This window comes from Janthinobacterium sp. Mn2066, from assembly GCF_049319705.1.
In the GTDB taxonomy this organism is placed as follows: domain Bacteria; phylum Pseudomonadota; class Gammaproteobacteria; order Burkholderiales; family Burkholderiaceae_D; genus Janthinobacterium.
In genome coordinates, this window is sequence record NZ_JBMOUF010000004.1 from 225,363 (window position 1) to 281,292 (window position 55,930).

Sequence of the window (55,930 nt, forward strand, 5' to 3'; positions counted from 1 at the left end):
GCATTTCCTGCAAAAAGCCGGCCTGCCGCTGGTGGTCTGGGGCGCGCAAGAAGCTGGCGCCGACTACATCGTGGTCGGCAGCGATAACCGCAATGGCGGCGCCAGCGCTGCCGGGCGCCTGCTGGAACAGGGCCGAAAACAGCTCATTTTCCTGGGCGACGTCGATCACGCCGAGATGCGCGAACGCTGCGCCGGCTTTATCGATGCGGCCCAAGGCCAAGCCAAGGTGCATATCGTGCGCCCGAAAGCGTTCACCTTCGAAGCGGGCTTCGACAGCGTGATGGCGCTGCTCAACAAAAACGGCGCCATCTACGACGGCCTGTTTGCCGTCAGCGACCTGCTGGCCATGGGCGCGATCCGCGCGCTCACTGAAAAAGGCTTGCGCGTGCCGGAAGATATTTCCGTGATCGGCTACGACAACACGCCCAGCGCCGCCAGCTTCATGCCGCCACTGAGCAGCGTGCACCAGTATCTGCACGACGGTGGCGTGCTGCTGGCCCGCAAGATGCTGGGCCTGATCGAGGGCGAAAAAGTCACGTCTGAAATGCTGCCGACGACTTTGATGGTGCGCCAGACCTGAGCGCCATCCGCCAAACACCAACTTACACAAACACTAGCTGTTTTCATGTTCAACCGAGCGTAAAAGGAACTATCGTGGTCTCGTCTGCCAAACTGCAACACACCTACCCACTCGATGCCTGGAGCATCCGTGAAACATCGTTTGATACCCAATCGCACTTTCTCGACGAAACCCTGTTTACGCTGGGCAATGGCTATATCGGCTTGCGCGGCAGCTATGAAGATGGCTACAGTGGACCGGCCAACACCACGCTCGACGGCAGCTACCTGAACGGCTTTTACGAATCGGAAACCATCCACTACCCGGAAACGGCTTACGGCCTGGCCAAGACCAACCAGTTCATGCTTAACGTGCCCAATGGCAAAGGCATCAGCCTGTGGATCGATGACGAGCGCTTCGACTTGCTGCACAGCACAGTTGACCAATACGAACGTAGCCTGGACTTCCGCACCGGCGTGCTGCTGCGCACGGTGACATGGACTTCCAGCAAGGGTCAGCGCGTCTCCATCGTCAGCCGCCGCGTGGTGTGCTTTGAACACAAGCATTTGTATGCCATCGAATACACGGTAACGCCGCTCAATTTCTCCGGCAAGGTGCGGCTGGTCGCCAGCCTGGACGGCGCCGTCAAGAATATCGAAGCGGGCGACGATCCCCGCATCGGCTCGGCCGTTTCCGGCCCGGCGCTGCAGCTGGTCGACAGCCAGCAGGAAGACGATTTTTCGGCCCTGCTGCACCACACCACCAACAGCGGCTTCGCGCTGGTCAGCGCCACCGCAACCAGGCTGGACTGCGCCGGGGAATACACGCTGCGCCTGCTGAAAAATGGCCAGCGCCTGGAGCAATCGTACGAGGTGCACGCCACCGAGGGACAAACCATCCGCCTGACCAAGTTCGGCAGCTATTTTTCCTCGCGCGATTATCCTGCCAAGGAATTGATGTACCGCAGCCGCGACGTGCTGGCGCAGGCGCAGGCGACCGGTTTTGCCGAGCTGCTGCTGGAACAGGAACAATACCTGGCCAATTTCTGGCAGCAAGCCGACGTGCAGATTGCAGGTGACGACGCCCTGCAACAAGGCATCCATTTCAACCAGTTCCATTTGCTGCAATCGGTGGGGCGCGACGGCAAGACCAATATTTCGGCCAAGGGCGTCACGGGCGAAGGGTATGAAGGCCATTACTTCTGGGATACGGAAATCTATATCTTCCCGTTCTTCCTGTACAGCAAGCCTGAAATCGCCAGGAAACTGCTGGAATACCGCTACGCCGGCCTGGAGCAGGCGCGTCAGCGTGCGCGCCAGATGTCGCACGAACGGGGCGCGCTGTATCCGTGGCGCACGATTGCAGGCGAGGAATGCTCGGCCTATTTCCCGGCCGGCACCGCGCAATACCATATCAATGCCGACATCGCTTATTCGATCAAGCTGTACTTCGACGCCACTGGCGACGAAGAGTACCTGGTCAACTTCGGCGCTGAAATCCTGATGGAAACAGCGCGCATCTGGCTCGGCATCGGCAGCTACGACCGCGAAGGCCGTTTCTGCATCAACCAGGTGACGGGACCGGACGAATACACGGCCTTGGTCAACAACAACTATTACACCAACGCCATGGCGCGTTTGCACCTGAACTTCGCCGCCGACGTGGCCGAACGCATTGCAGCAAAACAACCGGAGCAATTCGCCCGCATCGCCGCATTGATGCATCTGGACAAGGCCGAACCGGCAGCGTGGCGCCATGCAGCCCAGCTGATGAACCTGCCGTATGATGCGGCGCTGCAAATCCATGCCCAGGACGACAGCTTCCTGTCCAAGAAAGTATGGGATTTCGCCAACACGCCGCAAGAAAAATACCCGCTGCTGCTCAACTATCACCCGATGGTCATCTACCGCCACCAGGTGTGCAAGCAAGCCGACGTGGTGCTGGCCCTGCTGCTGCTCAGCGATGAGTTCTCAAAGGAAGACAAGAAACGCGATTTCGATTACTACGAACCGCTGACGACGCACGATTCCTCGCTGTCGTCCTGCATCTACAGCATCATCGCCTCCGAAATCGGCTACCACGAGCAAGCTTACGATTTCTTCATGGAAACCGCGCGCCTGGACCTGGACAACACGCATGGCAACACACACTATGGCGTGCACACGGCCGCCATGGCCGGCACCTGGATGGGCGTGGCCTACGGCTTTGCCGGCATGCGCGTGATCAAAGGTGCACTGCGCTTCGCCCCTACCCTGCCAGCCCAGTGGCAACACTACAGCTTCAAGATCCATTTCCAGGGCGCCCTGCTGGAAGTGCGGGTCACGCCAGAGCACACCGAATACCGCTTGCTGCAAGGCGAGGCGCTGCGCCTGTCGCACCGTGGCGAAGAGCTTGCATTGACATTATCGACGCCAGTGCTGTCGCGCGCTTCAATCTAAAGGAAAACACCATGTCTGCTACCCGATTCAAAGCCGTCATCTTCGATCTCGATGGCGTGATTACCGACACCGCCCACTACCATTTCCTGGCCTGGAAACGGCTGGCCGACAGCCAGGGCGTGCCCTTCGACGCCACCTTCAATGAAAACCTCAAGGGCATTGACCGCATGGGCTCGCTGGACCTGATCCTGGCGTCCTCCAGCAAACAGTACACGGCGGCCGAAAAGCTGGCGCTGGCCGATGAAAAGAACCGGCACTACCAGCAACTGATCGAAACCATGTCGGCCGACAACCTGCTGCCCGGCGCGGCGCAGGCGCTGGCGGCGGTGCGCGCGGCCGGCCTGAAAATCGGCCTGGCCTCGGTCAGCAAGAATGCCTTTACGGTGCTGGAGCGGCTGGGCATCACGGGCGCCTTCGATTACGTGGTCGATGCGGCGCGCATCGCCAAAGGCAAGCCGGACCCGGAGATTTTCCTGAAAGCAGCATCCGAACTGGGCGTGGCGCCAGCCGACTGCCTGGGCGTGGAAGACGCGGTAGCCGGCGTGGCAGCCATCAAGGCGGCCGGCATGTATGCGCTGGGCATCGGCTTGCCGGAAGTGCTGACCCAGGCCGACCTGGTGATACCGGGGCTGGACCAGTTCGACCTGCAGCGCTACCAGTAGTCCGCAGCCGCACCCGGCCTGCAATCCATCAATAACAATAAAACAACAATAAAAATCAAATGACCAAGCTACGGAGACACCGTGAAAAACAAACGCATCTTCTGCATTTTGCTGCTGATTTATTTCGTCTTTGCCATCCTGCTCAACAGCGTCGGGACGGTGATTTTGCAAGTCATCGGCAACTACGGTGTCAGCAAGGCCAGCGCCAGCGTGCTGGAAGGCTTCAAGGATTTGCCGATCGCCATCGTGTCTTTCGTGCTGGCCTCCTTCCTGCCGCGTATCGGCTATAAAAAAGCCATCCTGGCCGGCCTGGCCATCGTCACGGCCGCCTGCCTCGCGATGCCGCTGCTGCCATCGTTTTTGACCACCAAGCTGCTGTTTTTATGCACGGGCGTGGCGTTCGCGCTGGTCAAGGTCTCCGTGTATTCGACCGTGGGCCTGATCAGCAAGGACCGCCGCCAGCACGCCAGCACCATGAATACGCTGGAAGGCTTCTTCATGGTCGGCGTGCTCAGTGCCTACTGGCTGTTCGGCCACTTCATCGATTCGGGCGACCCGAAATCGCATAGCTGGCTGCAAGTGTACTGGGTGCTGGCCGCCTTGTGCGTATTCACATTCCTGCTGGTGCTGGCCACGCCGTTCGACGAACGGGGCGCGCAATTGCCGGCCGGGCGCAGCATTGCCCAGGACTTTGCCGCCATGCTCAAGCTGTTCTTCAAGCCGCTGGTATGCGTGTTCGTGCTGACCGCCTTCCTCTACGTATTGATCGAGCAAAGCGTGGGCACCTGGTTGCCGACCTTCAACAATGAAATCCTCAAGCTGCCCACCGCCATGAGCGTCGAAGTGACCAGCATCTTTGCCGCCTGCCTGGCGCTGGGCCGCCTGTCGGCCGGCGTGCTGATGCGCAAGATCAACTGGTACCCGGTCATGAACGGCTGCGTGATCGGCATGGCGGCGATGGTGCTGCTGGCGCTGCCGCTGACGCACGACGTGGTGCTCGACCCGCACGTAACGTGGGCGACGGCGCCGCTGGCAACCTTTTTGTTTCCCCTGATCGGCCTGTTCATGGCGCCGATCTACCCCGGCATCAACTCGGTCATGCTCAGCTCCCTGCCCAAGAACCAGCATTCAGCCATGACCGGCTTGCTGGTGATCTTCTCGGCCCTGGGCGGCACCACCGGTTCGCTGATCACCGGCTATGTGTTCGGCAATTTCAGCGGCCATTTCGCGTTTTACCTGACCCTGGTGCCGATCACCATCGTGCTGGTCACCTTGTTCTTCTTCAAGAGAGCCGTCGAAGACAGCCCGGAAGTGTTGCCGGAACTGGCGCATTAAGCAGTCGGGCAGCCAGATGCGTGGATTGCGACACGCACCTGGCTGCCAGCCAGCTGATGCCGCGCAGGCTTACTGCACACTCATTGCACATTCAGCGGTTCGGCTATCGTCAGCACCACCAGGAAGGTCAGGCAGGAGATGCCGGACAAAAAGGCAAACACGTCATTCCAGCCTCGGCCATCGAGCAGCATGCCCACGATCCAGGGCGCGGCAGCAGCGCCCAGCAAGCCCCCCATATTGACGACGGCGCTCGCTACCGGAAACTTTTCCTTTGTAACAAAGCTCATCGGATAGGCCAGATACGCCGAATATCCTATGCTCAGCGACATACCTGTCAGCAACAGCAACAGGCCGCACGCCGCGGGATTGGCCGGTGCATGGATCAGGAAGTACATCATGACGGCGGTCGATACGGCTGAAATCAGCATGCCCGGTTTGCGGCGCCTGGCGAACAGCCGGTCAGACAGCACGCCGCCGATGATGTTGCCGGCAATCGCACCGATCCAGGGACCGGCTGCCACCAACCCCATGTCCTGTACCGAAAACTGCTTGACCGTCAACAAATAGGTGGGTATCCATGCCAGCAACACACTGGAAATGCCGTACTGAAAGAAAAAGCCCAGTGCACAACCGATGATGTTCCACGATGTCACTACGCTGCGGGTGCTGTCCAGCACAGGCTCGCGGCGCACGCGTATCAGCCTGTCTATCCAGGGCATGGCTTGAACGGGCGCAGGCGCGCCGCCGCCAGTGTTGCGTTCCGCAATCAGGTCGCATTCTGCCTGGTTGACGTAGGCACTCTCGGAGGGCCGGTTGGCCACCAGCCCATACCATAGCAGCGACAGCAATACGCCGGGGATGGCAAACAGCATGAACACGGCGCGCCAGCCCCAGGCGCCCACGATGGCGGCGACCAGTATCGGTGTCATCACCGGCCCCAGCTTCACCGACGACTGGAAGATGCCGGAGGCGCTACCTTTCTCCGTCGATGGAAACCAGTGGTTGATGGTACTGGTCACGCCGATGGGCAACGGCCCTTCCGCTATGCCCAGGGCCACCCGGCCCAGCTTCAGGGAAAACAGCGACCCCGACAAACCGATGAAAAAGGTCGATAGCGAAGTCAAAATGATCGACAGGGAAAATAGTGTGCGCACGCCGAATCTCGATATCAGCCAGGCCGCCGGCAACTGCACCAGGCCATACGCGAGCAGAAACAGGCTGATCAAGGCGCCCGCCTCGGTGTTGCTCATCGGAAATTCCTTGCGCAGGAAAGGCAACACCAGCCCGAGATTGGCGCGGTCGGCAGAAATAATTGTGTAGATTACGAAAAACAGCATCGCAACGCACCAGCGAAAGCGCGTCGGCCGGGCATGCGCCCCGGCCGAGTCAGCGTGTCTTGGCATGACCGTCTCCTTCATTATTTTTATTTTTTTATTTTTTAATTCAGGTTCAGGCGCTGCAGGGTGTCTTCCAGGCCCAGTAGCTCGACCGTGCTGACGCCGTTGCGGATCCGCTCGCGGAATAACGCTTCCTTCTCTTCGCGGGCCAGCGCCAGCGCCAGCACTTCTTCCACGGCATGCTGGTCGACCACGACCAGCCCATCCTGGTCGCCGACGATGATGTCGCCCGGCGCGATATGCACGCCGCCTATGTTGACCGGCACATTCAAACAGCCCGGCTGGCTCTTGCTGGTGCCCTTGATCGACAGGCCGCGGCAAAACACGGGAAAGCCGGCATCGATCATGGCGGCGGCATCGCGCACGGCGCCGTTGATGACCAGCCCCGCCAAGCCGATCTTCAACGCCTGCTCGGTAAGCACATCGCCCCATAACCCCGCCTCGGCAAAGCCCTTGGCATCGACCACCAGCACGTCGCCCGGTTTGGCTTTCAGCAGCGCATAGTGCAGCATCAGGTTGTCGCCCGCGCGGGTATCGACAGTCAGGGCCGGGCCGCTGATGCGCATGCCGGGTGCGATCGGCTTGATGCCGCTGTCGAGCGCGCCTTGTGCCCGTTGGGCCTCATAAATGGTGGCGGCGCCGAGCAGGCTCAGGGCCTGGAGGCTGCCGTGCGAAACGATGGTATGCATATAAGGAGTCTCTTTACAGTGAAAAATGCCGAACAACCCTGCGTGCCGGGACGGCACATGCGATTCATGTTGTGGCTGAAAGCAGTTTCATATAAAGTGATTCGCATATCAAACATCGAATATTGATCCCTTATTCAATAAAAATGAACTTGCGGCAGATACGGTATTTTTGCGAAGTGGTGGCGGCCGGCAGCGCGGTGCATGCTGCCCAGCGTTTGCATGTGGCGCCGACCGCCATCAGCATGCAGCTGGCGCAACTGGAATCGCTGCTGGGAGGAGAGTTGTTCGACCGCTCGCGGCGGCCGATGGACTTGACCGCGCTGGGCAAGTTCTTTCATCCACGCGCCCAGGAATTATTGACGCAGGCCCAGCGCCTGGAAGATGAAACCAAGGGCATCGCCGCCGGCAGCCATGGCTGGCTGGGCGTGGCATTTGCGCGCACCTCGACATTCAGCATCCTGCCGCGCGCCATCCGCCGGTTTCGCGACGCCTATCCGCAAGTGCAGCTGGACTTGCTCGAGGCCGTCTCCGAATACCAGCCGGAGCAAATGCGCCAGGGACGCATCGATATCGGCATCTCGCGTTTCCTGGGCGATATCAAGGTACCCGCCGATTTGCATTACACGACCATCATGGACGATCCGCTGGTCGCGGCGCTACCCGTCAGCCATCCGCTGGCCCAGCGTTCATCGATCTGCCTGGCCGACTTCGCGACAGTGCCGTTCATCCTCTACCCCAAGGATATACACAGCCCGTTTGGCCAGCAGATGCTGGACATCCTCAGGCAAGCCGGCGTCACGCCAGTCATCGCCTATTCCGCGATGGAGATTTACACCACACTGTCGCTGATAGGCGGCGGCCTGGGCGGCACGCTGGTCGCGCGCTCCATCTCGGAAAACAAACGGCCGGACGTGGCCTTTGTGCCCGTCTCCGATATCCGCACGACCACCACCCTGGTGGCGATTACACGCCCCGATGAAGATAACAAGCTGGTGACGGCGTTTCTCGAAATCCTGGCTAGCAGTGTTCAGCAATAAGGTTTAAAAACAAGGATTCAACCATAAGGATTCAGCCATAACTCTCTACAATAAAGCTCACAATAGGCAGTGCGTCACGGGCAGGCGCAAGCACATTGGACGCACGTCGCAAGCAAATATCTCGCAGACGCGCATGTCGCAGACGCGCATGTCGCAGACGCGCATGTCGCCAATGCGCATATCGCAAACACCGCCATGCGTGCGCGGCATGCCTGCCCGGATCAACGCCATCCCTCTGCCCCGCCCGGCTGAAAACTGCCTGCATACCCGCTCTGCTGTTCAAGCAGTCAAAACAGACTCAGCTGCCCCTCGCTGCCCGCTTTGGCGCGTGCTCCCAGCGGCGGCACCATCAGCGGACGGCGGAACTGGCTGTTGTCGAGCTGCTTGAAGCGGCCGCCCTTGCCGTGCAGCCCCAGCCGGTGCACGGCCTTTTCAAAGCGCTGGCGTATCAAATCGGCCCAGATACCCTCGCCCTGCATGCGCGCGCCAAAGCTGCTGTCGTAATCCTTGCCGCCACGCATCTCACGCACCCGGTTCATGACCCGCTGGGCCCGTTCGGGAAAGTGCGTTTGCAGCCATTGCTGGAATAGCGGATTGACTTCCCAGGGCAAACGCAGCACCACGTAATGGGCGTGGATGGCGCCCGCATCGCGCACGGCTTCCAGCAGTTTTTCAATTTCCGGCTCCGTCACGAAAGGGATGATGGGCGCAATGCTGACACCGACGGGAATGCCCGCGTCCGTCAAGGTGCGGATGGTGCGCAGCCGCCGCGCCGGGGCCGCCGCGCGCGGCTCCAGCGTACGCGCAATCGCCGGGTCCAGGGTGGTCATGGTGATGGCGACGGCCGCCAGGCGCTTGGCCGCCATCGGCGCCAGCAAATCGATATCGCGTTCGATCAGGGACGACTTGGTGATCAGGGCCACCGGATGCGCACATTCATCGAGCACTTCCAGCACCCTGCGCGTGAGCCGCCACTCGCGCTCGCAGGGCTGGTAAGCGTCTGTGTTGACGCCCAGCGCGATCGATTCCGGAACATAGCCTGGCTTGGCCAGCTCGCGCCGCAGCAGCTCGGGCGCATTCTCCTTGGCGAAAAGCTTGCTTTCAAAGTCCAGCCCCGGCGACAGGCCCAGGTAGCTATGGGTCGGCCTGGCGAAGCAATAAATACAGCCATGCTCGCAGCCACGGTAAGGATTGAGCGACACACTGAACGGCAAATCAGGCGAAGCGTTGCGCGTCAGGATGGTGCGCGCCTGCTCGGCCGTGACTTGCGTCTTCCAGGCGGCCGCTGCGGATTCAGGCGCTTGTCCATCGTCATCCAGCAAACCCCAGCCATCGTCGAAACCGTCCCGCGCATGGACTTCATAGCGGCCCTGCAGATTGGAGATGGCGCCACGCCCCTTGCGCGCCTTGAGCGATGGCGGCGGCAACATGACTTGTCCGGCATCGTAGTCATCGTGCTCTGGAAGGAATGCTTTCATGAACGGCCTCATTTACTGTATATCCATACAGTATACTATGCCGTTGTCAACGCAAGATCAAGGACTGTTCTTCAGCGTTTTATTTGATGTATATCATCTGGAAAACTAACGTCAAGCGGCTTGGGCCTGACGCAGCAAGGACCTGCCGCAAAATTGCTCCATCTGTTCAATTGCGGCCATTGCCGCCGCGTCGGACAAGCCGATGCCGAATGGATAGGCGCCGGCCCTGGTGTGGAACATCAGTCTTGCACCGCCCAGTGTCACCTCTTCTTTGTCAGCCTTGGGACGCAAGAAAATATGCTTGCCGGAAATTATCGCATGCTCTCCAGCGCAAGATAGGGTCGTGGGTATTGATCGCGATGGAACGTCAAGTATTGTCGATAGCAGGCGTGACATAGCTCAACTGCTGCGCCACAAAACCGTCAAACGCATCGATCAGGGGAACAAAGCGGGCTTCCTCATGCTCCAACTGCATCAGGGCATAACAAGTCGCTTCCAGGGTTGATAGCTGGTCCGGCGCATGCGCCTTGCGGATCAAATAGTGCGAAGCGGGCGTATCGCGCAGGGGCAGGCGCGGCAAGCGCTGCAGTTGGGGGTTCAGGTACAGCATCTTGCGGCTCTTGCGCCAGGTGGCGTCCAGCACGACAAGGCGCAATTGCGACAAGTCGTCCAGCACGGCAGGGTCGAGGTCGGGTGGCGGTGCGATGCCCAGGGAACGGTCGCCCGGGGTATCGGGATACAGCAAGACGTTGTACTTGCCTGCGAGCAAGGTATCAAGCTCGTTGGAGGCGAAACTTTCGCCGGTCAGCAAACGGCTGTTGGGCAGGCTCAGGTGCAGCAAACGGGCACTGCCTTTGGCATTGCGTACTTCCAACGGGTGCTGCAGGATCAGCACGTCCACCGTGTGTTGCACGGGAGCTATCCAGCGGCAAATGCAGCTGGAGACGGCGCGCAGGCAGGCTGGGCAGCGTGGACGTTTATTCGGGTCAGGGGTCATGCTGGTGGTCATGGCAGGGCGCTTGCGGTATTTTTAAGCCGCGATTGTAGCGCCCGCACCATGCCGGGGGAGCGTCTCTGCCATTTAAATCTGTCGCAAATCTGCCGCTTAAGCGGGCGATTAAAACTCTTCCCACTCGTCGGCACCGGAAACGACGGGCGCTTTGGCTTTGCGGACACGGGCCGTATCGAGCTTCGTCACCGTTGCCTGGGGAGCGGGCACGGCGGGCCGCGCAGGCACAGCAGTGCGCGCGACATGGCGTACCTGCGCCTGTGCGGCATCAAGCTTGAACAGTCCCACCACCTCGGCCAGGCGCGCCGATTGTTCCTGCATCGCCTCGGCCGCTGCGGCCGCCTGTTCGACCAGGGCCGCGTTTTGCTGCGTCACCTGGTCCATCTGGCCTATGGCCTGGTTGACCTGTTCGATACCGGCCCGCTGCTCATCGCTGGCGTCCGTGATTTCATTCATGATCTGCGTCACATGGTTGATGCTTTGTACGATCTCGTCCATGGTGTGGCCTGCCTTGTCCACCAGTTGCGAACCCGTTTCGACTTTTTGCACGGAATCGTTGATCAAATCCTTGATTTCCTTGGCGGCCTGGCTTGACCGTTGCGCCAGGTTGCGCACTTCCGTTGCCACCACGGCGAAGCCACGCCCCTGCTCGCCCGCGCGCGCCGCTTCGACGGCTGCGTTCAGCGCGAGGATATTGGTCTGGAAGGCAATCGCATCGATCACGCTGATGATGTCGACGATCTTGCGCGAGGAATCATTGATGGACCCCATGGTGCTGACCACGTCCGAGACCACCGCGCCACCTTTGCTGGCGATGCTGGCCGCGTCGATGGCCAGCTGGTTGGCGCTGCGGGCATTCTCGGCATTGCGTATCACGGTGGAGGTCAGCTCTTCCATGGACGAAGCCGTCTCTTCCAGCGAACTGGCCTGCTCTTCCGTGCGCGACGACAAGTCCAGATTGCCGGCGGCGATTTCGCCGGACGCCGTGCTGATGGAATCGGTGCCCGCCCGCACCTGGCCAACGATGCTGACCAGCTTATCGTTCATGTTTTTCAGCGCGTGCATCAATTGCCCCGTTTCATCGCGGCTTGACACTTCGATCTGGCTGGTCAAATCACCCGTCGCCACCGCTTCGGCCACCTGCACGGCCCGCGTGATGGGGCGCGTGATCGAGCGCGTGATCCAGTAAGCGCAAGCAATGCCCAGCAAAATGGCCGCCACGCCCAGCGAGACCAGCAGCAAGCGGCCACTTTCGTAGCGCGCGCGGATCTGCTCGGCGGTCACGTCCAGCAAGCGCGTTTCCAGCATGGCCAGCTTGTTCAAGGCGCCCAGATACACATCGCGCTTGAGCGCCATGTCACCGTCAAACAATTGCTTGCCCAGCGCCAGGTCGCCCGCACTCTTGGCCTTGAAGACATTCTTGCGCACTTCGGTGTAGGCCTTGCGCGCCGCCAGGACTTCCTGGTACAAGGCTTTTTCTTCCGCGTTCAGCTGGCTTTTTCCGATATCGTCCTGGATTTCCGTCGCCCTGGCGGAGGAAGCCGTCATTTCTTTTTCGAATTGTTTTTGATCTTCGGGATCGGTGACTTTCCAGGCGGCCACGGTGCGCGCCGCATTGACTTCAATCACCTTGGTCCACTCGCTGATCAGGCGCTCATTGCGTACCTTGACGGTGATCAGCTCATCCGTTTCCCGGCTGGCGCCCTGCATCTGCACGATGCCGACCACGGTAAGGGTAATCAGGAGCAAGAGTACGGCGGCAAAACCACCGCCCAGGCGCACGCCAATCTTGAGGTTTTTCATCTGCGTGATCCCTATCTGAAAGAAAGAAACAAAAACACCACAAGGCAAAAACTGCCCTGCCGTCGATTGTGAGCGCATCAGATAGGCATTGCAAGAAAGGACATGCAGAAAAGCAACAGCGTGGAATAGCAGCCAGGCCAGCCGCCACCCTTAGTTTTGCTTGACGTAAATCAGCTTGGAAGTATCGAAACCCAGGCTCTGCGCCTTGGCGATCAGGCGCTGCTGCAGGGCAGCATCCATGGTGGGCGTGCGCGACAGCAGCCAGAAATAGGACTTGTCCGGACCGCTGACCATCGAATAACTGTACTCTTGCTGGTCCAGGTCGAACACGATGTAGGAGCCATAGAAGGGGCCGAAAAACGACACTTTCAAGTAGCCTGCATCTTTCTTGTCGACAAAGTACGCCTTGCCATCGGCCTCTTTCCAGGTCTTGCTGCCATCGTCATACCCGCGGTTGACCACCTTCAGGCCACCATCCTGGCGCACGCTGTAATCGGCCGTCACATGGCTCAGTCCGCGTTCGAAGGAATGGTCGAGGCGCGCGATTTCATACCACTTGCCCAGATACCTGGTGGTGTCGAAGTGACTGACAGGATCGATATTATCGGGCCGCCCCACGCAGCCGCCCAGTAACACCAGGCTCAGGAACAGCAGCTTTTTCATGACCATCTCCGGCTTGTTTGACTGGCAATTATAGAGGATCAATCGTGTCCGCTGGCCGTCCCCAGCATTTCATCGAGCTGCGCCAGGGTGCCCTGGTCCTTGACGACGGCGCGCAGCCAGACGTGCAGCGGCATTTCGCCCCAGCTGGCAGCCTTGTCGGCCAGGTAGGCGACGGGGCTGTGCGGCTCGGTGCGGCGGAAGAAATCGGCCACCTGGCGCAACTGGGCCAGCGCCTGGTGCCGCTGCGCGATGGCGCCCGCACCGCCTGCGACGGCGCCAGGCGCGGCGCCGGGCAGTTCATCTATTTGCAGCACGGGCGATATAAAATGGATGGCGTTTTCCAGCGCTTCGCGGGCGGCGCGAAAACTCGGGCCATCGGCGCCCAGGCGCGCATCGACGCAGCGTTCCAGCGCCAGCAGCGACTGCATGCAATAGCGCGCGTCAGCCAGCAAGCCATCGGTATAGGCGCGCGTATTGCGCTGGCGCGCCGTCTCCATCTGCGCCAGGGTCGCGCCTTCGTCGTGGCGCGCCTCGCCCCAGCCTTCCGACGCGGCTTGCGCCTGGCTGGCCGCTGCGCGCTGGCGGGCGGCATCAAAATCCTGCAGCGAAAACCGGCCTTCAGTTCCATCGGTCAGGGGGATCTCGCGCACCAGTTGCGGCGTGCGCGTCAACAGCCAGAACAGGTTGCCGATGCGCTGTTCCTGGTCGCCCTCTTCGGCCAGCGGAAACAGGCCGTCCCAGTATTGTTCGCACAAGCCGGCCAGCAAGGCGTAGCCATCGCCCAGGCCGCGAAAGTGGCGCGTCCGCGCATGCGCCTCGGCCAGCCAGACAGCCACCCGCAAATCCTTGCTGTGCGAGGCGATCAGCTGCTCGCAGCGCGTGGCCACGAAGGGCCAGTCAGCCTCCTTCAGCGCCACCACCCATTCGCCCTGCTCCAGGCTGGGGTCATCGTGCTGGCGCGCGCGGGCGACCGCATCGAGCTCCTGGCTGAAACTGATGTCCTCGCCACAAGGATGCACCGCGCTGACGGGCAACAGCAACTGATCGAGATTGAACATGGGTTCTCCGTTCGCTTATTTGATCGTGTATTTGAACTGGCCCGACTTACTGGCGCCCACGCGGATGCTGGCAACCGGCGCGCCGCCGGCCATGCGCGTCAATACCGCTTCGGCAATCTCGGGCAGCACGCTGCCGTTGAGGATCTGGTCCACATTGCGGGCGCCCGAATCGACTTCAGTGCAGCGCGCCAGCACCGCCTCGACCAGGGCTTCGTCATGACTGAATTGGGCCTGGTGGTTGTGCGCGATGCGCTGGCCGATACGGGCCAGTTTCAGGGTGATGATGCGGGCCAGCACCGCATCGTTGAGGGGATAAAAAGGCAGTACTTTCAAGCGGCCCAGCAAGGCTGGCTTGAAATGCCTGACCAGTTGCGGGCGCACCAGCTCTTCCAGCGCCTGCGGCGTGGGCAGGTTCTCGGCCGGCTGGTTCAGGCAGGCGGCCATCATCGCCGCAGACCCGAGGTTCGAGGTGGCGATGATGACGGTGTTGCGGAAGTCGATTTCGCGTCCCTCGGCGTCATCGAGCACGCCCTTGTCGAATACCTGGAAAAACAGTTCCAGCACATCGGGATGGGCTTTTTCGGCCTCGTCCAGCAGCACCACGCTATACGGCTGGCGCCGCACGGCCTCGGTCAGCACGCCGCCCTCGCCATAACCGACATAACCGGGCGGCGAGCCTTTCAGGCCAGCCACGCTGTGCGCTTCCTGGTATTCGCTCATGTTAATCGTGATCAGCTTGCGCTCGCCGCCATACAGCAGCTCGGCCAGCGCCAGCGCCGTCTCCGTCTTGCCGGTGCCCGACGGCCCGGTAAACAAAAACACGGCTTGCGGCTTGTTCGGATCATCGAGGCTGGCGCGCGCCGTGCGCACGCGCTGCGCAATCGCCTCCATCACATGATCCTGCCCGAGGATGCGCTCGCGCAGCGCCGCACCCAGGGTCAGCACGGTACGGATGTCATCCCTGACCATCTTGCCCAGCGGGATACCGGTCCAGCCGGCGACGATGCCGGCCACCACCTGTGCATCGACTTCCAGCGGCGCCAGCGGCGACTCGCCCTGCAAGCCGGCCAGTTCCTCTTTCAGCGCCAGCAAACGCGATGCGCCGTCTTCACCGGGCCGCTCACCCTGCAGCCCGCTGCGCAAGCCGGCAATCTGCGCCACCAGTGATTTTTCACGCTCCCAGCGCTGCGCCAGCGCCGCCACCGTAGCCTGCCCCTGTTCACGCTCGCCGCGCAGCACAGTGAGTCGAACGGCAGCACCACGGCTGTCGCCATCGAGCTGCTCGCGTTCCAGTGCGGCGATTTCCGTGACCACCCGGTCAAGCTGGCGACTGGCGTTTTCCAGCTGGGCCGGCGTGGCGCTCTGGCCCAGCGCCACCTTGGCGCAGGCCGTATCGAGCACGCTGATGGCCTTGTCGGGCAACTGGCGCCCGCTGATATAGCGGTGCGACAGCCGCACGGCATCGGTAATGGCCTCATCGCGCACGCGCAGATTGAAATGACGCTCCATCAGCGGCGCCATGGCGCGCAGCATGGCGCAGGCGATGTCTTCGCTCGGCTCTTCCACCTTGACGACCTGGAAACGGCGCGCCAGCGCCGCATCCTTTTCAAAGTACTTTTTGTATTCACTCCAGGTGGTGGCCGCGATGGTGCGCAGCGCGCCGCGCGCCAGCGCAGGTTTCAACAGGTTGGCCGCATCGTTCTGCCCCGCCTGGCCGCCCGCGCCTATCATGGTATGCGCCTCGTCGATAAAGAGGATGATGGCATGCGGGCTTTTCGCCACTTCATCGATGACGTTTTTCAAGCGGCTTTCAAACTCGCCCTTGACGCTGGCGCCGGCCTGCAGCAATCCCATGTCCAGGGTGTGGATGTGCGCCCCCTGCAGCACTTCAGGCACGTCGCCGGCGGCGATGCGCAAGGCCAGTCCTTCCACCACGGCCGTCTTGCCCACGCCCGCCTCGCCCGTCAGGATGGGATTGTTCTGGCGCCGGCGCAGCAGGATATCGACCGCCTGGCGGATTTCATTTTCGCGCCCGATCACGGGATCGAGCTTGCCATCGCGCGCCAGCTGCGTCAGGTCGGTGGTGAACTGGTCCAGCGCCGGCGTCTTCGCGGCCAGCGCCGTGACGCCATCGACCGGCGTTACGGGTTCCTCCTCTGCAGACGGCGTATCTTCATCGGACCCTGCCGTCAGCTTGTCGGGATAATGCTTCAGTTGTTCCACGCTGAAGCGGGCAAACAGTTTGGAACTGCGGTATGCCAGCTGCGACAGTTCCGGCTCCGTCAGCAACGCCAGCAGCAGGTGGCGGCTGCGGATCGCGGCTGGCTGCATCGTGCCCAGCGAGGCGATCAGCCAGGCGTGTTCGAACAGCAGCGGCAGGTGCGGCGAAAACACGGGCGTGCGCGCGCTGCCCGTCTTGAAGCCGCCGATCTCGCGGCGCAAATCGGCCTCCAGCGCGGACAGGCTGATTTCGCTGCGGCGTGCAATCACGACGAAATCGCTGCGTTCCTGCTCCAGCAAGGCCAGGAACAGGTGTTCCAGGTCGACTTCATACTGGCCCAGCCCCACGCAGATGGATGCGGCGCGCGTGGCGGCCGTGCGCAAAGTGTCATTCAGTTTGGCGATCAGGGTCTTGAGGTTGGCGCTCATGCGGAAACTCCCTTGCGGTTGATCGAATAGCGCAGCGACGATGGCTGCAGCACGGCGTCGAAATTGACGGCTTCGCAGGCGGGAAAGACGGCCAGCGTACCGCTGATGACAAAGCTGACCCGGTTGATCGACCCCGCTTCGCGCTCCAGGCGCGCGCGCACATTGCGCAGGCGCGGCTCATGGCGTTCGATGGCCGCCTTTAAGGCGGCGCAGATGCGGGTCCGGTCATCGCTGCTGGACAGGCACATGCCGGCAAAATCGATCAAGCCATAATTGACGATGGAGGCGGCGCATTCCGGATAATCGTCAAGCGCGCCGGCCGGCAGCGCCACGCGGGTGTTGAGCAATTCTTCGAGGTCGCGCGCCACGGCGTCCTTCAACTGCTCCAGCGACAGCCGCGTCACCACGCCGGCCGGGCCCAGGCCGCCCGCCAGGGCATCCTCTCCCATCAGGCGGTCAAACAGTCCCGGCACATAAGTATTCATGGATGGACCCGAAAAAAAAGCGCGGCCCGTGGCAGGCAATTCTCCACGGGCCGCGCCGCAACATCAAGCCACGCGGTTGGCGGCCAGGTCCCAGCCACCGGAGGTATTGCCGCCGGCGCCGCCCGTTACTTTTTGCTGCGTGTATTTCCACTTCACTTTCGAGAACTTGAAGCCCACGTGCTCGCCCAGGATGTCGCCTTCTTCCACGTTCGGCGTGACGGCGCCGATCAGCACATTCTCGATCTCGATTTCAAAATACTTGACGCGCTCGCCCTGGCCATCGGCGCGCATGAATTCGAAGCGCGCCTTGGGGATGGTCTTGCCGGCCGAGCAGGTCTGCAGCAGCACCGGCGAGGCCAGGTCGGCCAGCTTCGAGATCACGATATCCTTGTGCTCGCAGCGTTCGGCCGTGTGGCCGCCGCCCGTCGACGCCGTGGCCGACTTCGGCTGTTCCACGCTCCAACTGACCGATTTGCACTCGATCCAGTCCTTGTGCTTGTCATCGGTCGATTCGCCCTTGATACCGTCTATCTGCAGATATACATCGATTGCCATGTTGTGCTCCTCTGGTTGAAAGATGATCCCGGGGGATCAGGAATTGGTCGACTTCGGCAACTCCGCGACCAGTCGGAGCGAAACGGATAGTTCATCGAGCTGGAAATGCGGCCGCAGGAAAGACACGGCGCGGTACACGCCAGGCCGGCCCGGCACTTCATGCACCTGCACCGACGCTTCGCGCAGCGGGAACTGGGCCTTCTGTTCCTGGCTGGCGTTATCGTCGAGCAGCACGTAGGTCATCAGCCAGCGGTTCAGAAAATCTTCCACGTTCGACGCGGCGGCAAAGCTGCCGATCTTGTCGCGCATCATGGCCTTCATGTAGTGGGCGATGCGCGAGACGGCGAAGATATATTGCAGCTGCGACGACAGCACCGCGTTGGCATTGGCCGCGTCCGTGTTGTACTTGCGGCTTTTTTGCGCCGACTGCGCGCCGAAAAAGGCCGCATACGCCGTGTTCTTGCAGTGCACCAGCGAGATAAAGCCCAGGTCGGACAATTCCTTTTCGCGCCGGTCGGTAATCGCCACTTCGGCCGGGCACTTCAGGGCCACGTCGCCTTCGTCCGTCTTGAAGGTATGCGTGGGCAAGTCGTCCACCAGGCCGCCGCCTTCCACGCCACGGATGGCGGCGCACCAGCCATAGTCGGCAAACGCACGCGTCAGCTTGCTGCCGAAGGCATAGGCGGCGTTACACCACAGGTATTTGTGGTGGTCGCTGCCGTCGACTTCCTCGACAAAGTTAAAGCCTTCGACGGTGGTGCCGTCGGCCGGGTTGAATGGCAGGCGGCCCAGGAAGCGGGGCAAGGTCAGGCCCACGTAGCGCGAGTCTTCCGATTCGCGGAAGGCTTTCCATTTGATGTATTCAATGGTGTCGAACACCTTGGCCAGGTCGCGCGGCTTGCCCAGGTCGCCGTAGCTTTCCAGGCCAAACAGTTCGGGCGCGGCCGAGGAGATAAACGGCGCGTGGGCGGCAGCGGCGATATGCGACATCTGGTCGACAAAATACATGTCTTCGGGCTGGCGCGAGATGGCAAAGTCGCCCAGCAACGCCGCAAACGGCGCCCCGCCGAAGGTGCCGAATTCCTCTTCGTAGATCTTCTTGAACATGCAGCTCTGGTCGAATTCCAGCGCGGCCTGGAAATCCTTCACCAGCTCGCGCTTGGTGGCGTTGAACATGCGGATCTGCAGCCGCGTGCCCGTCTCGGAATTGCGCACCAGGTAATGCAGGCCCGTCCAGCTTTGCTCCAGCTGCTGGAACGGCGCCGCATGCATCACTTCACTGAGCTGCGCCGAAATGAGCCGGTCGATTTCCGCCACCCGCGCATCGATCGTGGCCGACAGGCTGTTCGACATCAGCACCGTGCCATCGAGCACTTGCGCCACCAGTTCCGAGATCAGGTCGCGCGCGCGCGCATGTTCGGCGCCGGACTTGGCGACCCGGCTTTGCTCGACGATCTGGTCCAGCAAATCGGTGCTGCCGGAAACGGCAGCGGCGGCGGGTGCGACTGCATTCAATTCTGCCTGGGCGTTCATCTCAATCCTCCTGCGCAGGCAGCAAAGGCTGCAAGGTGGCCAGGCTGTCGGTGTTGTTGAGCACCTCCGTCAGCAAGTCTTCCAGTTTGTCGTTGCCGGCCAGCTTGTTGCGCAGGTCGGCCAGCTTGGTGCGCGCTTCCAGTAGTTTGCGCAGCGGCGCGACCTGCTGCACCACCGATTCGGGGCGGAAGTCGGCCATCGTGCGAAAGTGCAGCTCCACCGGGAAATTACCGCCTGCCGCGCTGAGGCGATTCTGCACGGCGAAACGGGCCACCGGTTCGACGCCAGCGAGCACTTCATCGAAGTTATCGCGGTCGATGGCGACGAACTTGCGGTCTTTCAGGCGTTTTTTCCCGCTGTCCGGATTGCCGCCGAAGTCGCCCAGCACCCCCACCACAAAAGGTAATTCCTTGTTTTCAATCGCGTCGCCGATTTCGACGTCATACGTCATTTGCACGCGCGGCGCACGGATTTTTTGCAGGCGCTTCTGCACACTTTCAGACTTGGGCATATGGTTTCCTTCGCAGAGTAGATAGGGAGGGCGCCGTTTATTTCAGGCCGCTGAACGGGTCGGCCGCACCCTGGGTGGGCGCACCCTTTGCCGCCGGCGCGGCCGCGGCCGGACGCCTGGCTGCCGGCGCCGGCGGCCGCTTGGCCACTGGCAGCAACACGTCTTCGCCGATGCTGGCGCGCAGCAGCTTGGCCAGTTCCTGCGCTTCCGAACGCAGCGAGCCATTCAGATTGTTTTGCCGCGACAGGTCGGCCAGCGCCTTGCCTGACAGGCGCAGGCCACTGACGGCGACGATGCTGTTGGCAACCTTGTCCTCGGGATCGCGCTCCAGCACTTCCAGCGCATCGACGATGGCGTCGCCGTAGTGGGCGCGGTCAAACTTCATTTGCGCCATCTGCAGCCACGGCGCCTTATCCGACGGATACGCCGTGCCGCTGCCTTTGAGCAGGAGCAGCGCCCTGTCGTACTGGCCGGCCTTGGCCGCGGCATCGGCTTCGTTCAGCAGTTGCGCCAGCGTCGGCACGGGAGCAGGCTTGGGCGCCTGCTGTTCCGGCGTGGTACAGGCCGTCAGCACCAGGGCGCCGGCCAGGCAGGCAAGCTGGGGCAATGTCCGGATCATGCTGGGGGTCGAGCGGGCGACTGGCTTCATCTGTGCATTCCTTCACGTGGGGGACGCTTCCGCTAGGAAAGATGGGCCGCGTCGTGGTGAGGGCCATTATTAACTGCACTGATTTTTGCCAAGTTGAGGATGATCAGCAAAGAAGAAGTTCCACTCAGCAGCGCAATCTATGTAGAACAAACCTGATCTGGCGCAGTAATAGCAAGGATCGCAGGCGGCTTTTGCGTCAGCGCAAGTAGCGTGTAGTGGCATGCGATTAAATGGCAGCACGACTTTCTTTCCGCAAAGGCCACGCCGCCATGTCTGTTTTCCACCGTTCCCGCTGGGCGATCTGCAGCGCCATCCTGGGCATTTCCCTGCTGCTGGCCGGCTGCGCGGGCGGCGCCATCGGCAGCCTGGCCAACGCGGCGCTGCAAATGACGGGCATCAGCAAACCGCCGCCACCGGAACTGCCGGATGCGCAAAAGCCGCCGCGCACGGTCAGCATCCGCCTGCATGCGGGCCAGCGCCTGAACACGGACCCGCAAGGCCGGCCGCTGGCGCTGGTGGCGCGCATTTACAAACTGCGCCAGAAGAGCACGTTCGAACAAGCGCCGTATGACAGCTTTCTCGATGCGGAAAAAGAAAAGCAGGCCCTGGGCGCCGACCTGATGGAAGTCAAGGAAGTGCTGCTGGTGCCGGGCCAGCGCTACGAAGTCCAGGAAAAAGTCAGCAAGGAAGCGTATTTCATCGGCGTGGTGGCGCTGTTCCGCGCACCTGCCCCGCAGCGCTGGCGCGCCACCTTCGGCGCGGCCGAAGCGGAACGCAGCGGCATCACCGTGGGCCTGCATGCCTGCGCCATCAGTAGCGATGGCACACCGTTGTCGGCCCTGCGCTGTGAATAAACCGTCATCCAAGGAGAACAGCATGAGCATGGCAGCGAAAGTCCTGTGGGGCGAGGGCCTGTTTCTACGGCCCCAGCATTTCCAGCGCCAGGACCAGTATCACGAAGCGCGGCTGCACCATACGGCCAGTGCCCTGCACCCGTATCTGTGGGGCGTGGCGCACATGGAATGGGATACCGAAGCACTCAAGACCAATACCTTGCGCCTGAACGCGCTGTCGGCGATTTTCCGCGACGGCGAAGTGTTCGACGCCGCCAGCGACGGTGCGCCGGGCGGCGACACCCTGCCGCCAGCGGTGGACCTGTCGGCGCTGCCGCCAGCGCTGCAGGAAGTGACGTATTACGCGGCGCTGCCGGTAGTCAACCGCGAAGGCGCAAATTACTCGCTGCAAAATGCGCCGCAAGCCGCCGAGGTGCAGGCCAACACGCGCTTCGTGCACGCCCTGCGCGCCACGCCCGACCTGTTTACCGAATCGGCCGTGGCCGAGGTGGCCTACCTGAAAAAAAACCTGCGCCTGATCCCCGACAGCGAGCCGCGCGGCTCCTACGATTGCCTGCCGCTGATCGCGCTGCGGCGCACGGTGTCGGGCGGCTTCGAAGCCGTGCCGTCGTTCATGCCGCCGATCCTGGCGATCGCCGGCGCGCCGCGCCTGTTTGGCTTGCTGGAGCGCCTGCTCGACGCGCTGCAGGCCAAGGTCGATGCGCTGCACGGCCACCACCGCGAACCGAGCCGCAACGTGATCGAATTCCGCTCGGGCGATGTGTCGTCATTCTGGCTGCTGCACACGATCAGCACGGCCGCCGCCGGCTTGATGCACTATGCGAGCCACCCTGCGCTGCACCCCGAGCGCCTGTACGAAGCGCTGCTGGCGCTGGCAGGCGGCCTGCTCAGTTACTCGCGCCACTACACCCTGGCCAGCCTGCCCGCCTACGACCATGCTCAGCCTGCCCCCTGCTTTGCGGCCATCGACGGCATCATCCGCGAGCTGGTCGACACGGTGATCTCGTCCAAGTATTTTTCCATCGCCCTGCTTGAAGACAAACCCTCGTATCACCTGGGCAAACTCGATTCGGGAAAGATCGACCAGCGCACCACTTTATATCTTGCCATCCGCGCCGCCATGCCGGCCATCGAACTGGTGGAAATCGTACCGCTGCGCGTAAAAGTGGGCGCGCCCGACGACGTGGACACATGCGTGCTGTCGGCCATGCCCGGCGTCAAACTGTCGCATGCGCCGCAAGTGCCGGCCGGCATCCGCGATCTGCAACTCGAACTGATCGCGGTGACGGCATGAGCCAGCTCATCGAACGGCGCGCCGCGCCATCGCTGCTGGGCGGGCGCGGTGCTCCCGCCAACGCCGCTACCACACGGCAAACCGGCAGCGCCCTGCTGGACCTGATGCATGAAGGTTTTTATATGCTGTTCATGCTCAAGCATGGTTCGGCGCCCGGCGACGAACAGGGCTTCATGGACAGGATCACGGCCTTCCTGGAAGACTTCAGCCGCGAGGCAAAAAAGATCCGCGCCGACGGCGACGATATCGAGGCGGCCAAATATGCGTTTTGCGCGGCCGTCGATGAAATCATCCTGGCCTCGCCCTTCGCCATCCGCAAGCAGTGGGAACGGCGTCCGCTGCAGTTGCTGATCTTTGGCGACCAGCTGGCCGGCGAACATTTTTTTGACCGCCTCGACGCCCTGCGCGGCAAGGGCGCCATGCGGGTGCAGGCGCTGCAGGTATTTCATATGTGTTTATTACTGGGCTTCCAGGGCAAATACGCCAGCGAGGGTAATGAAAAACTCAGCTACCTGACGGGCCGCCTGGGCGATGAAATCGCCCACATCAAGGGCAAGAGCCGTGGCTTCGCGCCACGCGCCGAACGCCCCGACCAGGTGATCAACAAGCGCCGCAGCGACGTGCCGCTGTGGGCCCTCACCAGCGTGTTTGCCCTGCTGGCCATCTGCGCCTACCTGGGCCTGAAAACCCATCTGACGGGCACCACGCAAGCCACCCTGGCCGCGTATGCCGACTTGGTGAAACTGGCCCCCAGCCCGGCGCACCTGACGATCACACTGCCGTAATTACTGTGCGATCCTGAACTCGATGCGCCGGTTGCGCGCCCGGCCATCGGCGGTGGTGTTGGCCGCCACCGGGCGGTCCGGGCCCTGGCCCGATGCGATCAGCATCTCCGGCGCGATGCCCTTCGCCGCCAGGTAGGTGCGCACGGCTTCGGCGCGCGCCTGGCTCAGGGCCAGGTTGCTGGTGCGCAGGCCGGTATTGTCCGTGTGGCCGATCACTTCCACCTTGCGTCCTTTCAGCGTTTGCATCACGGCCGCCATCTCGTCGAGAATGGCCAGTCCCGCCGGCGTGATGCTGGCCTGGCCAACATCAAATTCCACGATGCGCTTGTCGAGCGCCGTATCGAGCAGCCCCTGCTCCGAGGCCCTGACCCGCAAGCCATTGTTGACGACGTAGGTGGGATTGAGGCTGGTGGCGATGTCGCTGGCGATCTGCTGGCGCTGCGCTTCGTTGGCAACCTCACCGCGCACGCTGACGTTGCTGCCGGCAATGCTGATCTGCCCGCGCGAAATCAGTTTCAGATTGGGCGTGATCAGCTTTTGCACGTAGGCGTTCCAGTTGGCCGGCACGGCCACGTTGCCGATGGCGATCTGGTCGACCACCCGCTCAACGCCATACAGTTCGCGCAGGCGCGCCAGCACGGCCGCCTTGGCGGCTTCGTCGGCCAGGGTGCCGGTGACCAGGATCTGCCCCGGCAAGGGCGTGACGGGCGCCGGCGCCTGGTTCTGCGCCTGGGCCAGGGGAAGAGACAAAAGCAGGGGAAAGAATAGGGATTTCATCGTCATCCTTCAGGCAAAAGCATCCATGAACATGGCGCAGGCCGAGCGCAGCGACAGCTGCTCCTGCTGCAAACAGGACGACAAGCGGCGCAGGGCCGCATCCTGCTCCAACTGTCCATCGACCCAGTCCAGCTGGTCAAACACGATCAGGCGTTCACTGGCCGCCTGCGGGTCGATCAGCGCGCGCAGGGTATGCGGATCGGCGCCGCAAAAACCGATCACCAGCACCGGCGCTTCATCGACATGGGCGAAAAACAGCGCCAGCTCGAACTCGGCCTGGCGCAAAAAGGGCGTGACCAGGTGCAGCCAGAAACTGGCGACGACTTCGCGCTGGCGTGCGTCGCGCGGCAGCGGCAGCACCAGGCTTTTTTCCAGGCACGGACGGCCGCTCATGCTGTTACTGCGCACGGGCCGCAGCAGCAGCCCCAGTCCCAGCAACAGTTCGCGCACCGTCACGGGAAAGGCGGGCGACGCCAGCATGGCCTGCAATGCATGCAGCGTATGCGTTTGCAAAAAGCCGGCCAGCTGCGCCGCGTGGCAGGCGGCGCCGGGATCGATTTCCAGCACATTGCCGGCCAGCGCCAGCAGCGCCGGCCCCGGTTCGGCGCTGGCCAGGATGCCGGCCGACAGGCGTTCGCAACTGTTCCACAGGGGCGCCAGCACCAGCGGGCTGCACACCACGAAACTGTCGGCGTCATCGATTTCCAGCGCGCTCATGGCCATGAAGGGAAAGCGGCGCTGCGACTGGTCGCTGCCCGCTTCGATGCGCCCGGCGATGGCGCGCCGGCTGCGCGTGCCGACAAAGGCAAAGCGCAGCGGCGGCAAGGCGTCGTAATTGAGTTTCCAGCGCGGCGCGGCCGTCAGCGCATTCATCACTTGCGCCAGCCAGTCGTCCAGCAACTGCACCAGCGCGTGGTTGTCGGCCGCCTTGATGAAATCGCCGCGCGCGGGAATCTTGCCAAAGTAACCGAGACGCACCTGCTGCGGCGGGCGCGTCATTTCGCCTCCCCTGCCGCAGCGACGGCGATGGCCGGTGCAGCCGCAGGCGCAGGGGCGCCGCCGACGATGGTTTCCGGCAGCTTCATGCCGCGAAAGCCCTGTTCCTGCAGCGCCGTATCAGCCCCGCCATTGGCGCCCGCGCCGGTGGTTTCGGCGCTGCTGGTAATTTTCAGATCCAGCGCCACGGCCACCTCGCCGCGCGACCAGCGCAATTCAAACACGCCGCCCTCCTTGCGCTTCTTGGCGGCTGCATCGATCATGCGCTTCAGGCCAAACTGGCCCGGTTCGTTGAACAGTTCCACCGTGCGCCCGTCGAAGGTGACGGCCGTAATGCGCGCCCCGGCCGCGCCCTGCGGACTCGGATGCACCATATTCGTCCACTGCGCCGGCGTGTTGCGGTAGCGTAGCTGCTGGCCGTCGACTTCAACCGTATATTCCAGCGTGCCGGGTGCTGGCGACGGCAGGATCTGGAACACGGTTTGCGCGGCGCCCGAGGTGCTTGCCACGCCGCCCGCGCCCAGCGGCGCTATCCAGCCGGGAAAACGCGCCACCATCTGCGGCGACAGGTTGATGCCCATGTCGGCCCAGGTGCGCGGCGCCAGCATGTCGCCGCGCCGCACCACCAGGGGGCCCATCGAGGTCGTGACGAATTTCGCCACCAGCCCTTCGGGGCCGAAGAACTGGCCGATTTCCAGGTTGCTGGCCTCGATGCGCGCCGTGGGCGCAAACGGATATTTGTTGGCCAGCGAGCGCTGGAACGGTTCATACACCTGCGCCGTCCAGGTCTTGTTCACTTCCAGTTCGGCCGGCGCCACGATGACGGCAAAGGTCTGCGTCAGCGGGCGCACCAGGATCGGACGGATGGCCAGCTTTTGTCCGTCGCTCATGCCCGTCAACATCTGTTCATCGACCAGTTTCAAGGCATCGGCCAGTTCCGAACCAGTGCCTTCCAGGGTCTGCTGCATGAACTGCTTGGCGCCGGGTCCCGCATCGCCCTGGTTTTTCAGCTGGTTCAAGCGGCTGCGCAGTTTCGACAGCGCTTCCAGGTAAGCACGCATCAGGGACGCATCCTGCCCCTGCGCCGCGACCAGCTTGCCCACGCCGGCAAATTCGCGGCCCACCGGTCCCGTCGGTTTATCCAAGCGGGCCGGATCGAGCTGCGCGTTCAGGCCGGGATTGGCGGTCAGCTGCGACGGCGTGCGGCGCAGCACGGTTTCCTTGAACCAGGCGATGATGCCCCGTTCCGCCTTGCGCAGCTGCGCATTCTGCAGCGCCGGATTGTCCCACGAGGTTTCCTGGTAAATCGTCGTCAGCAGCTTGGCGATCGGCGACGATTGCGGGTCGCCCAGCCGGTTCATGGCTAGCACGGCGCCGTCGAAACCTTTCAGGTCGGCGATGGCCACGCCCTGCACGAATTTTTGCCATTCGCGCGCATAGTCGGCCTTGTACAGCGCCACCAGGTTTTTCTCGATCTGCTCCGGGCTGCCTTCCAGGGTCAGGTCGTCGGTCGACGCGCTTTTCAAGACCCAGTCGGCGCTTTGCAGTTCGCGGTTGGCGGCGTCGCGAAACGCGCCCTCGACGAATTTCTCCCAGGCCTGGCGCGTAAAGGCGCCCGAAATCGCATGGCTGCCGGCCAGCAGCGCCTGGTCCTGTTCGCCGACGATACGCGCCACCGTCATGCCGGGAAAGCGCGTCGACGCGCGCGCCTTGATGTCGGCATACACGCGCTCGCGGGCCGGCATGCCGCGCACCACGCGGCGCAGGTTTTCACGCGCCTGGTCGACCAGCGCCAGCTTTTGTCCGATGCGCGGCCAGGATGGGTCGTTCAGCTGCGCCAGGTAAAACGTCATCAGCCGCTCGGCGCTGCGTATCATCTGCTCGCGCGGCATGGCGCCCCGGTTGCCTTCCAGCCAGCCGCGCCAGAAACGCGTCATCTGGTCATTCAGATGGCTGCTTTCCGCATGCGTTTTATCGGCCAGCATCAGATAGGTTTTCAGCGCGTTGTAGCCATCTTCCACATTCGTCGGCGAGGCCGCCTGGTACGTGGCGCCGGTCGCGGGGCGCGTAGCTGCAGACGGCGTGCGCGAGGCCGGCTGCAGCTGGTCGGCGCTGGCGTTCATGTCCGCCAGCAAGCCTTCCAGTCCCGCCACCACCGGTTCGAGCATCACGTGGCGGGCGCCGTTGAAATATTCTTCACGCAGCTTGCGTTCGAGCAGCTCGCCCTGATACAAACCCATGCGCAAGGACCAGGGGCGCTGCGTGCGGTAGGTTTCCAGCTGTTCGATGCGGTCCTGCAGGATCTCCAGCGCTTCCAGCCGCGACTGCAGGTCCAGCCGCTGGTCTTGCAGCCGTACCACCTTGTTCAGGTCGGCCTCGACATTGCTCACCAGTTGCCGGTTGCCCAAGTAAGACCAGCTCCAGGCGCCCAGGCTGCCGCCCAGCGCCACGGTGGCGGCAAAAAACACCGCATATTTAAACCGTTGCTTGGCCCGGCTGGCATAGTTGGCCACCAGGTGCTTGTCGGCAAAGATCACCTTGCGAAACAGATCGAGCAAAAAGTAGCCATGCTGGCGCTGGCCGGCCGGCGTGGGCACGGGCGCGAAGGCCAGGTCGAAACGGCGCGCCACCTGCTGCGACGAGGCGCTGACGGGCTCGCCTTCCTGCAAGGCGCTGGTCAGGTAAAAGCCGCGGAACACGGGCTGGAACTGGAACGGGTTTTCTTCAAACAGGGTAGCGATGAAGATGCGCAGCGCATGTTTGATGGCGGCAAATTCGAGCGGAAAGGTAAACACGCCGGGCGCCATGGTCGTGCGTTGCCGGTGCGCCATATTTGCCAGACTCAGTTCCGTCAAGCCATCGTGCAATTCGTCGAAACTCTGGTCGAAGAAGGTCAGCAATTGCTGCGTGGGTAGCTTGCGCTGGTAGGGCATGGTGGCGCCCCAGGCACGCTCGCGTTCGCTGCGCTCGGCATCCGCGAAAAATTCCGTAAAGCCGGCGATCAGGTCGGCCTTGGTGAAGACGATGTACAGCGGCGCAAATACTTCCAGCCGTTCGATCACGTCTTGCACGCGCTTGCGCAAGCTGCGCGCCAGTTGCATGCCGGCCTCGGGATCGCCGCCCAGTTCGGCAATGCTGACTGCGACGATGATGCCGTTGATCGGCGCCTTGCGCCGGTATTTTTTCAGCAGGTCGAGAAAGCCGAACCACTCGCCCCGGTGCTCGTCGACCACCGAATAGCGGCCCGCCGTATCGAGCACGATGCCATCGGTGGTAAAAAACCAGTCGCAATTGCGGGTGCCGCCCACGCCCTGCACGATCTTGCCGTCGGCGAAAGGAAATTGCAGGCCTGAATGCAAAATCGCGCTGCTCTTGCCGGCGGCGGGATTGCCGATGATCATATACCACGGTAATTCGTACAGGGCTGCCGCGCCCGACTTCAAGCCCAGCCTGGAACTTTTGATGGTGTCGATCGCTTCGAGCATGCCGGCGCGCAAGGTGTCGAGTTCGCCATGTTGCGCATGCTGGGCATGCTGGGCCTGGGCAGCGTTGGCGGCGGCGATTTCGGCCTGGTTCAAGATGGCCTGGCCCAGCGCCTGCGCATCGCGCCGCGCCCGGCGTCGGCGCAACAGCCAGAACCCCAGCCAGGCCAGCAGTGCCAGCAACAATATGGCCAGTGCCCAGATCAGGGCCACTTCCAGCAGCTCGGCGCCCAGGTAGAGCGACAGGGCCAGCGCCACGAAAGCAAGGATGGTCAGATGGCGGCTATCAGTGAGGAAATTCCAGATTCGTCGCAGCATGGTAGTCCCAGGTCAAGGTCGGGATAGCGGGGTAGTCGCTTTGCAATAGCGGACCCGGCCCATGCTGACAGCAATAAAGCACGTGTTTCTTGACTTGCGACAAGCATCGGGAAAGCACTAAAAATACCGGGACGACCGCGCTTGACGCTGCGCAAGCATGCGGCCGCCAGCAGAAAACACCCGCCTGGTGCAGGCTAGAATGGCTGACGCAGCGCGGGATTCATTACTTGCCCAGCACGCCGGGCTGGCGCAACTCGGTATGGCCGAAATCCATCATGGCCCAGCGCCCGCCCCAGCGCAGGCCCACCGATTCAGCCGTCACGCCATACAAGTGGTAGCCGCGCATGGCCCAGGCATTTTTTTCAGAAATGATGAGTTTTCCTTCGTGCATGAAAGCGCAATCGGCCGCCAAGCCGTACTGGTGATAGCTTTGAAAAGCCTTTGCATTCGTCACCTGCGGCCCGGCCGCCGCCAGCAAGTTTTGCCGCGCAGGACTGCGGTAGCCTTCCAGCAATACCATGTCGTAGCCATGCACCTCTTTCATGATCTTGAATACCAGCAGCAACCGTTGCGCGTAATCATGGTCGAGCAATTGCCAGTTGCGGCTGGCGCCATCGAGCATGGGGCGCAGCTGCGTCACTTCCGCCGTGGTAAAAAACAGCGGCGGCAAGGTCGGCGGCGGCACCAGCTGTTCTCCCCGCAGCAAGTCGCTGACCTGGTCATTGATCGCGTGCTGCTGGTCGCTATAGCCGCGCAAGGCGATGCGGTCGCTGGACAGCCAGGCCAGCAGCGGTGGCATCACGATCAGCAAGGCGCCCGCCAGCGACAGCCAGCGGTGCCGCAGCAGCAAGCGCCAGCCCTGGACCAGGCCGCTGCCCGTGTCGCGCTGCAGGCGCTGCCATTGCGCGCCGCCGCCATGCTGCAGGCGCTGCGCGCGCCGCTGCACACGCCAGCCCAGGTTGACCATCGCCTGCAGCAGCACGGCGCGGCCCGCCGGAAACACGAAGAGCCAGCAAGCAAAACAGGCTAGCAAAAAGTACATCAGGACCAGGGCGATGAACATGGGACGCTCCGTATGGGGACAGGCGCGATGGCGGCGCATCATGAAAGAGCCAGCAGCATTGCTGGCTGGTATCACGCAATCGTAGGCGCGGACGCGGCAGTCGGGCGCGGTTTACATCAAGCTTCGATTCAATCCGGAGGTAGTATCGTGTCTTCATCGAAATCCAGGGACAGCCGTCCATCCGGTCCCGATCTGCTGGGCAAACCATCGATGGCCGCCGAGGGCCAGCGCATCCTGTCGCAGCTCGAGCATGGCGTGGCGCCGCCCGCCATGGCCACCCCGCCGGGCCAGCGCCCTGGCTGGCGGCGTCCGGCCGGCGCCGTGCTGGGCGTCGCGCTGGGCGTCGTGCTGGCGGCGCTGACATTGCTGGCCGTGCTGTCCACACGCAGCGGGGAAGATACTGCGCCCGCAAGCCTGGCCATGCCCGCTGCCGTGCACCCTGCCCCCCGCTTCCGGCAACCCCGCCTTCCGTCCCGGAGGCGACCACGAATACGGCCACCATCGTCAACCTGGCGGCGCCAGCACCGGCCCCACCTGCCACCGTGCCGGCCGTGAAGGCGGCCGGGCGCAAGGCAACGGTTCCGGAACGCAAGACGGCAACGCAGGCGCTTCCCTCAAAAGCGGCGCCTGCCGGCAGCAGCGACGGCGACATCGCCCTGCTGGCGGCGATGGTCGCCCATGCGCACCGGCAAGATGGCGGACGGACGGAGCCGTTGCGCGACGTGGTCGTGCGCAAGGAAGAAGAGGAAACTGTCAGCCTGCTGCAGCGCTGCAGGCAGCTGGGCCTGATAGAAGGCATGCTGTGCCGCTCGCGCATCTGCTCAGGGCGTTGGGATAGCGATCCCGCCTGTCATTAGGAGGGAGATGGATGCGGCGCCGCATCCATGCGGCCCTGCAAAAAACCTGCCATCAGCGCCAGCAAGGCTTGCGGCTGTTCCTGGTGGGGCGTGTGGCCGCATTGCTCCACCAGAGCGGGCACGGCGTTCAAAGCCAGGCCGACGATGGTGTCGACCTGCTCCGCACTGCCATACTGGTCTTCGCTGCCCTGCACTACCAGCGCCGGACATTCGATCGATGGCAGCAGGTATTCGATATTCCAGAAGCGGAAGCCATAGCTGAGCCAGGTATCGGACCATGCCTTGAAAATCGCTGGCGTCTTCTCGCCATGGTATGTGGTGAGTGCGTCCAGCTTGCCTGCGGCAAACGCCAGCTCGGCCTGCCGGACGCCATCGAGCGTGATGCCTTCCACGAAGACATGCGCCGCCTCGGTAATGATGCCGCGCAAGCGTGGCGCTTGCTGCGCTGCATAAATCAGGGCGATGCTGCCGCCATCGGAATGGCCGATCACGAAATGGTCCTGTCCCGGTATCAGCCACTCCAGCACTTGCGGCAATTCGCGTAGCGCATAATCGTGCAGGTAATGCAGCTGGCGGCGCGCCCGCAATGGCGACGACAGGCCATAGCCGAGCCTGTCATACAGCAAGCCGCGGCAGCCCGTGGCCTGGCATAGCTGGGCAGGAAAATCTTTCCACATGGCGCAGCAACCGAGGCCCTCGTGCAGGAACACCAGGCAGGGCTTGGCCGGATCGCCCTCGATCAGCTCGTAATAAATATCGTCTTCGGCGCTCAGGTTCAGTATCGGCATAGGCTCTGGCTACATGGGCTGGATCGACAGGACAGGCTTGTCTATTGTGCCATTTTCCTGAAACCTGTGCCTGCCGCGGCGATAAAAATAGCCAACCGGAAAATGCAGCGCGTGCGGCTTGCAGCATCTTTGCGCAAGCACAAATGAGCACCGTTTTTCGTTAGCGCCACATGCCCTTTCAGCCAGGCGCACGCCTAGAATGAGACTCCTTGCAGATAGCGCAAGCGGCTTCCTTGTCAGCCGGGACGCGACACCAGCCGTCGCCATTCCGATAAGGCGTCCCGTCGCGGACGATCTGCGCGGCGTCCACACTATCGATCAGGAGTACATCATGGAAATGAAAGTAGAAAACAAGGGCAGTGATCAAGAGCAGGAAGTCTCCGAGCAACCGCTGGAACAGGAAGGCAAAAGCGCGAAAGGCGCAGGTGCAGCAGCAGGCGCCAACCTGAGCGCCGCCGCTTTTACCACGTATTACACGTGGACCGCCAACGGCGTGATCCACCCGGTGAACTTCGTCAACGCCAACGTAAAAGCGAACTCGCGCGTCTTCGTCAACATCAGCGAATACAGCACGGACGCCCAGCACCGCTTCATCGGCGCGGCCCGCATGGCCGTGTACAACATCGCACCGTATGACGGCGGCTTCCTGGCCTGGGTCGAAATCTCCTGGGGCAGCCCGCTCCACGTCCGCTTCGACGTCTTCGTCGATCCCTGATACGGGGACCAGACGGCATAGCAGTCAAAGGCAGCATGCCTGAGAAAGGCTGCCCGGTCTGAAGCATCCGCCGTATGGGTATCGAGGAAAATGGCAGACAGTGCGCACCCAAAAAACCGTGCGCCGAAAACAAAAGGGCCACGTGTTGCCACGCGGCCCTTGCTGTTTTTGCTGCTTGCTACATGTTCTGGCTCCCCGACCTGGACTCGAACCAGGGACCTGCGGATTAACAGTCCGTCGCTCTACCGACTGAGCTATCAGGGAAGTGAGGCCGAATTATATACGCCCATAATTAAGCTGTCCAGAAGCAATCTACATTGCGCTCAAAAACGGGCTTGATAATGCTGACAGGAACTTAGCCCGCCTCGCTACTGGCCACGTTCGCAATCACCCGCCCCAGCAGGCTGACCAGCTGGTCGATTTCGGCTTGCTCGAATCCTGCCAATGCTTCGCGATTGCCCTGGAACAGGATCTCGCGCGCCGGGGCTTGCAAGGCGGTGGCGGAGTCTGACAGCGAAATCAGGCTGCTCCTGCCATCGGCCGGGTCCGGTTCGCGGTGGATCAAGCCGTCGCGCTCCATGCGGGCGAGCAATTGCGCCATCGATGGCTGCTCCACGCCGGCGATGCGCGCCAGTTCCTTTTGCGACAGCTGCGCGCCATCCTTCAAGGCCACGAAGACCGGCAACTGGCCGATCGCCAGTCCCAGGTCCTTCAGGCGCGCATCGGATAGCCGCGCCAGCGCCCTGGCCGCCTGGGAAATCAGCTTCGACGCCACGACTTCGGTTTCCCACGAGGCGAGTTGTATCGGTGAATTTTTCATTTGCATTGGCACCTATGTATATGCATAATATCCTATATATTAACCCATAGGACTGCACATCATGCAAAACGCTCTCTCCATTGCCATCCTCGGCGGCGGCCCTGGCGGCCTGACGTTGGCCCGTATCTTGCACTTGCACGGCATCAAGGCGACGGTCTTTGAACGGGACGCCCACGCGCTGGCCCGCCCGCAAGGCGGCTCGCTGGACATGCATCCCAAGACGGGACAGCGGGCCCTGCAACTGGCCGGCTTGCAAGACGCCTTTCAGGCACTGGCGCGCTATGGCGACCAGGGCAACCGGGCCTATGCGCCCGACGGCACCTTGCTGTTCGACGATGCCAATCCTGACGGCGACAAGCCGGAGATCGACCGCAGCCAGCTGCGCCAGATCCTGCTCAACGCGCTGCCGCGCGATTGCGTGCGCTGGAACCAAAAGGTGCAAGCATTGCATGCCCTGTCCGATGGCCGCCATGTACTGTCCGGCGCAGGCGTCGAGGGCGAGGCGTTCGACCTGGTGGTGGGCGCCGACGGCGCATCGTCCATCGTGCGCCCCCTGCTCTCCAGCGCCCGGCCGGCCTATGAAGGCGTGACCATTTTTGAATTGGGCATCGACGATATCGACCAGCGCTATCCGGCGCTGGCGGCCCTCAGCGGCCATGGCAAGATGTTTGTAAAAGGAAACAACACCTTGCTGGCGGCCCAGCGCAACAGCAACGCGCATGTGCGCCTGTATGCCGCCGTCCGCATGCCGCTGGACGCCGTGCGCTCTGACTTCAGCACCTCGCCAGACAGCAAGCCGTGGCTGGCCAACATCTTTGCCGGCTATGCCGCCCCCTTTCGCGAACTGATCGAAGTGGCGACCTTGCTGGCCGTGCGGCCCATGCTGGCGCTGCCGGTCGGGCACCGCTGGCCTAACCGGCCCGGCCTGACCCTGATCGGCGATGCGGCGCACCTGATGTCGCCGTTCAGCGGTGAAGGCGCGAATGGCGCCATGGCGGATGCAGCCGACCTGGCGCTGCTGCTGGCGCGCGGCGGCGACTGGCGCGAGGCTGTCGCCGCCTATGAAACCATGATGTTCCCGCGGGCCGAAGAGGCGGCTTTCGGCGCCGGGCAAGGCTTGCAGGGCGCCGTCGCGCAAGACGATGCCGGGCATGTCGCCCGGCATATGCGCGAAGTGCAAGTCCAGGCCGGCACGCACAAGGCGGGCGCAAGCGCGACCCTGGGGCAATTGATTGAAGAGCGCCTGGGCGCAGCAACGCGCAATGCGGCGCTGCAGGCGCAGCTCAATGCGCTGTACCGCTTCGACCTGTCCGGGGACGACGGTGGCAGCTGGATGGCCGATTTCAGGAGGGCCACGGCCGGCGTGCGCCAGGCCGCTGAAGCGGCGCAGTGCACGATTGGCATGCAAGCCGGCGACTTCCTGGCCATGCTCGATGGCCAGTTGAGTGCACGGCAGGCCTTTATGAGCGGCAAGATGACAAGCAAGGGCGACATGGGCCTGGCGATGAAACTGGGGCGCATCCTCGGTAATTGACACTGAACCGCCCCTGCCGCGACTACGTGTTCAGCCTTCGCCCAGATAAATGAACTTGAACAGGAAAATGGCGGCAATGATGTAGGCCACGGCGGAGACTTGCTTGCCCTTGCCCGTCAGCAGCTTGAGCACGGCGTAGGTGATGAAACCGAAGGCCACGCCGCTGGCCACCGAATAGGTGAATGGCATCATCAGCGCCGTGATGGCGGCTGGAATGCTTTCCGTGCTGTCGTCCCAGTCGATGAAAGTCAGTTCGCGCAGCATCAGGCAAGCCACGTACAGCAGCGCAGGCGCCGTCGCGTACGGCGGCACGGTGTGCGCCAGCGGCGCGAAGAACAGGCTGCCCAGGAACAGGATGGCGACCGCGACGGCAGTCAAGCCCGTGCGGCCGCCCGCTTGCACGCCCGCCGCGCTCTCGACGAAGGCAGTGGTGCTGGACGTGCCCAGGCAGGCGCCGGCGGCAATCGCCGTGCTGTCGGCCAGCAAGGCCTTGTTCAGGCGTTCCATCTTGCCGTCTTTCAGCAAGCCGGCCCGGTTGGCCACGCCCATCAGGGTGCCTGTCGCATCGAACAATTCAACCAGGAAAAACACCAGCACCACGTTGACGATGCCGAACGACAAGGCGCCCATGATGTCGAGCTTGAACAGGGTCGGCGCGATGGCCGGTGGCGCCGAGACAACGCCAATAAAATGATTGCCGCCAAAGAAAAAGCTGGCCACGGTAATGGTCAGGATGCCGATCAGGATGGCGCCCGGCACTTTCAGGCGGTCCAGCGCGACGATCATGAAAAAGCCGATGATGGCCAGCAGGGGCGCTGGCTGGTGCAAATCGCCCAGGGCGATGATGGTAGCCGGATTGGACACCACCACGCCCGCGCTTTTCAGGGAAATGATCGCCAGGAACAGCCCGATCCCCACCGTGATGGCCGTGCGCAAGGCGGGCGGGATGCTGTTGATGATCATCTCGCGTATCTTGAACAGGCTGACCAGGATGAACAGGCAGCCGGAAATGAAGACGGCGCCCAGCGCCACTTCCCAGCTCATGCCCATGCCTTTGACGACCGTGTACGAAAAATAGGCGTTCAAGCCCATGCCCGGCGCCAGCGCGATCGGATAGTTGGCGTACAGGCCCATGATCAGGGTGCCGATGGCGGCGGCCACGCAGGTGGCGACGAACACGGCATCCTTGGGCATGCCGGCGTCGCCAAGGATGCTCGGATTGACGAAGATGATGTAAGCCATCGTCAGGAAGGTGGTCAGGCCGGCCAGCAGCTCGGTGCGCACGCTGGTGCCGTTGTCCTTCAGTTTGAAATAGCGTTCCAGGAACTGCATGATGTCGCCCTTGTTGGTTGATACGATTGAGCTTACTTCGGCACGCGGGCAGGCTTGAAGGCCCACCAGCGGCTACCGGCAAAATTCCAGACCAGGCCAATGCCGGTGGCCAGCACCTGCGCCAGCCAGTAATACCAGCCAGCCTGGTGCACCAGCAACCACATCAAGCCCGTATTGATGCACCAGCCTATGCCCAGCAAGCTGAAATATTTCGTGGCAGCCTCGCCGTGGCCCTTGTCGCTCTTGAAGGTGAAAAAGTAATTGAGCACATAGTTCACCAGCGAGCCCAGGATATATCCAAGGCCGGAAGCGAGCGCGGCGCTGATGGCCAGCCACTCGACCCCCCCCCCCAGCACGGCATACTGGACGGCGGTACCGGACGCGCCGACGGCGGCAAAACGCAAGAATTGGTGATGCAGGGAATGAGACATAAACTCTTTATATGACAGGGACAAGATTCCAGTGTGAATGAAAAATGGCTACGATTGCTCGTAACCATTTTTCAGCCTGCATTTTACTGCAAGTTGCGCCGAACGCGTCCGTTGGGGCCGAATCACCGCGCGGCACCCGCCACTCCAGCCGGGCCTGGCATGAATCGTTGCGCATTGAACGCAATTACAAAAACTCCCTGATTACAGGATGAAGTTTTTATAAAATTAACTTACTATAAATGCGCTACATCAAAAGAAAAAAATCGTGTCAGCATCCAGACAAACTGGCGCTGACAACATCGCGACAGACACCAAACTTGAAAGGCGTTCATCATGGATATGTTTTTAGGTTCAATCATTGCCGTAGGCTTCAGCTTCCCCCCACGTGGCTGGATGGCCTGTAATGGCCAGTTGATATCAGTCAATCAGAATGCCGCCCTGTTCGCCCTGCTGGGCACGCAATACGGCGGCGATGGCGTCAACACCTTCGGCTTGCCTGATTTGCGCGGGCGGCTTCCGCTGGGTAACAGCCAAGGGCTGGCTGGCCGTATCGCCGTCACCAACGGCACCGTCGGCGGCACCGTAGCCTACACCGGTTCGCCAACCGGCACAGGCACGATCACCACCAGCCTGACCGCCGCCAACCTGCCATCCCATACCCACAGCGCGACCTTCACCCCGTCTGGCGGCAGCGCTTCGACCGTCAGCGTCAAAGTCAGCACCGACGCTGCCACCTCGTCGAGCGCAATCGCCGGCGGCTACCTTGCCACCGGCAAATCAACCGGTCCGGCAGCACCCCAGCTCTACCGTGCAGATATCGGCACCGGCAGCGCGACCCTGGCTACGGACATGGCCACGATCAGCGGCGGCGGATCGGGCGGCACGGTAGCGGTCGGCAATACCGGCGCCGGCGCCGCGCTGACCATACCTGTCACCGTGACGACCCCCCTGAACATACCGACCGTCACGCCGTATCAAGGCGTGCTGTATATCATCTGCGTCGAAGGTCTGTTCCCGAGCCGGAATTAATTTATCCTGAGCGGCACAGCCGGCAAATGTCCCCGCCAGCCCGGCGGGGCACTTGTCACTGCAACTGAAAAGCCAGTCCCGGCTCGCTGCCCAGCCGATAATAAAAATGCAGTACACTGCCCGGCTCCAGGCTGGGCTTGCCCGGCAGGGCCAGCGGCAGATTCAGGCTGCAATCGTAATCGCCGAGCACGATATCGCCATGCACGCGGATACGCGTCAGCAAGCGCGGCGGCTGGTCCAGCACCTCCGGCAGGCGGATACTGGCGCCCGGCAAGCTGCTGCCCTTTTCCTGTTCCCAATCCCGGATAGACGCCGCATCCAGCGTAAAGACAGGCCCCCAGTCGCTGCATGGCTCCGCCGGACTGCGCCGCGCCTGGCCCAGGTGCACCGTCACGGCGGCCGGCACCAGCGCCGCGCCCGGCGCCTGCACGGCCAGCGTGCGCATGATGGCCACCTGCGGCTCCTTGCCCAGCGCCGTATTCATGGTTTCACTGACGATCACGTCCGGCGCAGCGCCTGCGGGAATCCGGTAAGCGGCCGCATCGGCGCATATAAAATCGCTGACATGGCCCGTAAAACCCAATGTTGCGATCAGCGCCCGTGCAGCGACCAGCGCCTCCTGGTGTATCTCGATGATGGAAAACTGCAATTGGCGCGGGCTGAACAGGGCCATCAGCGGCAAGGCCAGCAAGGCATAGGGACCACAACCGGCGTACAGCACGCGCACGGGCCGGTCGTCGCGCAAGCGCTGCGTCACGGCCTGCGCCAGTCCCTGGATGAAGGCGGCGCTGCGCAAGGGTTCGCGCGCGCACAAGGCTGCTTGCACCGGCGAAATGGCCGAGCCGCTGGGCAAGATGCTCTCGCCCTCCGTCATGTGCTGCGTGGCGTCGATCGCCAGGCTGGAATGGCGCTCGACCAGGCGCCGCAGCTGCTGCGCCTGGCCGGTCAGCATGGCGGGCGTGCGCTGCGCATCGGCGATCGCGCGCGCCAGTTCGCTCAGTTCGGCGAGTTCATCCCGCATGGCGCTCACGAAAAACTGACCTGATAGCGCTGCCGGCCGGCATCCTCATCCCTGGCCGGAAATGCTGGCGCAATCGGCCACAGATACCATTCCACGTGCCCCAGTTGCGGATGCTCCAGCCGGTACATCCCCGCTTCCAGCAGCACGGGTTCGGGGCCGCTGAAAATCAGCGACAAGGGCGTACGGAACTGCTCGGGCAAACCGCGGCGCGGCAATTCCTGCGCTTCGTCCAGGGTCAAGGGAAAGGTCCCGCCCGAAGTATGGGCAACAAATTCGCTATGCAGGCAAGGGAGTAGTTCGGCTAGCGTGATGGCAACACTGGCATTCATGAAGGCATCCTGTGAAATGATTGCAAAAAAGAGCAAGTACGTGTCAATATTGGCAGCATAGCAAATACCGGGAGCGCCGTTAAGCACTCTCGATACTCTCCCAATCGTATCGGAGCATAGATGGGTATTTCACTCTCTTTTCCAGCAGCAGCCGTGGCCGCGCTGCCCGCACCCTACCAGCTGCGCGATCAATGCACGGGCGACGATGACGCCTTCGCCGCTGATCTCTACCGCGCCACGCGCGACGACCTGCGCCAGATGCCCGGCGACCCCGCCTTCGTCGAACAACTGATCAGCATGCAGCAGCGCGCGCAAATGCTCGGCTATCGCCAGGCCTATCCGCAAGCGTCCTACCTGGTGCTGCAATCGGCGGATCGCCCCATCGGCAGGCTGGTGATCCACCGCGAAGGCGCGGTGCTGCGCCTGGTCGATATCGCCATCCTGCCAGAAGCACGGCGCCAGGGTGCGGCGCTTGCTGCACTCACGTTCCTGCAAGCGCTGGCGGCGCACGACCAGCTGCGCATCGAACTGGCGGTCGGCAAGGACAACCTGGCGGCGCGCAACCTGTACCAGCGGCTGGGGTTTGGCCTGCACGGTGAAGATGCGCTGCAACAGCAGCTGGCCTGGAGTGCAGCATGAGCGCACTGATGGGCACACCAGCCGCCGCGCCCAGCAGCTGGCTGCAATTGCCGTTGAGCTTCGACGTGCTCCGCATGCAGCACGAAAGCGCACAATTCGCTGCCAGCGACTGGATCGAGCACTTCAATGCGCGCGCCTACGAACAGGGCTGGAGCTGCGTGCCGCTGCACTCGGCCGGCGGCGAGGCGGGCCACATCATCCCCTTCGATGGCGCGCGCTACAGCGACACGCCGCACCTGGCGCGCTGCCCGTATTTGCGCGAGGTCATTGCCAGCTTTCAATGCGACACCAGCGCCGTGCGGCTGATGGCGCTGGCGCCGGGCGCCGTGATCCACGCGCACCGCGATGCCGGCACGGCGTTGGCGGATGGCTTGACGCGGATCCATATTCCCATCCAGACCTCGCCGCAAGTGCTGTTTTGCATCGATGGCGAAAGCGTCCACTTCACGGCCGGCCACGCCTGGTATATGGACGCCAGCTGCCTGCACGCGGTGGAAAACCGGGGCGGCACGCCACGCATCCACCTGGTCATCGATTGCCGCACCAACGCCTGGCTGGAAACCCTGTTCGCGCGCGCCGGCTTCGTGCCGAAAGCGCCCGCCAGATACGGCGACCCCAGCATCAACGACGGCAACGTGCACGCCGTCATCGCGCAATTGCGCGCCTGCGCCACGCCGGCCACGCAAGCCATGGCGGAACGCCTGGCCGCGCTGGCACCAGCAGTAGCGCGCACATGAGGCCCCAGCATGGTTTTGCCCTGCAAGAACGCCTGATGGCCAGGGGCGCACCGGTCGCCTGGCAGCCTGGCATGGATCTGTCGGGCTGGTATCCGGTGAGCGTGGAGCACGATGCAGAGGCTATCCACGTCGATTGGCGCGACCTGGGGCAGACGCGCTTCAGCGACTCCTTTTTTGAAAACACCCTGGCCCGCCAGCCGCGTGAAGAACGCCGCGCCTGCCGCACGCCACTGGCGGCCCTGGCCCGGCTGGACGCTGGACTGGCCCCCGACGCTTTCATTTTCCACGTCTCGCGCTGCGGTTCGACCCTGCTGACGCAAATGCTGGCAACCTTGCCACATTGCGTGGTGATGTCCGAGCCGCCCATCATCGATGCGCTGCTGCGCCTGCACCACGACAGCGCGGGCACGCAAGACGGCATCGCCCTGCTGCGCTCGGCCATCCTGGCGCTGGGCCAGCGCCGCTTCGGCGACGAACGCCATTATGTGATCAAGTTCGATTGCTGGCACATCCACAGCCTGGACCTGATCCGGCAAGCGTTTCCCGGCACGCCCTGCCTGTTCCTGTACCGCGAGCCGCAAGCCGTGCTGGCGTCCCACCAGCGCCAGCGCGGCCCGCAAATGGTGCCCGGCATGCTGCATCCGGCCTTGCTGCCGCTGCCCGGCCATGCACTCGCCCCCGGCGACCTGGACGGCTACGCCGGCCTGGTGCTGGCCAGCCTGTACGACGCCGCCCACCGGCATGCGGCAACCAAAAATCTGCAATTAATAAACTACCGCCAGTTACCGGATATCGTTTTCAGCGACTTGCTGGAACGCCTGGGCATCCAGCCAACGGCCGGACAATTGCAAACGATGCGGGCGCGCAGCGGCCTGCACGCAAAATATGGCACGGCCTTTCAGGGCGACCAGCACGGGCCAGCTGCAGGCCGGCTGCAGCAAATTGCCGCCTTGCTGCAGCCGGGCTACGCGGCACTGGAAGCGTTGCGCATACGCCATACGCAACAGCAGCCCCTGCAAGATCTTTAATTGCATCCAAGTAATGACGACTATAATCTTGCGTCGCATGTCCGGCCATCCCGACATGACGTCTAACTAAAAAATTAAGGAGTCTTCGTGAATCGTACGCTTATCAGCGCCGCCTGCTGCGCCTTGTTCGCTTTTTCCACCCCGGCACTGCACGCCCAGCAAGGCGCCAATACTGCCAGTGCCGCCGCGCCCGTATCGGGCATCGACCTGAAATCACTGGACCCGGCGATTCGTCCGCAGGATGATTTCTATGGCTACGTCAACGGCGTCTGGACCCGCAACACCGAAATCCCGGCCGACAAATCGACCTGGGGCACCTATATCGAATTGCGCGAAACGGCGCAAGGCCAGTTGAAGGCGCTGATCGACGCCACCCTGAAGAACCCCGGCAAGGCCGGTAGCGATACGCACAAGATCGCAGACCTGTACACCAGCTTCATGGATGAAAAGGCGCGCGACGCCGCCGGCTTCAAGCCCTTGAAAGCCGACCTGGCCCGCGTGGCCACCGTGAAGGACAAGAAGGATTTGCCGGCGCTGTTTGCGTACCTGCAAAACTATGGCATCCAGACGCCGTTTTCGGCCGGTGTCTCGCCCGATGCGCAAAATCCTGAGCAGTACACGCTCAACGTCAGCCAGTCCGGCCTGGGCTTGCCTGACCGCGACTACTACCTGAAAGACGACGACGCCAAGCTCAAGGCTGCGCGCACCAAATACCAGCAGCATATCGAAACCATGCTGACCATGAGCGGCGACAAGAACGCTGCCGCGCACGCTGCCCAGATCCTCGACATCGAGACCCGCCTGGCCGCCGCCCAATGGACCCGCGTGCAGATGCGCGATCCCGTCAAATCGTATAACCGCGTCGACTTCAACAAGTTTGCCGAACTGGCGCCCGCGTTTGACTGGAACGCCTACTTCAAGGCTGCCGGCCTGGCGCCCAAAGCTTCGTCGGCCGTGGTGCGCCAGCCGAGCTACCTGGGTGGCTTGTCTGACGTCATCGCCGCCGTGCCGCTGGACGCCTGGAAGCGCTATTTCAACTGGCGCGTGATCGAAAGCTACGCCCCGTACATGGACAGCGCCACCGTCAAGGAACGCTTTGCCTTCGAAGGCACCACGCTGCGCGGCACCCCGCAAAGCGAACCGCTGTGGCAACTGGCGCTGCGCTTTACCGATGGCGCCGTCAGCGACGCCGTCGGCAAGCGCTATGTCGAGATGTACCTGCCGCCCGAGACCAAGCCGCGCGTGATGGCCATGTTCAACAACTTCGTGGCCTCGTTCAAGGATGGCATCGAGAAGCTCGACTGGATGGGCGCGGAAACCAAGAAAGAAGCGCAAGCCAAGCTGGCCGCCTTGAAGCCGAACATCGCCTATCCGGAAAAATGGCGCGACTACAGCGCCCTGAAAACCCAGCCGCACGACCTGATCGCCAACGTGCGCGCCTCGCGCGTGTGGAGCCGCCAGCAAAACCTGGCCAAGCTGGGCAAGCCGGTGGACCGCGATGAATGGTCGATGACGCCGCAAACCGTCAACGCCAGCTACAACCCGCTGCTCAACGCGATCACGATTCCCGCCGCCATCCTGCAGCCGCCCTTCTTCAATGTGAAAGCAGAAGATGCGGTCAACTACGGCTTGCTCGGCATCACCTTTGGCCATGAGATCAGCCACGCTTTTGATGATTCCGGCAGCCAGTACGATGCCCATGGCCGCCTGCGCAACTGGTGGACGGCAGAAGACCGCACGGCCTTCAAGGCGCGCGCCGCCGGACTGGTCAAGCAATACGGCGCCTACAGCCCCGTGCCTGGCTACTTCATCAATGGCGAGCTGACCCTCGGCGAAAACATCGGCGACAACTCGGGCCTGTCCGTGACCTACAACGCCTACGAGCGTTCGCTGGGCGGCAAGCCATCGCCCGTGATCGACGGCCTGACCGGCGAACAGCGCCTGTATATCGGTTTCGCCATGAAATGGCGCGCCAAACTGCGCCCTGAAGCGGCCATCGCCCAGATCAAGAGCGATCCGCATTCGCCTGGCGAATTCCGCGCCAAGGGCACCGTGATGAACCAGCCTGGTTTCTACAAGGCGTTCGACATCAAGCCAGGCGACGCCATGTATCTGCCGCCTGAGCAGCGCGTGATCATGTGGTAAGCCGCCAGGAATAGTCCGGCACGGCGCTTCCGCTCAATCAGGGAAGCGCCTGTCTGACCGAATACCCCCCCAGCCACCTAGCCAGTCAGCAACCGGCCCGGCCTTGTCCGCAAAAACATCCCATATGCTGTCAGACGGAGCATGATCGGCGGCATCGATCAGCGCCCGCGCCAGCCTGCCGCGCTTGATAGAACGTCGCATATCGAGCCGCAAACCCGATTCCGGCCCCGCCAACGCCGCTGCGGTGGCGACCGTATCGACGCCGTCCTGCAAACGGGGCGCGCGACAGATCACATATGACAAACCACTGCCGATCAAGGCTTGCTCGCGTGCAATGATGTTGTCGCGCATGCCAGGCTTCATGGCGTTCAATACCCACCACACCCAGGAAGCACGCTGCGGGCCCATTACCGACAGCAGCACAAACCGTTTTGCCCCGCCGGCTGCTGCGGCCGTCATGGCATTGACGCAGCCCTCATGCATGACCGCCCGGATTTGCGCGCGCGTCAGCTTCTTGCCATGGATATCGACGGTATAAAACACGCAATCAAAGCCGCCGGCCAGCGCCTCCTTCATCGCTGCGGCATCCCGCACGTCGGCAGCATACGGCTCCACCATGGCGCTGCCCGCCAGAGGGTGGCGGGAAATCGCCCGCACGGCATCGTTGCGTGCCGCCAGCGCAGCGACAATCTCACGCCCCGTGCCACTGCTGGCGCCGATCACGGCATAGCGTTTCATGCTTGCCCCGCGTCAGTGGGATTTACTGCCGTGTCCAGGCAGGCAAGGGCATCGGCATGGATGCCGGGCGCGGTCGCCAGCATATCCGGGCTGGCAAAGCTCCAGGGCTGGCCATGCGTGTCCGTCACCACCCCGCCCGCTTCACTGACCAATAATGTTCCCGCGGCAAGCCCGGAGCGCACCTGGCTATATTGCCAAAAACCATCCATGCGCCCGCTGGCCACTTCGATCAGCTCCAGGGTGGCCGGTACCGCCATGCGTACCAGCAAGGCAGATTCGAGCATGGCAAAGACCGAAGTCCCGATCGCGGCATGCACGGCCCGCCCCTCGCCAGGCCGGGCTTGCCCGGTGCCCACAATCGCCGCCTGCAGCTGCGTTTTTTTCGAGACCTGCAGCGGCAGGCCGTTGACCGTAGCGCCCTGCCCCCGCACGGCCGCATACACGGTGTCCGTGACAGGCAGCTTGACTACCGTCAACACAGCGAAGCCATCGCGCACCAGGGTTGCCGATACGGCCCAGGCCGTGCTGCCATGGATGTGGTTAACATTGCCTTCGACCGCATCGACGATCCACCATTCGCCGTCCGGCAATGGTCCGCCCCCCTCTTCATCGTCCACCCAGCCGCTGCCGGGCCGGATGCGCAGCAAGCTGTCGCGCAAGGCGCCGCTGACGGAATCATCATTTGCCTCGATGGCGGCCAGCAGCGCCGCCAGGCCATCGGGCCTGGCATGACCAGAAAAGCGCGCCAGCAAGGTATCGCCTGCCACCCCAACAGCCTCTATCACTGCCGGCAACAATGCCGTTAAATCATTCGCATGCATCATGAAAACTCCTTCGAGATAAGTTCCGGAAACAGGTTCATAATACGAGCGTATACTCGCATTTAATACTCGCATACGGCACCATGAGCCCACGTCCACCGATACCCTCCACGACGCCCCGCAAACAGCCGCGCCAGCGGCGTTCCGCCGTCACCGTAGCCGCCATTCTGGAGGCGGCCGCTCGCATTCTGGAAACCACGGGCTACGATGGCTACACCACCAACGCCGTGGCGGCACGGGCCGGCGTCAGCGTCGGTTCGCTGTATCAATACTTTCCCAACCGGGACGCCATCACGCGCGCACTGATCGAACAGGAGTCCGATGCGCTGCTGAGCGACATTCTTGCCATGGAAGTGCACGCTGATGGCCAGCAAGGCATACGAGAGTTGCTGGCCATCGCTGTCCACCACCAGCTGCGGCGGCCACGGCTGGCGCGCTTCCTCGACGCCGAAGAAGCGCGCCTGCCTGCCAGCGCAGGGTTACAAGAAAACGGGGAGCGTGCCGCAGCAGTACTGCGGGGATGCCTGGAAAAAATCGGGCTGCAGGAAGAGGCTATCGCCAGTACGGCCGTACGCGACGTGATGGCAATCACGCGCGGCATGGTCGACAGCGCAGGCAGCCATGGTGAAAGCGATGAGCAAGCCTTGCTGGTGCGCGTGACGGCGGCGGTGTCGGGGTATCTGGCGGCGATAGGAACGTGATGAAATAAAGGAGGCAGGGACCAAGACTGGACCGGAAGATAGCTCAGCTATCCCATTCCTTTGCTTTCTTGAGCACGTTGAGTATGTCTGGCCTAGCGGAATAACGTCTCTCGATTACCAATTCGTCTTTCTCCAGACGATTGCATTTCAACTTCTTCATTGCCGTGGCAATTTCACGGCGCCGTGCAGCATCGTAAGGCTCTTCGCCAGCAAAATGCGTGCAGTCAATAAGGCGCTCGACCAAAGCCACAACATCCGGTGGCTGGCCTTTTGTCAGGGAAGCCACCGGATCTTCTTCTGCATTTGCGCAAGTACACGCCAATAGTAAACTCGAACAAATAATGAGTCGATGCATGCTTGTGTTTATCGCCTTGTAGATTAGAAAAGATGCATGACACGCCTTGCTCAGCGCGCCGCAACAGCTTGGGCGCCATGCTCTTGCCGCCACTGGCGCACCATCTCGCCCGTGATCTCGCGCTCGTAACAGATCGGAGCATAGCCGCCAGGGCGGCTCCATGCACTGCGTCCTCCGCAGGCACTGCCATTCCTGGCGGAATGATAGGGACAGGGGCAACGCCCCGGGTAGGAGGCAATCGATGCGCTGATGATCTGCTGCCTGACCTGCGCATCGGACAGCCGTTGGCCCTTCTGGGCATACGCCTGCGACGCGGAGGCCAACGCAAGCATGGCGATCAACACATAACTATTTTTCATGGACTGGGTTTTATCTTTCCGCCGGATCAAGACGAAAATGGTTTTTTGAGGCTCAGGGAGTATGACAGATGCCTTTCGGCAAATTAACGTCAAATGTCACAACCGTCCCACTCCAGGGCGATTTGGCGAAACAAGGTTTACGCAAAGAAAGATGACAATCTACATATATTGCCGCATGCAGCATGCTATTCTAGCAATTCCATCCTTTGCCAGCCCAACGCAGGCGAAACGGCTCCCCAGGCCATGTATCACGCAGCAAGCCGACGCAACCAACCTGAAAATAAGCACAAACAAATATGAAAAGAATAATATTTTCGCTGCTATTGGCAACCCTGATTCCGCTGCACGAATCCACAGCGCAAAACATCAAGCAAGCGACACCAGAGAACATTCCTGTTGAAATCAACAAATCGCTGACGCCAGACATTGGCGGAATAAAGCAGTTCATAGAAATCAAGACCGACGACTTCAGCAAACCCGTTCTGCTCTTCTTGTCCGGCGGCCCAGGAAGTTCCATGGTGAATAATGCAAATACCTTCACCAATATCTTAAAAAGCCGATTTACGATTGTTCAATGGGACCAAAGGGATGCCGGAAAAACATTAAAACTCAATCCCTCGCCAACTCAACCCTCAGTTGAGCAGATGCAAAATGATACGCATGAAGTCATCGAGTTCATCAGAAACGAGCTACATCAGGAAAAAATATATTTATTGGGTAGTTCCTTTGGAAACGTATTAGGTTTCCATATCGTTAAAAACTACCCCGAATTACTGCATGCTTACTTTGCAGTCAATCCAGTCATCAATCAGCTGCAAAGCGAAAAGGAATTACTTGAAGTCTTGAAAAAATATTTCAAGGAAGATCCCCTCGCCAGCCAGGAATTGGCCAGCGTGGACTCCTCCATCAAGACTGACCAGGACATGTTTTATTTAAGGAAATGGCTTTTTCAGAAAGAAGGGAAGGCCTATGCAACCAGCAATGAATTCAAGGATATGTTTTTCCAATGGTCGAAGACCTGGTCCCCCGTCTGGAAGCAAGTCATGTATATAGACTTGCCAGCCACCCTGAAAAAAGCCGGCTGCCCGGTTTATTTCTTCGTTGGTAAAAACGATATTCAAACCTCGGCACGCATCACCACTGCCTATTTCAATGCATTGCAAGCACCCAAAAAAGAGCTGTTTGTCTTTGAAAATTCCGGGCATCAAATCCACCAGGAAGAACCCGAAAAATTTCAAAATACAATCATCGGAACACTCGATACGCTGAACGCTGGAAAGTAAAGACACCCTGCGCAAATCAACGCGCCTGGAATGCAAAAAGCCCAACCGTAAGGCTGGGCTTTTTGATGCTGCTGATGTTCTGGCTCCCCGACCTGGACTCGAACCAGGGACCTGCGGATTAACAGTCCGTCGCTCTACCGACTGAGCTATCAGGGAAAAGAGGCCGCATTATATAGGGCAAATTTTCAACTGTCCAGATTTCCCCAGGAAAATGTTTATCGCTCCGTCAAGCCTGGCGCCCAGGCACTCAGGCGAAACTTTCCTGCGCCACATAGTCAATCACCAGCACCCGCCCTATCCAGGGCTTGAGCAACTCAACGAACACCAGGTGCTCGGGGTGGACCAGGTAGGCGTCGCGCGCGGCGGCGCCGCTGAAGGTGAGCGTAAAGCAATCGGTGTAGCCGTCATCCAGCCCTTCCGCGCTGACATTCTGCCCCCATTCAAACTTCAGCACGCCGGGGATGCGGTCCTTCAGTTGGGAAAACTCTTGCACGAGTTCGGCATGCTTGGCGGCGGTGATGTCATCAATAAATTCGCACAGCACGATGTGGCGCAAGGGGGCGGTGGAACAAGCCATGGCGTAACTCTCCTGTAGATAGTCTGTGCAGGATAACGTAAATTTACGTAAATCACAGGAAGGCCGCGCCGGACGGCAAAAACCGCAAGGACCAGAAACTGCAGGCACAACGAAAAAAGCCACGTTTTTCAACGTGGCTTTTTGAATTCTGGCTCCCCGACCTGGACTCGAACCAGGGACCTGCGGATTAACAGTCCGTCGCTCTACCGACTGAGCTATCAGGGAAAAGAGGCAATATTATATGTCGTTTATTTTATATTTACAAGTTGATTTAACATCTTGTTTAGCACAAACATCACGACTTTTTACTGCCATCGGCGCGCTCTTGCAAGCAGCGCCGAAGAAGCAAGATCTTAAAGGACTTTGGCGATGGCGTCAATAACGATGTCGATATTGCGCGAATTCAAGGCTGCCACGCAGATACGGCCCGTGTCGACGGCGTAGATCGATTGCTCGCGCAAGGCAGCCACTTGCTCCTTGGTCAAGCCCGAGTACGAGAACATGCCGATTTGCTCGCGCACGAAACCGAAGTCGTGGCCAGGTGCTTTATCTTTCAGCTTGGCAACAAACGCATTGCGCATCTCGCGGATACGCAGGCGCATGCCGGCCAGTTCCTCTTCCCACAGCTGGCGCAGTTCCGGCGTGGCCAGCACGGTGGCGACCACCTTGCCGCCATGCGTAGGCGGGTTCGAGTAGTTGGTGCGCACCACGCGCTTCAGTTGCGACAGCAGACGGGCCGCTTCTTCGGCGCTGGCAGCGACCACGCTCAGGGCGCCCACGCGCTCGCCGTACAGCGAGAACGATTTCGAGAACGAGTTCGACACCAGCAGGGGGCCGCCGGCAGCCGCGAAACGGCGCACCACGGCGCCATCTTCGGCGATGCCGTTGGCGAAGCCCTGGTAAGCCATGTCCAGGAACGGCACCAGGCCGCGCGCGGTGACGACGGAAATGATTTGATCCCACTGGGCCACGCTCAGGTCGGCGCCGGTCGGGTTATGGCAGCAGGCGTGCAGCACGACTACGGAGCCCGATGGCATCGCATTCAGGTCGGCCAGCATGCCGTCGAAATTGACGCCATGGGTCACCGCGTCATAGTAGGCGTAGTTATTGACGACAAAGCCGGCGCCTTCGAACAGCGCGCGGTGGTTTTCCCAGCTTGGGTCGCTGATATAGACTTGTGCGCCTGGCGCGAAGCGCTGCAGGAAGTCGGCGCCGATTTTCAGCGCGCCCGTACCGCCGATGGCTTGCACGGTGATGGCGCGGCGCTCTTGAATCACGGCGCTATCGGCCCCAAATACCAGTTCTTGCACCGCCTTGTCGTAGGCAGCCAGGCCTTCGATCGGCAGATAGGTGCGTGGCGCGCCCTGTTCGATCAGGATAGCTTCTGCCTTGCGTACGCAAGCTAACAGAGGCACTTTACCGTTGTCGTCATAATAAACGCCGACGCCCAGGTTGATTTTGGCGGGATTCTGGTCCGCGTTAAATGCTTCGGTGATGCCCAGGATCGGGTCGCGTGGGGCCATCTCGATGGCGCTAAACAGACTGGCAGAAACAGTTGGGTTCGTCATGATAAGATTGGATTCGATTGGAAGCAGGTTCACAGCGGAGTTGTCGGCAGCGCCCCCAAAACAACTCCAGGGCCGCCAGCAGAGCACTATTCTAACAAAGGTCTGATTCACATGCCCGATTTATCCCATGCAAATGACGCGCAAGCGACCGTCGTCACCTTCCCCGATTCGCCGTTTCGCCTGCACCAGCCGTTTCCACCGGCCGGCGACCAGCCGACGGCGATTGCCGGACTGACCGAGGGAATTGCCGATGGCCTGGCCTTCCAGACCCTGCTGGGCGTGACCGGTTCGGGCAAGACCTACACCATGGCCAACGTGATTGCGCGCATGGGCCGGCCCGCCATCATCTTCGCGCCCAACAAGACGCTGGCCGCGCAGCTGTACAGCGAGTTCCGCGACTTTTTCCCGGAAAACGCCGTCGAATACTTCGTCAGCTACTACGATTACTACCAGCCGGAAGCCTACGTGCCGCAGCGCGACCTGTTCATCGAAAAGGATTCCTCGATCAATGAACATATCGAACAGATGCGCTTGTCGTGCACCAAGTCGCTGATGGAGCGGCGCGACGTGATCATCGTCGCCACCGTCTCGGCCATCTACGGTATCGGCAACCCGAATGAATACCACCAGATGATCCTGACCCTGCGCGTGAAGGATAAGGTCGCCCAGCGCGACGTGATCGCGCGCCTGATCCAGATGCAGTACACGCGCAATGAAGTCGATTTCGGCCGCGGCACCTTCCGCGTGCGCGGCGATACCATCGACATCTTCCCGGCCGAGCATGCGGAACTGGCCGTGCGCCTGGAAATGTTCGACGACGAGATCGAATCGATCCAGCTGTTCGATCCGCTGACGGGGCGCGTGCGGCAAAAAATCCCCCGCTTCACGGTCTACCCCGGTTCGCACTATGTCACGCCCCGCTCCACCGTGCTGCGCGCCGTGGAAACCATCAAGGACGAACTGCGCGAACGGCTGGAATTCTTCCGCAAGGAGAATAAGCTGATCGAAGAACAGCGCCTGGAACAGCGCACCCGCTTCGACCTGGAAATGATGACGGAAATCGGTTTCACGAAAGGCATCGAGAACTACTCGCGCCACCTGTCCGGCGCCCTGCCGGGCGAGCCGCCGCCAACCCTGGTCGACTACCTGCCGCCCGACGCCATCATGTTCCTCGACGAGTCGCACGTGCTGACGGGGCAGCTGAGCGCCATGTACAACGGCGACCGTTCGCGCAAGACCAATCTGGTCGACTATGGCTTCCGCCTGCCGTCCGCACTCGACAACCGGCCCCTGAAATTCGAGGAATTCGAACAGAAGATGCGCCAGACGGTGTTCGTCTCGGCCACCCCGGCCGAATACGAAAAAAACCATTCCGACCAGGTGGTGGAACAAGTGGTGCGCCCGACCGGCCTGGTCGACCCGCAAATCATCGTGCGCCCGGCCAGCACCCAGGTCGATGACCTGATGTCGGAAATCGTCGAACGCATCAAGAAGGACGAGCGCGTGCTGGTCACCACCTTAACCAAGCGCATGTCGGAGCAACTGACCGAATACCTGGGCGACCATGGCATCAAGGTGCGCTACCTGCACAGCGATATCGAGACGGTGGAGCGCGTGGAAATCCTGCGCGACCTGCGCCTGGGCACCTTCGACGTGCTGGTGGGGATCAACCTGCTGCGCGAGGGCCTGGACTTGCCCGAAGTGTCGCTGGTGGCCATCCTCGACGCAGACAAGGAAGGCTTTTTGCGCTCCGAGCGCAGCCTGATCCAGACCATCGGCCGCGCCGCGCGCAACCTGAACGGCACGGCGATTTTATATGGCGACCGCATCACCGATTCCATGCGCCGCGCCATCGATGAAACGGAGCGCCGCCGCGCCAAGCAGATCGCCTTCAACACGGCCAACAACATCGTGCCGATCGGCGTGAAAAAAACGATCCGCGAAATGATCGACGGCGTCTACAGCCCGCAAGAGGCGCGCGAAACCCTGCAGGTGGCGCAAGAGACGGCCAAGTTCGAAGCCATGAGCGAGAAACAGGTCAGCAAGGAAATCAAGCGCCTGGAAAAACTGATGATCGACCACGCCAAGAACCTGGAGTTCGAAAAAGCGGCGCAGGTGCGCGATCAGTTGCACGTCCTCAAGCAGCAGCTGTTCGGTGCACCGGGCAGCGACAATGTGGTGTCGATGCTGGGCAAATAAGCTTACTGCGGCAGCGAGTAGGCCAGCTCATAAAAATGCTGGCTCTCCGCGACACGGATGGCCAGCGTGCCGCTGATGCCCTCCAGTTGCCCTGTCCCCGAATGCGGCACGATGGCGATGGACAGTTCCTGCTTGCCATCGGCCATGGTGCCCGTATGCTGCACCACGAAACTGCCTGTTCTGCCCTGCAGCACGCCCGTAATCGCTTCGATGGCGACATAGCCGGCGGCTCCCCTGGTGTCGGTGACGGCGCTGAGCATTTCGCCGCGGCAGGTGCCGACCAGGTCGCCTGCATACACTTTTTCCAGCACGGTGCGCCCCAGGGCCGTCCGTCCCGAGCGTTGCGGCGCTCCGGCCGGCGTCATGCTGATACTGAAGGTTCCAGATGCGTGTGCGTTCATGCGATGATCTCTTTCGTGATTAACTGGGTTTCAAGCTCCAGCACGCGCGCCTGCTGCCGCGCCCACGCATGGGCGCCAGCGATATCCATCTGCAAGCTGGCAAACGATTTCTTCAGCAGGTGCTCGGGCAAGGCCCAATCCCATTTTTCCCTGCGCAGGTTATACGCGCCCTCCAGCAATGCCTGCGCATCGGGCAGCGCTTGGCTGGCGAAGGCAAGCAGACACGCAGCGACGCGCTGCACGCTGGTTCCAGTGGCAAAAATCTCGATCATCGGGCCGCAAATCGCCACCGTGAAACCGGTGCGCTTGAGCACCGCCGCCAGTGCTTCATTCTGTTGATCGCCCAGCCATGTCAGCAAGAAGATGGCGCCGCCCTGCGTCAGCAGCAAACGCTGATCCAGGCCAAACCGCGCATAGCTGTCGCGTCCTTCCTGCAGCAGGCGGACGGCCTCGGCATCGAGAAAGCGCGGCACCTCGGTGCTGCGATACAGCGCGCGCATGCGCTCGCGTATCTTCACGTGCAGCTGGCCGCCAGAACCGCTAAATACCGGCGCTTTTCCCGTGGATGTCTTGCTGACTGAAATCGTCTTGCCATCTTCATCGATGCTCTCGACGCGCCAGGTCTTGCCGGCAAAAACAATAAAGTCGCCGATGCCGATGGCGCTCGATATGGGCAGGGAACCGAGTACCCGGCTGTCACAAACGACACGGTATTCCTCTTCGGCCGCAAAGGCCGCATAAAAGGAGTAATGGTTGACGATGCGCTCGCCTTTCACGCCGTGCAATAGCAGGCCGGAAGACTCTTGCTGTATCAATTCAAGTTTGCCCATATGCCGCAGCAAGTCGACAAAGTCGCTCTTTTGCAGGGCGGCGAACGGTCCTTGCGCGCACAGCGTGCGGTAAGCATCGCTGGCTTGCATGCCGCCGCGCTGCGCAATCAGGGACAATAACTGCTGTATGAAGGTGGAAAAATGCAGGCCGCCCGTTTGCGGCGGCTCCACCCATTTTTCCAGCAGCAGGCTGACCATGGCGGCAAACGTCAACAAGCCGGTGCGCAGCTGCACATCGAGTGAGGACTGGTCCGTCAACGCGCGTTCGATCACATAACCACGCAAAATCGCCGGCTCGCCGGGGCGCCGCCCGGAACGCCCCAGCCGCTGGCGCATGCTGGCCACCGATGGCGGACTGCCGACCTGGGCGATGCTTTTCACCGCGCCGATATCGATGCCCAGTTCCAGCGTATTGGTGCAAATGGCGGTGGCATGGCGCTGCTTGTTCTTTAGCGCCGCTTCCGTCTCCTCGCGAATCTCGCGCGACAGGTTGCCGTGATGGGGCCAGAACTCATTGGCGATCTGATGCGATTCGCACAGGCGGCCCAGAGAGTATGCATATTCCTCGACCAGGCTGCGGCTATTCGGGAAGACCAGATTGTTCGAGCCGCGCAAGGTCTGGAACAAATGCTGCGCAATCAACACGGGCGAGGTGGCGACGACGGCATGCTCGGCTTCCGGCAAGTGGGCAGGCTCCACATAGGCCTTGATTTGCAGGTCCAGCCGCGCCGGATCGGCATTGGAATGGATGATCTCGACCGCCGCGCCACCGCGCAGGCGCAGGAATTCGGCCGCCATGCCCAGGTCTCCCAAAGTGGCCGACAGCCCCACCCTCACCACCTTGCGCCCGACAGCCAGGTCGAGACGCTGCAGCAGCGACTGCAGCTGCTTGCCCCGTTCCGTACCGATAAAAGCGTGCAGTTCATCGATCACGATGTAGCGCAGCTTCGCCAGTAACTGCGGCACCTGGAATCCGCGGTTGCACAGCATGGCTTCCAGGGACTCCGGCGTGATCAGGACCACGCCGGACGGCTGCTTGAAAAAACGGTTCTTCGATGAGGATGAAATATCGCCATGCCATGGCCACACGCGCATATCGAGCTGTTCGCACAAGCGCTCCAGCCGCAGGAACTGGTCATTGATCAAGGCCTTGATCGGACTGATATAAATGCACAGCCCCGTCCCCTCGCTGTCGGCCAGCATATGCGTCAGGATCGGAAAAAAGGCAGCCTCCGTCTTGCCCGCTGCCGTCGCGGCGGCAATCAGCACATCATGGTCGCATGCCAGCAGCGCCGGAATCGCCCGTTCCTGGGCATCGCGCATGGCGCTCCAGTTTTCCGCCCAGATCCAGCGCTGGATGCGTTCGTCGAGCAGGGCAAACGAGGAAGACTGCCGTTGCAGCATGGCGTCAGAGCTTGAAGGAGGCCAGCTCTGCATCTTCTTCGGCCTCGATTTCGCCATCGCTGGCGCCGCCGTGATCGACGCGCACCTCGACGGTTCCCAGCAGCTCTTGCCAGGATGTGCCCGGATTTTGTTCCAGCACCGCCAGCAAATTGATGAAGGCCGTGATGGTGGTGCGCGGCGTGCGGAAATAACTGTCGCCGAGCCGGCGCGCGCAATGCGCCATGAAGACAGGCAGCGCATCGTCGGGCAGCAGGAATTTCGCCGCATCCCCAAACGCGTACACGTTGCGCAGCTTTTGCAGCAGCACATAAAAATCCTCGGGCGCCAGGCTGGACAAACGCAGCACCGGGCCGCTGTAATCAACCAGGCCGTCCCTGGCGAAGGTATTGTCGGCCAGCCGGCTTTGCAATGCCGGATAGCTGAACAAGCCACGGCGCGGGTCAGACAGGAAGTCGGGCGTACCGCCCAAAATGAATCCCAGGCCGACGGCCGAACCTTGCAGCGAGTCGTTCAGGATCCGCAAGATCTGTTCATAGTTGGCATTGCGGGCGGCGGTATTGGACAGCTTGTACAAATTGACCAGCTCATCGAGGCACACCACGAAGCCGGCATAGCCTGCCAGCCGGACAAACCGTGCAAACAGCTTCAGTTGATCATAAAACGAGGCGTCATCGACAATCGCCCGCACACCGAGCGCCTGGCGCGCCTCGGTCTTGGTATTGAATTCGCCACGCAGCCAGCGCACCGCATCGGCTTTCAATTGCTCGTTGCCTTCTTCAAAACCCTTGCAGTACGCCGCTATCACTTCCGCGAAATCGTAGCCGTTGACCATTTCCGTCAAATGCTCGAGCTTTTCGCGGATGACTTCCTCGCTGCTCTTGTCCTGCGCCTTCGCCTCGGACTTGGCGTTGGTAATGAAGCGCTCGACGATCCCCGCCATCGCGCCGCCATCGGGCTTGGTGCGCGTGGAGAGATTGCGCATCAATTCGGCATACAGCGAACGGGCCTGGCCTCCCGTGGCGTGCAGGCGCCGGTCGGGATTGAGGTCGGCATTCGCGGTGACCAGTTTTTTCTCCATCGCGACCGAGCGTATCAGATTGAGAAAAAACGTCTTGCCCGCGCCATATTCGCCGATCACAAAACGGATCGTCGAACCGCCATCGGCAACCCGGTCCAGGTCCGCCACCAGGGTTTCCACTTCAGGCTTGCG

General features: G+C 61.8%; 54 protein-coding genes and 3 tRNA genes (2 of these 57 only partly in view). 20 read left to right on the forward strand and 37 right to left on the reverse strand.

What is annotated here, in order from left to right; all coding sequences use genetic code 11:
* The 4 genes from ACL9RI_RS09535 to ACL9RI_RS09550 all read left to right on the forward strand — a co-directional run.
* On the forward strand, positions 1-580 hold the 3' portion of the coding sequence (locus ACL9RI_RS09535) for a LacI family DNA-binding transcriptional regulator (protein ID WP_422726328.1). The gene continues 407 nt to the left of window position 1, outside the view; the window shows 580 of its 987 coding nt (coding positions 408-987); its start codon lies off the left edge, out of view; its stop codon occupies positions 578-580.
* A gap of 74 nt (positions 581-654) precedes the next feature.
* Positions 655-2,997: a glycoside hydrolase family 65 protein gene (locus ACL9RI_RS09540; protein WP_422726329.1), complete on the forward strand. Its 2,343-nt coding sequence runs from the start codon at positions 655-657 to the stop codon at positions 2,995-2,997.
* Between the two features lie 11 nt (positions 2,998-3,008).
* A complete protein-coding gene (gene pgmB, locus ACL9RI_RS09545; RefSeq protein ID WP_422726330.1) occupies positions 3,009-3,659 on the forward strand; it encodes a beta-phosphoglucomutase in 651 nt (216 codons plus the stop codon).
* An 81-nt stretch (positions 3,660-3,740) separates the two neighbouring features.
* Positions 3,741-4,994 carry an MFS transporter gene (locus tag ACL9RI_RS09550; RefSeq protein ID WP_422726331.1) on the forward strand — a complete coding sequence of 418 codons (1,254 nt, stop codon included), beginning with the start codon at positions 3,741-3,743 and terminating at the stop codon, positions 4,992-4,994.
* A gap of 80 nt (positions 4,995-5,074) precedes the next feature.
* Here ACL9RI_RS09550 and ACL9RI_RS09555 read toward each other — a convergent pair whose 3' ends face one another.
* Together ACL9RI_RS09555 and ACL9RI_RS09560 are read right to left on the reverse strand one after the other, a co-directional pair.
* The gene (locus ACL9RI_RS09555) at positions 5,075-6,397 is read right to left on the reverse strand and encodes an MFS transporter (RefSeq protein ID WP_422726332.1); all 1,323 of its coding nucleotides are present in this window, start codon (positions 6,395-6,397) and stop codon (positions 5,075-5,077) included.
* Positions 6,398-6,432: 35 nt separating this feature from the next.
* Complete coding sequence (locus ACL9RI_RS09560) at positions 6,433-7,080, reverse strand: 4-carboxy-4-hydroxy-2-oxoadipate aldolase/oxaloacetate decarboxylase (RefSeq protein ID WP_422726333.1); 648 nt, start codon at positions 7,078-7,080, stop codon at positions 6,433-6,435.
* A gap of 143 nt (positions 7,081-7,223) precedes the next feature.
* On the opposite strand from ACL9RI_RS09560, the gene ACL9RI_RS09565 reads away from it, so the two are divergent.
* Entirely contained in the window at positions 7,224-8,117 is an 894-nt protein-coding gene (locus ACL9RI_RS09565) for a LysR family transcriptional regulator (protein WP_422726334.1), read from the forward strand.
* A 31-nt stretch (positions 8,118-8,148) separates the two neighbouring features.
* On the opposite strand, the gene ACL9RI_RS09570 is transcribed toward ACL9RI_RS09565, so the two are convergent.
* From ACL9RI_RS09570 to ACL9RI_RS09630, 13 genes are all read right to left on the reverse strand, one after another.
* Complete coding sequence (locus tag ACL9RI_RS09570) at positions 8,149-8,382, reverse strand: pentapeptide repeat-containing protein (RefSeq protein WP_422726335.1); 234 nt, start codon at positions 8,380-8,382, stop codon at positions 8,149-8,151.
* Positions 8,383-8,404: 22 nt separating this feature from the next.
* Positions 8,405-9,595, reverse strand: a complete 1,191-nt coding sequence (locus tag ACL9RI_RS09575; RefSeq protein ID WP_422726336.1) for a PA0069 family radical SAM protein — start codon at positions 9,593-9,595, stop codon at positions 8,405-8,407.
* A gap of 111 nt (positions 9,596-9,706) precedes the next feature.
* On the reverse strand, positions 9,707-9,886 hold the full coding sequence (locus ACL9RI_RS09580; RefSeq protein ID WP_422726337.1) for a hypothetical protein: 180 nt from the start codon (positions 9,884-9,886) through the stop codon (positions 9,707-9,709).
* A gap of 76 nt (positions 9,887-9,962) precedes the next feature.
* Positions 9,963-10,604, reverse strand: a complete 642-nt coding sequence (locus ACL9RI_RS09585; protein ID WP_422726338.1) for a tRNA-uridine aminocarboxypropyltransferase — start codon at positions 10,602-10,604, stop codon at positions 9,963-9,965.
* Between the two features lie 108 nt (positions 10,605-10,712).
* A complete protein-coding gene (locus ACL9RI_RS09590; RefSeq protein WP_422726339.1) occupies positions 10,713-12,407 on the reverse strand; it encodes a methyl-accepting chemotaxis protein in 1,695 nt (564 codons plus the stop codon).
* A 150-nt stretch (positions 12,408-12,557) separates the two neighbouring features.
* Positions 12,558-13,070 (reverse strand): lipocalin family protein, encoded by a 513-nt coding sequence (locus ACL9RI_RS09595; protein WP_422726340.1) that lies wholly within the window; start codon positions 13,068-13,070, stop codon positions 12,558-12,560.
* Between the two features lie 38 nt (positions 13,071-13,108).
* Entirely contained in the window at positions 13,109-14,128 is a 1,020-nt protein-coding gene (gene tssA, locus ACL9RI_RS09600) for a type VI secretion system protein TssA (RefSeq protein ID WP_422726341.1), read from the reverse strand.
* 15 nt (positions 14,129-14,143) lie between these two features.
* Positions 14,144-16,777: a type VI secretion system ATPase TssH gene (gene tssH, locus ACL9RI_RS09605; RefSeq protein WP_422726342.1), complete on the reverse strand. Its 2,634-nt coding sequence runs from the start codon at positions 16,775-16,777 to the stop codon at positions 14,144-14,146.
* Complete coding sequence (gene tssE, locus ACL9RI_RS09610; RefSeq protein WP_422726343.1) at positions 16,774-17,262, reverse strand: type VI secretion system baseplate subunit TssE; 489 nt, start codon at positions 17,260-17,262, stop codon at positions 16,774-16,776. Before tssE ends, tssH begins: the two co-directional genes overlap by 4 nt.
* 63 nt (positions 17,263-17,325) lie before the next feature.
* Positions 17,326-17,817, reverse strand: a complete 492-nt coding sequence (locus ACL9RI_RS09615; RefSeq protein WP_034750126.1) for an Hcp family type VI secretion system effector — start codon at positions 17,815-17,817, stop codon at positions 17,326-17,328.
* Positions 17,818-17,853: 36 nt separating this feature from the next.
* Complete coding sequence (tssC, locus tag ACL9RI_RS09620; RefSeq protein WP_422726344.1) at positions 17,854-19,350, reverse strand: type VI secretion system contractile sheath large subunit; 1,497 nt, start codon at positions 19,348-19,350, stop codon at positions 17,854-17,856.
* 1 nt (position 19,351) lies between these two features.
* Entirely contained in the window at positions 19,352-19,861 is a 510-nt protein-coding gene (gene tssB, locus ACL9RI_RS09625) for a type VI secretion system contractile sheath small subunit (protein ID WP_422726345.1), read from the reverse strand.
* 37 nt (positions 19,862-19,898) lie between these two features.
* Positions 19,899-20,510 (reverse strand): hypothetical protein, encoded by a 612-nt coding sequence (locus ACL9RI_RS09630; protein ID WP_422726346.1) that lies wholly within the window; start codon positions 20,508-20,510, stop codon positions 19,899-19,901.
* A 269-nt stretch (positions 20,511-20,779) separates the two neighbouring features.
* On the opposite strand from ACL9RI_RS09630, the gene tssJ reads away from it, so the two are divergent.
* The 3 genes from tssJ to icmH are packed head-to-tail and all read left to right on the forward strand — an operon-like array spanning position 20,780 to position 23,443.
* A complete protein-coding gene (tssJ, locus tag ACL9RI_RS09635) occupies positions 20,780-21,364 on the forward strand; it encodes a type VI secretion system lipoprotein TssJ (protein WP_422726347.1) in 585 nt (194 codons plus the stop codon).
* A 22-nt stretch (positions 21,365-21,386) separates the two neighbouring features.
* The gene (gene tssK, locus ACL9RI_RS09640) at positions 21,387-22,658 is read left to right on the forward strand and encodes a type VI secretion system baseplate subunit TssK (protein ID WP_422726348.1); all 1,272 of its coding nucleotides are present in this window, start codon (positions 21,387-21,389) and stop codon (positions 22,656-22,658) included.
* Positions 22,655-23,443 (forward strand): type IVB secretion system protein IcmH/DotU, encoded by a 789-nt coding sequence (gene icmH, locus ACL9RI_RS09645; RefSeq protein ID WP_422726349.1) that lies wholly within the window; start codon positions 22,655-22,657, stop codon positions 23,441-23,443. The genes tssK and icmH overlap by 4 nt, the downstream gene beginning before the upstream one ends.
* Here the strand turns inward: icmH and ACL9RI_RS09650 are convergent, their stop codons facing one another.
* The 4 genes from ACL9RI_RS09650 to ACL9RI_RS09665 all read right to left on the reverse strand — a co-directional run bounded on the left by ACL9RI_RS09650 (position 23,444) and on the right by ACL9RI_RS09665 (position 30,079).
* Complete coding sequence (locus ACL9RI_RS09650; RefSeq protein WP_422726350.1) at positions 23,444-24,220, reverse strand: OmpA family protein; 777 nt, start codon at positions 24,218-24,220, stop codon at positions 23,444-23,446.
* A 9-nt stretch (positions 24,221-24,229) separates the two neighbouring features.
* Positions 24,230-25,219 carry a type VI secretion system-associated protein TagF gene (tagF, locus tag ACL9RI_RS09655; protein ID WP_422726351.1) on the reverse strand — a complete coding sequence of 330 codons (990 nt, stop codon included), beginning with the start codon at positions 25,217-25,219 and terminating at the stop codon, positions 24,230-24,232.
* A complete protein-coding gene (gene tssM / locus ACL9RI_RS09660; protein ID WP_422726352.1) occupies positions 25,216-29,016 on the reverse strand; it encodes a type VI secretion system membrane subunit TssM in 3,801 nt (1,266 codons plus the stop codon). The genes tagF and tssM overlap by 4 nt, the downstream gene beginning before the upstream one ends.
* A 223-nt stretch (positions 29,017-29,239) precedes the next feature.
* Positions 29,240-30,079: a M15 family metallopeptidase gene (locus tag ACL9RI_RS09665; protein ID WP_422726353.1), complete on the reverse strand. Its 840-nt coding sequence runs from the start codon at positions 30,077-30,079 to the stop codon at positions 29,240-29,242.
* 147 nt (positions 30,080-30,226) lie between these two features.
* Here ACL9RI_RS09665 and ACL9RI_RS09670 point away from each other — a divergent pair, with 147 nt between their 5' ends.
* Complete coding sequence (locus tag ACL9RI_RS09670; RefSeq protein ID WP_422726354.1) at positions 30,227-30,634, forward strand: hypothetical protein; 408 nt, start codon at positions 30,227-30,229, stop codon at positions 30,632-30,634.
* The gene (locus ACL9RI_RS09675; protein ID WP_422726355.1) at positions 30,622-30,936 is read left to right on the forward strand and encodes a hypothetical protein; all 315 of its coding nucleotides are present in this window, start codon (positions 30,622-30,624) and stop codon (positions 30,934-30,936) included. Before ACL9RI_RS09670 ends, ACL9RI_RS09675 begins: the two co-directional genes overlap by 13 nt.
* Here ACL9RI_RS09675 and ACL9RI_RS09680 read toward each other — a convergent pair.
* A complete protein-coding gene (locus ACL9RI_RS09680; protein WP_422726356.1) occupies positions 30,933-31,724 on the reverse strand; it encodes an alpha/beta fold hydrolase in 792 nt (263 codons plus the stop codon). The two genes, ACL9RI_RS09675 and ACL9RI_RS09680, sit on opposite strands and share 4 nt — an antisense overlap.
* 331 nt (positions 31,725-32,055) lie before the next feature.
* Between ACL9RI_RS09680 and ACL9RI_RS09685 the strand changes: the two genes are divergently transcribed.
* Positions 32,056-32,439 carry a hypothetical protein gene (locus ACL9RI_RS09685; RefSeq protein WP_422726357.1) on the forward strand — a complete coding sequence of 128 codons (384 nt, stop codon included), beginning with the start codon at positions 32,056-32,058 and terminating at the stop codon, positions 32,437-32,439.
* A 188-nt stretch (positions 32,440-32,627) separates the two neighbouring features.
* On the opposite strand, the gene ACL9RI_RS09690 is transcribed toward ACL9RI_RS09685, so the two are convergent.
* Both ACL9RI_RS09690 and ACL9RI_RS09695 read right to left on the reverse strand, forming a co-directional pair.
* Positions 32,628-32,703: transfer RNA gene (locus ACL9RI_RS09690), tRNA-Asn, on the reverse strand.
* Positions 32,704-32,794: 91 nt separating this feature from the next.
* Complete coding sequence (locus ACL9RI_RS09695) at positions 32,795-33,259, reverse strand: MarR family winged helix-turn-helix transcriptional regulator (RefSeq protein ID WP_422726358.1); 465 nt, start codon at positions 33,257-33,259, stop codon at positions 32,795-32,797.
* 61 nt (positions 33,260-33,320) lie between these two features.
* On the opposite strand from ACL9RI_RS09695, the gene ACL9RI_RS09700 reads away from it, so the two are divergent.
* Positions 33,321-34,793, forward strand: a complete 1,473-nt coding sequence (locus tag ACL9RI_RS09700; RefSeq protein WP_422726359.1) for an FAD-dependent monooxygenase — start codon at positions 33,321-33,323, stop codon at positions 34,791-34,793.
* A gap of 30 nt (positions 34,794-34,823) precedes the next feature.
* Here ACL9RI_RS09700 and ACL9RI_RS09705 read toward each other — a convergent pair whose 3' ends face one another.
* Together ACL9RI_RS09705 and ACL9RI_RS09710 are read right to left on the reverse strand one after the other, a co-directional pair.
* Positions 34,824-36,125, reverse strand: a complete 1,302-nt coding sequence (locus ACL9RI_RS09705) for an NCS2 family permease (RefSeq protein ID WP_422726360.1) — start codon at positions 36,123-36,125, stop codon at positions 34,824-34,826.
* A 32-nt stretch (positions 36,126-36,157) separates the two neighbouring features.
* A complete protein-coding gene (locus ACL9RI_RS09710; RefSeq protein ID WP_422726361.1) occupies positions 36,158-36,556 on the reverse strand; it encodes a GtrA family protein in 399 nt (132 codons plus the stop codon).
* A gap of 333 nt (positions 36,557-36,889) precedes the next feature.
* Here ACL9RI_RS09710 and ACL9RI_RS09715 point away from each other — a divergent pair, with 333 nt between their 5' ends.
* The gene (locus ACL9RI_RS09715; protein ID WP_422726362.1) at positions 36,890-37,585 is read left to right on the forward strand and encodes a phage tail protein; all 696 of its coding nucleotides are present in this window, start codon (positions 36,890-36,892) and stop codon (positions 37,583-37,585) included.
* 55 nt (positions 37,586-37,640) lie between these two features.
* Here the strand turns inward: ACL9RI_RS09715 and ACL9RI_RS09720 are convergent, their stop codons facing one another.
* Both ACL9RI_RS09720 and ACL9RI_RS09725 read right to left on the reverse strand, forming a co-directional pair.
* Positions 37,641-38,606, reverse strand: a complete 966-nt coding sequence (locus tag ACL9RI_RS09720; RefSeq protein WP_422726363.1) for a hypothetical protein — start codon at positions 38,604-38,606, stop codon at positions 37,641-37,643.
* 5 nt (positions 38,607-38,611) lie between these two features.
* Complete coding sequence (locus ACL9RI_RS09725) at positions 38,612-38,935, reverse strand: DUF6916 family protein (RefSeq protein ID WP_422726364.1); 324 nt, start codon at positions 38,933-38,935, stop codon at positions 38,612-38,614.
* A gap of 120 nt (positions 38,936-39,055) precedes the next feature.
* On the opposite strand from ACL9RI_RS09725, the gene ACL9RI_RS09730 reads away from it, so the two are divergent.
* The 4 genes from ACL9RI_RS09730 (at position 39,056) to ACL9RI_RS09745 (ending at position 43,484) form a co-directional block, all read left to right on the forward strand.
* Positions 39,056-39,574: a GNAT family N-acetyltransferase gene (locus ACL9RI_RS09730; RefSeq protein ID WP_422726365.1), complete on the forward strand. Its 519-nt coding sequence runs from the start codon at positions 39,056-39,058 to the stop codon at positions 39,572-39,574.
* Complete coding sequence (locus ACL9RI_RS09735; RefSeq protein WP_422726366.1) at positions 39,571-40,311, forward strand: aspartyl/asparaginyl beta-hydroxylase domain-containing protein; 741 nt, start codon at positions 39,571-39,573, stop codon at positions 40,309-40,311. Before ACL9RI_RS09730 ends, ACL9RI_RS09735 begins: the two co-directional genes overlap by 4 nt.
* Positions 40,308-41,339, forward strand: coding sequence for a hypothetical protein (locus tag ACL9RI_RS09740; protein ID WP_422726367.1), 1,032 nt, complete (start codon positions 40,308-40,310; stop codon positions 41,337-41,339). The genes ACL9RI_RS09735 and ACL9RI_RS09740 overlap by 4 nt, the downstream gene beginning before the upstream one ends.
* A gap of 87 nt (positions 41,340-41,426) precedes the next feature.
* Complete coding sequence (locus ACL9RI_RS09745) at positions 41,427-43,484, forward strand: M13 family metallopeptidase (protein ID WP_422726368.1); 2,058 nt, start codon at positions 41,427-41,429, stop codon at positions 43,482-43,484.
* A gap of 33 nt (positions 43,485-43,517) precedes the next feature.
* On the opposite strand, the gene ACL9RI_RS09750 is transcribed toward ACL9RI_RS09745, so the two are convergent.
* Positions 43,518-44,222 carry an NAD(P)-binding oxidoreductase gene (locus tag ACL9RI_RS09750; protein WP_422726369.1) on the reverse strand — a complete coding sequence of 235 codons (705 nt, stop codon included), beginning with the start codon at positions 44,220-44,222 and terminating at the stop codon, positions 43,518-43,520.
* Positions 44,219-45,046 (reverse strand): inositol monophosphatase family protein, encoded by an 828-nt coding sequence (locus ACL9RI_RS09755; protein WP_422726370.1) that lies wholly within the window; start codon positions 45,044-45,046, stop codon positions 44,219-44,221. The genes ACL9RI_RS09750 and ACL9RI_RS09755 overlap by 4 nt, the downstream gene beginning before the upstream one ends.
* 80 nt (positions 45,047-45,126) lie before the next feature.
* On the opposite strand from ACL9RI_RS09755, the gene ACL9RI_RS09760 reads away from it, so the two are divergent.
* Entirely contained in the window at positions 45,127-45,744 is a 618-nt protein-coding gene (locus ACL9RI_RS09760) for a TetR/AcrR family transcriptional regulator (protein ID WP_422726371.1), read from the forward strand.
* 43 nt (positions 45,745-45,787) lie between these two features.
* Here ACL9RI_RS09760 and ACL9RI_RS09765 read toward each other — a convergent pair whose 3' ends face one another.
* Both ACL9RI_RS09765 and ACL9RI_RS09770 read right to left on the reverse strand, forming a co-directional pair.
* Positions 45,788-46,099 (reverse strand): hypothetical protein, encoded by a 312-nt coding sequence (locus ACL9RI_RS09765; protein ID WP_422726372.1) that lies wholly within the window; start codon positions 46,097-46,099, stop codon positions 45,788-45,790.
* A gap of 50 nt (positions 46,100-46,149) precedes the next feature.
* Positions 46,150-46,458 carry a hypothetical protein gene (locus tag ACL9RI_RS09770; RefSeq protein WP_422726373.1) on the reverse strand — a complete coding sequence of 103 codons (309 nt, stop codon included), beginning with the start codon at positions 46,456-46,458 and terminating at the stop codon, positions 46,150-46,152.
* Positions 46,459-46,754: 296 nt separating this feature from the next.
* Between ACL9RI_RS09770 and ACL9RI_RS09775 the strand changes: the two genes are divergently transcribed.
* Complete coding sequence (locus ACL9RI_RS09775) at positions 46,755-47,741, forward strand: alpha/beta fold hydrolase (protein WP_422726374.1); 987 nt, start codon at positions 46,755-46,757, stop codon at positions 47,739-47,741.
* A gap of 80 nt (positions 47,742-47,821) precedes the next feature.
* Here the strand turns inward: ACL9RI_RS09775 and ACL9RI_RS09780 are convergent.
* From ACL9RI_RS09780 to ACL9RI_RS09795, 4 genes are all read right to left on the reverse strand, one after another.
* Positions 47,822-47,897 (reverse strand) — tRNA-Asn (locus ACL9RI_RS09780).
* Between the two features lie 91 nt (positions 47,898-47,988).
* A complete protein-coding gene (locus ACL9RI_RS09785) occupies positions 47,989-48,318 on the reverse strand; it encodes a Dabb family protein (RefSeq protein WP_422726375.1) in 330 nt (109 codons plus the stop codon).
* 149 nt (positions 48,319-48,467) lie between these two features.
* Positions 48,468-48,543, reverse strand: a tRNA-Asn gene (locus tag ACL9RI_RS09790).
* Between the two features lie 128 nt (positions 48,544-48,671).
* On the reverse strand, positions 48,672-49,886 hold the full coding sequence (locus ACL9RI_RS09795; RefSeq protein WP_422726376.1) for an aromatic amino acid transaminase: 1,215 nt from the start codon (positions 49,884-49,886) through the stop codon (positions 48,672-48,674).
* 111 nt (positions 49,887-49,997) lie between these two features.
* Here ACL9RI_RS09795 and uvrB point away from each other — a divergent pair, with 111 nt between their 5' ends.
* Positions 49,998-52,085, forward strand: coding sequence for an excinuclease ABC subunit UvrB (gene uvrB / locus ACL9RI_RS09800; protein ID WP_422726377.1), 2,088 nt, complete (start codon positions 49,998-50,000; stop codon positions 52,083-52,085).
* A gap of 2 nt (positions 52,086-52,087) precedes the next feature.
* Here uvrB and ACL9RI_RS09805 read toward each other — a convergent pair whose 3' ends face one another.
* The 3 genes in view from ACL9RI_RS09805 to ACL9RI_RS09815 are tightly spaced (at most 4 nt apart) and all read right to left on the reverse strand, a layout consistent with a single transcriptional unit that may run on beyond the window.
* Entirely contained in the window at positions 52,088-52,486 is a 399-nt protein-coding gene (locus ACL9RI_RS09805; protein WP_422726378.1) for a DUF3224 domain-containing protein, read from the reverse strand.
* On the reverse strand, positions 52,483-54,720 hold the full coding sequence (locus ACL9RI_RS09810; protein ID WP_422726379.1) for a DEAD/DEAH box helicase: 2,238 nt from the start codon (positions 54,718-54,720) through the stop codon (positions 52,483-52,485). Before ACL9RI_RS09810 ends, ACL9RI_RS09805 begins: the two co-directional genes overlap by 4 nt.
* Positions 54,721-54,724: 4 nt before the next feature.
* Positions 54,725-55,930 carry the 3' portion of an ATP-binding protein gene (locus tag ACL9RI_RS09815; protein WP_422726380.1) on the reverse strand. The gene runs 102 nt beyond the window's last position, so 1,206 of the gene's 1,308 nt are visible here — the last part of the coding sequence; the start codon falls outside the window, past its right edge — the gene reads right to left on this strand; it ends in the stop codon at positions 54,725-54,727.

Excerpts from the sequence above, each read along its gene's own strand:
- pgmB (WP_422726330.1), top strand. The coding sequence starts at position 3,009 with ATGTCTGCTACCCGATTCAAAGCCGTCATCTTCGATCTCGATGGCGTG.
- ACL9RI_RS09555 (WP_422726332.1), bottom strand. The coding sequence starts at position 6,397 with ATGCCAAGACACGCTGACTCGGCCGGGGCGCATGCCCGGCCGACGCGC.
- ACL9RI_RS09560 (WP_422726333.1), bottom strand. The coding sequence starts at position 7,080 with ATGCATACCATCGTTTCGCACGGCAGCCTCCAGGCCCTGAGCCTGCTC.
- ACL9RI_RS09565 (WP_422726334.1), top strand. The coding sequence starts at position 7,224 with ATGAACTTGCGGCAGATACGGTATTTTTGCGAAGTGGTGGCGGCCGGC.
- ACL9RI_RS09570 (WP_422726335.1), bottom strand. The coding sequence starts at position 8,382 with ATGCAGGCAGTTTTCAGCCGGGCGGGGCAGAGGGATGGCGTTGATCCG.
- ACL9RI_RS09575 (WP_422726336.1), bottom strand. The coding sequence starts at position 9,595 with ATGAAAGCATTCCTTCCAGAGCACGATGACTACGATGCCGGACAAGTC.
- ACL9RI_RS09585 (WP_422726338.1), bottom strand. The coding sequence starts at position 10,604 with ATGACCACCAGCATGACCCCTGACCCGAATAAACGTCCACGCTGCCCA.
- ACL9RI_RS09590 (WP_422726339.1), bottom strand. The coding sequence starts at position 12,407 with ATGAAAAACCTCAAGATTGGCGTGCGCCTGGGCGGTGGTTTTGCCGCC.
- ACL9RI_RS09595 (WP_422726340.1), bottom strand. The coding sequence starts at position 13,070 with ATGAAAAAGCTGCTGTTCCTGAGCCTGGTGTTACTGGGCGGCTGCGTG.
- tssA (WP_422726341.1), bottom strand. The coding sequence starts at position 14,128 with ATGTTCAATCTCGATCAGTTGCTGTTGCCCGTCAGCGCGGTGCATCCT.
- tssH (WP_422726342.1), bottom strand. The coding sequence starts at position 16,777 with ATGAGCGCCAACCTCAAGACCCTGATCGCCAAACTGAATGACACTTTG.
- tssE (WP_422726343.1), bottom strand. The coding sequence starts at position 17,262 with ATGAATACTTATGTGCCGGGACTGTTTGACCGCCTGATGGGAGAGGAT.
- ACL9RI_RS09615 (WP_034750126.1), bottom strand. The coding sequence starts at position 17,817 with ATGGCAATCGATGTATATCTGCAGATAGACGGTATCAAGGGCGAATCG.
- tssC (WP_422726344.1), bottom strand. The coding sequence starts at position 19,350 with ATGAACGCCCAGGCAGAATTGAATGCAGTCGCACCCGCCGCCGCTGCC.
- tssB (WP_422726345.1), bottom strand. The coding sequence starts at position 19,861 with ATGCCCAAGTCTGAAAGTGTGCAGAAGCGCCTGCAAAAAATCCGTGCG.
- ACL9RI_RS09630 (WP_422726346.1), bottom strand. The coding sequence starts at position 20,510 with ATGAAGCCAGTCGCCCGCTCGACCCCCAGCATGATCCGGACATTGCCC.
- tssJ (WP_422726347.1), top strand. The coding sequence starts at position 20,780 with ATGTCTGTTTTCCACCGTTCCCGCTGGGCGATCTGCAGCGCCATCCTG.
- tssK (WP_422726348.1), top strand. The coding sequence starts at position 21,387 with ATGAGCATGGCAGCGAAAGTCCTGTGGGGCGAGGGCCTGTTTCTACGG.
- icmH (WP_422726349.1), top strand. The coding sequence starts at position 22,655 with ATGAGCCAGCTCATCGAACGGCGCGCCGCGCCATCGCTGCTGGGCGGG.
- ACL9RI_RS09650 (WP_422726350.1), bottom strand. The coding sequence starts at position 24,220 with ATGAAATCCCTATTCTTTCCCCTGCTTTTGTCTCTTCCCCTGGCCCAG.
- tagF (WP_422726351.1), bottom strand. The coding sequence starts at position 25,219 with ATGACGCGCCCGCCGCAGCAGGTGCGTCTCGGTTACTTTGGCAAGATT.
- tssM (WP_422726352.1), bottom strand. The coding sequence starts at position 29,016 with ATGCTGCGACGAATCTGGAATTTCCTCACTGATAGCCGCCATCTGACC.
- ACL9RI_RS09665 (WP_422726353.1), bottom strand. The coding sequence starts at position 30,079 with ATGTTCATCGCCCTGGTCCTGATGTACTTTTTGCTAGCCTGTTTTGCT.
- ACL9RI_RS09680 (WP_422726356.1), bottom strand. The coding sequence starts at position 31,724 with ATGCCGATACTGAACCTGAGCGCCGAAGACGATATTTATTACGAGCTG.
- ACL9RI_RS09685 (WP_422726357.1), top strand. The coding sequence starts at position 32,056 with ATGGAAATGAAAGTAGAAAACAAGGGCAGTGATCAAGAGCAGGAAGTC.
- ACL9RI_RS09695 (WP_422726358.1), bottom strand. The coding sequence starts at position 33,259 with ATGAAAAATTCACCGATACAACTCGCCTCGTGGGAAACCGAAGTCGTG.
- ACL9RI_RS09700 (WP_422726359.1), top strand. The coding sequence starts at position 33,321 with ATGCAAAACGCTCTCTCCATTGCCATCCTCGGCGGCGGCCCTGGCGGC.
- ACL9RI_RS09705 (WP_422726360.1), bottom strand. The coding sequence starts at position 36,125 with ATGCAGTTCCTGGAACGCTATTTCAAACTGAAGGACAACGGCACCAGC.
- ACL9RI_RS09710 (WP_422726361.1), bottom strand. The coding sequence starts at position 36,556 with ATGTCTCATTCCCTGCATCACCAATTCTTGCGTTTTGCCGCCGTCGGC.
- ACL9RI_RS09715 (WP_422726362.1), top strand. The coding sequence starts at position 36,890 with ATGGATATGTTTTTAGGTTCAATCATTGCCGTAGGCTTCAGCTTCCCC.
- ACL9RI_RS09720 (WP_422726363.1), bottom strand. The coding sequence starts at position 38,606 with ATGCGGGATGAACTCGCCGAACTGAGCGAACTGGCGCGCGCGATCGCC.
- ACL9RI_RS09725 (WP_422726364.1), bottom strand. The coding sequence starts at position 38,935 with ATGAATGCCAGTGTTGCCATCACGCTAGCCGAACTACTCCCTTGCCTG.
- ACL9RI_RS09730 (WP_422726365.1), top strand. The coding sequence starts at position 39,056 with ATGGGTATTTCACTCTCTTTTCCAGCAGCAGCCGTGGCCGCGCTGCCC.
- ACL9RI_RS09735 (WP_422726366.1), top strand. The coding sequence starts at position 39,571 with ATGAGCGCACTGATGGGCACACCAGCCGCCGCGCCCAGCAGCTGGCTG.
- ACL9RI_RS09740 (WP_422726367.1), top strand. The coding sequence starts at position 40,308 with ATGAGGCCCCAGCATGGTTTTGCCCTGCAAGAACGCCTGATGGCCAGG.
- ACL9RI_RS09750 (WP_422726369.1), bottom strand. The coding sequence starts at position 44,222 with ATGAAACGCTATGCCGTGATCGGCGCCAGCAGTGGCACGGGGCGTGAG.
- ACL9RI_RS09755 (WP_422726370.1), bottom strand. The coding sequence starts at position 45,046 with ATGATGCATGCGAATGATTTAACGGCATTGTTGCCGGCAGTGATAGAG.
- ACL9RI_RS09760 (WP_422726371.1), top strand. The coding sequence starts at position 45,127 with ATGAGCCCACGTCCACCGATACCCTCCACGACGCCCCGCAAACAGCCG.
- ACL9RI_RS09765 (WP_422726372.1), bottom strand. The coding sequence starts at position 46,099 with ATGCATCGACTCATTATTTGTTCGAGTTTACTATTGGCGTGTACTTGC.
- ACL9RI_RS09770 (WP_422726373.1), bottom strand. The coding sequence starts at position 46,458 with ATGAAAAATAGTTATGTGTTGATCGCCATGCTTGCGTTGGCCTCCGCG.
- ACL9RI_RS09775 (WP_422726374.1), top strand. The coding sequence starts at position 46,755 with ATGAAAAGAATAATATTTTCGCTGCTATTGGCAACCCTGATTCCGCTG.
- ACL9RI_RS09785 (WP_422726375.1), bottom strand. The coding sequence starts at position 48,318 with ATGGCTTGTTCCACCGCCCCCTTGCGCCACATCGTGCTGTGCGAATTT.
- ACL9RI_RS09795 (WP_422726376.1), bottom strand. The coding sequence starts at position 49,886 with ATGACGAACCCAACTGTTTCTGCCAGTCTGTTTAGCGCCATCGAGATG.
- uvrB (WP_422726377.1), top strand. The coding sequence starts at position 49,998 with ATGCCCGATTTATCCCATGCAAATGACGCGCAAGCGACCGTCGTCACC.
- ACL9RI_RS09805 (WP_422726378.1), bottom strand. The coding sequence starts at position 52,486 with ATGAACGCACACGCATCTGGAACCTTCAGTATCAGCATGACGCCGGCC.
- ACL9RI_RS09810 (WP_422726379.1), bottom strand. The coding sequence starts at position 54,720 with ATGCTGCAACGGCAGTCTTCCTCGTTTGCCCTGCTCGACGAACGCATC.